The sequence below is a fragment of the Microbacterium sp. LMI12-1-1.1 genome, from assembly GCF_040676455.1.
Taxonomy (GTDB): domain Bacteria; phylum Actinomycetota; class Actinomycetes; order Actinomycetales; family Microbacteriaceae; genus Microbacterium.
Genome location: NZ_JBEGIA010000012.1, coordinates 906,863 through 963,696, shown reverse-complemented (window position 1 = coordinate 963,696; position 56,834 = coordinate 906,863). Strand labels below are relative to the sequence as shown.

At 71.7% G+C, this 56,834-nt stretch carries 48 protein-coding genes and 1 pseudogene (1 of these 49 cut by a window edge); 15 read left to right on the top strand and 34 right to left on the bottom strand.

Annotation, left to right across the window (positions count from 1 at the left end; genetic code table 11):
- Positions 1-24 precede the first annotated feature (24 nt).
- Positions 25-780 (top strand): LysR substrate-binding domain-containing protein, encoded by a 756-nt coding sequence (locus tag MRBLMI12_RS12870; RefSeq protein ID WP_363356859.1) that lies wholly within the window; start codon positions 25-27, stop codon positions 778-780.
- A 206-nt stretch (positions 781-986) separates the two neighbouring features.
- Here MRBLMI12_RS12870 and MRBLMI12_RS12865 read toward each other — a convergent pair whose 3' ends face one another.
- The 4 genes from MRBLMI12_RS12865 to MRBLMI12_RS12850 all read right to left on the bottom strand — a co-directional run bounded on the left by MRBLMI12_RS12865 (position 987) and on the right by MRBLMI12_RS12850 (position 6,409).
- Complete coding sequence (locus tag MRBLMI12_RS12865) at positions 987-3,479, bottom strand: CHAT domain-containing protein (protein WP_363356858.1); 2,493 nt, start codon at positions 3,477-3,479, stop codon at positions 987-989.
- Between the two features lie 69 nt (positions 3,480-3,548).
- On the bottom strand, positions 3,549-5,261 hold the full coding sequence (locus tag MRBLMI12_RS12860) for a S8 family peptidase (RefSeq protein WP_363356857.1): 1,713 nt from the start codon (positions 5,259-5,261) through the stop codon (positions 3,549-3,551).
- 73 nt (positions 5,262-5,334) lie between these two features.
- Positions 5,335-5,802 carry a hypothetical protein gene (locus tag MRBLMI12_RS12855; RefSeq protein WP_349426261.1) on the bottom strand — a complete coding sequence of 156 codons (468 nt, stop codon included), beginning with the start codon at positions 5,800-5,802 and terminating at the stop codon, positions 5,335-5,337.
- A complete protein-coding gene (locus MRBLMI12_RS12850; RefSeq protein WP_349426260.1) occupies positions 5,792-6,409 on the bottom strand; it encodes an RNA polymerase sigma factor in 618 nt (205 codons plus the stop codon). The genes MRBLMI12_RS12855 and MRBLMI12_RS12850 overlap by 11 nt, the downstream gene beginning before the upstream one ends.
- Positions 6,410-6,533: 124 nt before the next feature.
- On the opposite strand from MRBLMI12_RS12850, the gene MRBLMI12_RS12845 reads away from it, so the two are divergent.
- Positions 6,534-7,277 carry a glutamine amidotransferase-related protein gene (locus MRBLMI12_RS12845; RefSeq protein WP_363356856.1) on the top strand — a complete coding sequence of 248 codons (744 nt, stop codon included), beginning with the start codon at positions 6,534-6,536 and terminating at the stop codon, positions 7,275-7,277.
- 2 nt (positions 7,278-7,279) lie between these two features.
- Here MRBLMI12_RS12845 and MRBLMI12_RS12840 read toward each other — a convergent pair whose 3' ends face one another.
- The 4 genes from MRBLMI12_RS12840 to MRBLMI12_RS12825 form a co-directional block, all read right to left on the bottom strand.
- Entirely contained in the window at positions 7,280-8,080 is an 801-nt protein-coding gene (locus MRBLMI12_RS12840) for a tryptophan-rich sensory protein (RefSeq protein WP_363356855.1), read from the bottom strand.
- Between the two features lie 76 nt (positions 8,081-8,156).
- A complete protein-coding gene (locus tag MRBLMI12_RS12835) occupies positions 8,157-8,642 on the bottom strand; it encodes a glutaminase (RefSeq protein ID WP_363356854.1) in 486 nt (161 codons plus the stop codon).
- Entirely contained in the window at positions 8,639-9,838 is a 1,200-nt protein-coding gene (locus MRBLMI12_RS12830; protein WP_349426256.1) for a cation:proton antiporter, read from the bottom strand. Before MRBLMI12_RS12830 ends, MRBLMI12_RS12835 begins: the two co-directional genes overlap by 4 nt.
- Positions 9,839-9,883: 45 nt before the next feature.
- A complete protein-coding gene (locus MRBLMI12_RS12825; protein ID WP_363356853.1) occupies positions 9,884-11,059 on the bottom strand; it encodes a hypothetical protein in 1,176 nt (391 codons plus the stop codon).
- 65 nt (positions 11,060-11,124) lie between these two features.
- On the opposite strand from MRBLMI12_RS12825, the gene MRBLMI12_RS12820 reads away from it, so the two are divergent.
- Positions 11,125-11,715, top strand: a complete 591-nt coding sequence (locus MRBLMI12_RS12820; protein ID WP_349426254.1) for a TetR/AcrR family transcriptional regulator — start codon at positions 11,125-11,127, stop codon at positions 11,713-11,715.
- A gap of 27 nt (positions 11,716-11,742) precedes the next feature.
- Here MRBLMI12_RS12820 and MRBLMI12_RS12815 read toward each other — a convergent pair whose 3' ends face one another.
- From MRBLMI12_RS12815 to xylA, 6 genes are all read right to left on the bottom strand, one after another.
- The gene (locus MRBLMI12_RS12815; protein ID WP_363356852.1) at positions 11,743-12,528 is read right to left on the bottom strand and encodes a GTP pyrophosphokinase; all 786 of its coding nucleotides are present in this window, start codon (positions 12,526-12,528) and stop codon (positions 11,743-11,745) included.
- A 73-nt stretch (positions 12,529-12,601) separates the two neighbouring features.
- The gene (locus MRBLMI12_RS12810) at positions 12,602-13,447 is read right to left on the bottom strand and encodes a transposase (protein WP_363356851.1); all 846 of its coding nucleotides are present in this window, start codon (positions 13,445-13,447) and stop codon (positions 12,602-12,604) included.
- Positions 13,448-13,526: 79 nt separating this feature from the next.
- Positions 13,527-14,639, bottom strand: coding sequence for a class I SAM-dependent methyltransferase (locus MRBLMI12_RS12805; protein ID WP_363356850.1), 1,113 nt, complete (start codon positions 14,637-14,639; stop codon positions 13,527-13,529).
- Between the two features lie 174 nt (positions 14,640-14,813).
- Complete coding sequence (locus MRBLMI12_RS12800; protein ID WP_363356849.1) at positions 14,814-16,439, bottom strand: LuxR C-terminal-related transcriptional regulator; 1,626 nt, start codon at positions 16,437-16,439, stop codon at positions 14,814-14,816.
- A gap of 122 nt (positions 16,440-16,561) precedes the next feature.
- Positions 16,562-17,866, bottom strand: a complete 1,305-nt coding sequence (xylB, locus tag MRBLMI12_RS12795; protein WP_363356848.1) for a xylulokinase — start codon at positions 17,864-17,866, stop codon at positions 16,562-16,564.
- A gap of 115 nt (positions 17,867-17,981) precedes the next feature.
- A complete protein-coding gene (xylA, locus tag MRBLMI12_RS12790) occupies positions 17,982-19,169 on the bottom strand; it encodes a xylose isomerase (RefSeq protein ID WP_363356847.1) in 1,188 nt (395 codons plus the stop codon).
- Between the two features lie 100 nt (positions 19,170-19,269).
- On the opposite strand from xylA, the gene MRBLMI12_RS12785 reads away from it, so the two are divergent.
- Positions 19,270-20,433: an ROK family protein gene (locus MRBLMI12_RS12785; protein ID WP_363356846.1), complete on the top strand. Its 1,164-nt coding sequence runs from the start codon at positions 19,270-19,272 to the stop codon at positions 20,431-20,433.
- A 16-nt stretch (positions 20,434-20,449) separates the two neighbouring features.
- Here MRBLMI12_RS12785 and MRBLMI12_RS12780 read toward each other — a convergent pair whose 3' ends face one another.
- On the bottom strand, positions 20,450-21,445 hold the full coding sequence (locus MRBLMI12_RS12780; protein WP_349426246.1) for a LacI family DNA-binding transcriptional regulator: 996 nt from the start codon (positions 21,443-21,445) through the stop codon (positions 20,450-20,452).
- A gap of 175 nt (positions 21,446-21,620) precedes the next feature.
- Here MRBLMI12_RS12780 and MRBLMI12_RS12775 point away from each other — a divergent pair, with 175 nt between their 5' ends.
- The 4 genes from MRBLMI12_RS12775 to MRBLMI12_RS12760 are packed head-to-tail and all read left to right on the top strand — an operon-like array spanning position 21,621 to position 27,119.
- Positions 21,621-22,910 (top strand): ABC transporter substrate-binding protein, encoded by a 1,290-nt coding sequence (locus MRBLMI12_RS12775; RefSeq protein WP_363356845.1) that lies wholly within the window; start codon positions 21,621-21,623, stop codon positions 22,908-22,910.
- Positions 22,911-22,927: 17 nt separating this feature from the next.
- Entirely contained in the window at positions 22,928-23,926 is a 999-nt protein-coding gene (locus tag MRBLMI12_RS12770; protein WP_349426244.1) for a carbohydrate ABC transporter permease, read from the top strand.
- A gap of 14 nt (positions 23,927-23,940) precedes the next feature.
- Complete coding sequence (locus MRBLMI12_RS12765) at positions 23,941-24,819, top strand: carbohydrate ABC transporter permease (protein ID WP_363357054.1); 879 nt, start codon at positions 23,941-23,943, stop codon at positions 24,817-24,819.
- The gene (locus tag MRBLMI12_RS12760; RefSeq protein WP_363356844.1) at positions 24,816-27,119 is read left to right on the top strand and encodes a glycoside hydrolase family 3 N-terminal domain-containing protein; all 2,304 of its coding nucleotides are present in this window, start codon (positions 24,816-24,818) and stop codon (positions 27,117-27,119) included. The genes MRBLMI12_RS12765 and MRBLMI12_RS12760 overlap by 4 nt, the downstream gene beginning before the upstream one ends.
- 226 nt (positions 27,120-27,345) lie before the next feature.
- Here MRBLMI12_RS12760 and MRBLMI12_RS12755 read toward each other — a convergent pair whose 3' ends face one another.
- From MRBLMI12_RS12755 to MRBLMI12_RS12740, 4 genes are read right to left on the bottom strand one after another with little or no spacing between them, the layout of a single operon-like run.
- The gene (locus tag MRBLMI12_RS12755; protein ID WP_349426241.1) at positions 27,346-28,851 is read right to left on the bottom strand and encodes an alpha-N-arabinofuranosidase; all 1,506 of its coding nucleotides are present in this window, start codon (positions 28,849-28,851) and stop codon (positions 27,346-27,348) included.
- Positions 28,848-29,957: a Gfo/Idh/MocA family protein gene (locus tag MRBLMI12_RS12750; RefSeq protein WP_363356843.1), complete on the bottom strand. Its 1,110-nt coding sequence runs from the start codon at positions 29,955-29,957 to the stop codon at positions 28,848-28,850. The genes MRBLMI12_RS12755 and MRBLMI12_RS12750 overlap by 4 nt, the downstream gene beginning before the upstream one ends.
- Positions 29,954-30,646, bottom strand: coding sequence for a ThuA domain-containing protein (locus tag MRBLMI12_RS12745; RefSeq protein WP_363356842.1), 693 nt, complete (start codon positions 30,644-30,646; stop codon positions 29,954-29,956). Before MRBLMI12_RS12745 ends, MRBLMI12_RS12750 begins: the two co-directional genes overlap by 4 nt.
- A complete protein-coding gene (locus MRBLMI12_RS12740; protein WP_349426238.1) occupies positions 30,643-31,860 on the bottom strand; it encodes a Gfo/Idh/MocA family protein in 1,218 nt (405 codons plus the stop codon). Before MRBLMI12_RS12740 ends, MRBLMI12_RS12745 begins: the two co-directional genes overlap by 4 nt.
- Before the next feature lie 207 nt (positions 31,861-32,067).
- Here MRBLMI12_RS12740 and MRBLMI12_RS12735 point away from each other — a divergent pair, with 207 nt between their 5' ends.
- The 3 genes and pseudogenes from MRBLMI12_RS12735 to MRBLMI12_RS12725 form a co-directional block, all read left to right on the top strand.
- Positions 32,068-33,054, top strand: a complete 987-nt coding sequence (locus tag MRBLMI12_RS12735) for a substrate-binding domain-containing protein (RefSeq protein ID WP_363356841.1) — start codon at positions 32,068-32,070, stop codon at positions 33,052-33,054.
- Positions 33,055-33,296: 242 nt separating this feature from the next.
- Entirely contained in the window at positions 33,297-34,718 is a 1,422-nt protein-coding gene (locus MRBLMI12_RS12730) for an aspartate aminotransferase family protein (protein ID WP_331906688.1), read from the top strand.
- Positions 34,719-34,755: 37 nt separating this feature from the next.
- Positions 34,756-35,058: pseudogene (locus MRBLMI12_RS12725) on the top strand (hypothetical protein); the annotation flags it as partial.
- Positions 35,059-35,280: 222 nt separating this feature from the next.
- Here MRBLMI12_RS12725 and MRBLMI12_RS12720 read toward each other — a convergent pair.
- Both MRBLMI12_RS12720 and MRBLMI12_RS12715 read right to left on the bottom strand, forming a co-directional pair.
- Complete coding sequence (locus MRBLMI12_RS12720) at positions 35,281-35,607, bottom strand: ATP-dependent DNA ligase (RefSeq protein WP_349426235.1); 327 nt, start codon at positions 35,605-35,607, stop codon at positions 35,281-35,283.
- Between the two features lie 20 nt (positions 35,608-35,627).
- On the bottom strand, positions 35,628-36,203 hold the full coding sequence (locus tag MRBLMI12_RS12715; protein ID WP_363356840.1) for a TetR/AcrR family transcriptional regulator: 576 nt from the start codon (positions 36,201-36,203) through the stop codon (positions 35,628-35,630).
- Positions 36,204-36,311: 108 nt separating this feature from the next.
- Between MRBLMI12_RS12715 and MRBLMI12_RS12710 the strand changes: the two genes are divergently transcribed.
- Complete coding sequence (locus tag MRBLMI12_RS12710) at positions 36,312-37,343, top strand: SDR family NAD(P)-dependent oxidoreductase (protein ID WP_363356839.1); 1,032 nt, start codon at positions 36,312-36,314, stop codon at positions 37,341-37,343.
- Positions 37,344-37,460: 117 nt separating this feature from the next.
- On the opposite strand, the gene MRBLMI12_RS12705 is transcribed toward MRBLMI12_RS12710, so the two are convergent.
- The 6 genes from MRBLMI12_RS12705 to MRBLMI12_RS12680 all read right to left on the bottom strand — a co-directional run bounded on the left by MRBLMI12_RS12705 (position 37,461) and on the right by MRBLMI12_RS12680 (position 46,023).
- Entirely contained in the window at positions 37,461-39,020 is a 1,560-nt protein-coding gene (locus MRBLMI12_RS12705; RefSeq protein WP_363356838.1) for an SLC13 family permease, read from the bottom strand.
- A gap of 64 nt (positions 39,021-39,084) precedes the next feature.
- Entirely contained in the window at positions 39,085-41,127 is a 2,043-nt protein-coding gene (locus tag MRBLMI12_RS12700; protein WP_363356837.1) for an NAD(P)-binding protein, read from the bottom strand.
- A 487-nt stretch (positions 41,128-41,614) separates the two neighbouring features.
- Entirely contained in the window at positions 41,615-42,775 is a 1,161-nt protein-coding gene (locus MRBLMI12_RS12695) for a cystathionine gamma-synthase (RefSeq protein WP_363356836.1), read from the bottom strand.
- Positions 42,772-44,301: a pyridoxal-phosphate dependent enzyme gene (locus MRBLMI12_RS12690; protein WP_363356835.1), complete on the bottom strand. Its 1,530-nt coding sequence runs from the start codon at positions 44,299-44,301 to the stop codon at positions 42,772-42,774. The genes MRBLMI12_RS12695 and MRBLMI12_RS12690 overlap by 4 nt, the downstream gene beginning before the upstream one ends.
- 247 nt (positions 44,302-44,548) lie before the next feature.
- Positions 44,549-45,166 (bottom strand): FMN reductase, encoded by a 618-nt coding sequence (gene msuE, locus MRBLMI12_RS12685; RefSeq protein ID WP_363356834.1) that lies wholly within the window; start codon positions 45,164-45,166, stop codon positions 44,549-44,551.
- On the bottom strand, positions 45,163-46,023 hold the full coding sequence (locus MRBLMI12_RS12680; RefSeq protein WP_363356833.1) for a sulfurtransferase: 861 nt from the start codon (positions 46,021-46,023) through the stop codon (positions 45,163-45,165). Before MRBLMI12_RS12680 ends, msuE begins: the two co-directional genes overlap by 4 nt.
- A 203-nt stretch (positions 46,024-46,226) precedes the next feature.
- On the opposite strand from MRBLMI12_RS12680, the gene MRBLMI12_RS12675 reads away from it, so the two are divergent.
- Positions 46,227-46,844, top strand: a complete 618-nt coding sequence (locus MRBLMI12_RS12675; protein ID WP_363356832.1) for a hypothetical protein — start codon at positions 46,227-46,229, stop codon at positions 46,842-46,844.
- Between the two features lie 143 nt (positions 46,845-46,987).
- On the opposite strand, the gene MRBLMI12_RS12670 is transcribed toward MRBLMI12_RS12675, so the two are convergent.
- Positions 46,988-49,120 carry a RecQ family ATP-dependent DNA helicase gene (locus MRBLMI12_RS12670; RefSeq protein WP_363356831.1) on the bottom strand — a complete coding sequence of 711 codons (2,133 nt, stop codon included), beginning with the start codon at positions 49,118-49,120 and terminating at the stop codon, positions 46,988-46,990.
- 759 nt (positions 49,121-49,879) lie between these two features.
- Between MRBLMI12_RS12670 and MRBLMI12_RS12665 the strand changes: the two genes are divergently transcribed.
- The gene (locus tag MRBLMI12_RS12665; protein WP_363356829.1) at positions 49,880-50,209 is read left to right on the top strand and encodes a DUF6412 domain-containing protein; all 330 of its coding nucleotides are present in this window, start codon (positions 49,880-49,882) and stop codon (positions 50,207-50,209) included.
- Positions 50,210-50,311: 102 nt separating this feature from the next.
- Positions 50,312-51,064 carry a YidC/Oxa1 family membrane protein insertase gene (locus MRBLMI12_RS12660; RefSeq protein WP_363356828.1) on the top strand — a complete coding sequence of 251 codons (753 nt, stop codon included), beginning with the start codon at positions 50,312-50,314 and terminating at the stop codon, positions 51,062-51,064.
- On the opposite strand, the gene MRBLMI12_RS12655 is transcribed toward MRBLMI12_RS12660, so the two are convergent.
- The 6 genes from MRBLMI12_RS12655 to MRBLMI12_RS12630 all read right to left on the bottom strand — a co-directional run.
- On the bottom strand, positions 51,043-51,501 hold the full coding sequence (locus tag MRBLMI12_RS12655; protein ID WP_363356827.1) for a DUF2871 domain-containing protein: 459 nt from the start codon (positions 51,499-51,501) through the stop codon (positions 51,043-51,045). The genes MRBLMI12_RS12660 and MRBLMI12_RS12655 overlap by 22 nt on opposite strands.
- An 85-nt stretch (positions 51,502-51,586) precedes the next feature.
- Positions 51,587-52,210 carry a response regulator transcription factor gene (locus tag MRBLMI12_RS12650; RefSeq protein WP_363356826.1) on the bottom strand — a complete coding sequence of 208 codons (624 nt, stop codon included), beginning with the start codon at positions 52,208-52,210 and terminating at the stop codon, positions 51,587-51,589.
- Positions 52,210-53,466: a sensor histidine kinase gene (locus MRBLMI12_RS12645; RefSeq protein WP_363356825.1), complete on the bottom strand. Its 1,257-nt coding sequence runs from the start codon at positions 53,464-53,466 to the stop codon at positions 52,210-52,212. Before MRBLMI12_RS12645 ends, MRBLMI12_RS12650 begins: the two co-directional genes overlap by 1 nt.
- Positions 53,435-55,570, bottom strand: coding sequence for an MMPL family transporter (locus tag MRBLMI12_RS12640; RefSeq protein ID WP_363356824.1), 2,136 nt, complete (start codon positions 55,568-55,570; stop codon positions 53,435-53,437). Before MRBLMI12_RS12640 ends, MRBLMI12_RS12645 begins: the two co-directional genes overlap by 32 nt.
- An 81-nt stretch (positions 55,571-55,651) precedes the next feature.
- On the bottom strand, positions 55,652-56,701 hold the full coding sequence (locus MRBLMI12_RS12635) for an FUSC family protein (RefSeq protein ID WP_363356823.1): 1,050 nt from the start codon (positions 56,699-56,701) through the stop codon (positions 55,652-55,654).
- A 13-nt stretch (positions 56,702-56,714) separates the two neighbouring features.
- A protein-coding gene (locus MRBLMI12_RS12630; protein ID WP_349426226.1) for a TetR/AcrR family transcriptional regulator crosses the window boundary here: on the bottom strand, positions 56,715-56,834 show its end. 504 nt of this gene lie beyond the right edge of the window; only the last 120 of its 624 coding nucleotides appear in the window; the start codon falls outside the window, past its right edge; the stop codon is at positions 56,715-56,717.

Below are 56,834 nucleotides of genomic sequence, written 5' to 3'. Positions count from 1 at the left end.
AGCGCCCCGGCTACGCTGAACGGTATGGCGAAGGGCGGGCCGCGCGCAGGCGGGCGAGGACGAGGCGTCTCGGGCAAGCGTCCGGGCGCCGCATCCGGATCCGCAGCCAAGGGCAAGCCGACGAAGGCACGCCGGCCGCAGCCGTCGCCGGGCCCGTCGCCGACGCCTCCCGCCGAGCCGCCCATGCCGACGACGTTCCTCCTCGGCGCGATCCCCGGTGCCACACCGGGCAAGTGGATCGACACCTGGAAGGAGCGGATGCCGCACACGAGCCTCGAACTCGTCCCGCTGGCGGTCGCCGGCCAGCGTGATGCCCTCCGCGCCGGCGAGGTCGACGCGGCACTCGTCCGGCTGCCGATCGACAAGGATGGGCTCCACGTCATCCCGCTCTACGACGAGGTGCCGGTCGTCGTCTGTGCGAAGGAGTCGCACCTGACGACCGCCGACGAGCTCGATGCCGCCGACCTCGTGGGCGAAGTGCTGATCGTTCCCGAGGACGACGTGCTCGGCATCCGTCCGCCCGGCACCGTGGCACCGCGCTTCGCTCCCCCGGCCGACACGGCCGAGGCGATCGCGACCGTCGCCGCAGGGGTCGGGATCGTGGTGGTGCCGATGTCGCTCGCGCGGCTCCACCAGCGCAAGGACGTCGAGTACCGGCCCCTCCTGGACGGACCAGCATCCACGGTCGCGCTGGCGTGGGCCGCGGACCGCACCACGCCCGCCGTCGACGCGTTCGTCGGTATCGTACGCGGCCGCACCGCGAACTCCTCCCGCGGCTGATTCCGCCACGGTGCACGGATGAGGGGCGCCGCCCCCAGTCCCCGGTGCGGCACCCCTCGAAGATCGGCACCGAAGACCCGCTCCCGAGCAGCGTTTCCCCAGGAGGCCTTCTGTCCCGCTTCCCGGCCCCCAGGTCGGGCAGCGGGAGCCCATCCAGTGAGCAGGAGCCGCCGGCATCCGCCCTGATACACGCGGCGCGAGAAAAGTCAGAACCCGGCGCCGTGCACCTGGAACGGTGCGACGATGCCGGTGCTCTCGGATGCCGCAGCCAGCGCCTCGGAGGGCGCGACCCCGGCGGCGAGCCCGTGATGCATCGCCGCGAGGAGTTCGCACGCGACGTCGTCGGCGACGATGACCGGGGCGGCGACGACGCATCGAGTGCCGGCGTGCAACCACACCCGCGTCATGCCGATCGATTCGTCGCCCCAGCGCACGGCCGAACGGCCCACTTCGCAGGCGGACAGCACCACGACCTGGGGCGGACGCGTCATGAGGTCGATGTCGTAGCCGAACAGCGCGCCATCTGCGAGTTCGAGGCCCGAGAACAGAGGGTTGTCGGCCGCATGACGTCCGTGGGCAGCGATGTGCAGCACGTCGACCGTCGACGCGAGCGCCGTCACGGCGTCGGCGGTCGCGGCATCAGCGTGCAGCTGCTGTGCGTGCGCCCAGGCATCGGCTGCCATCGTGATCTCCTCATCGCCGCGTGCGACTCGCGGGCCGGCGGCGAACCCGGCAGTCGCGAGTCCTTCCGGCGCCGATCTGCGTGCCCGCACCCAACTGGATGCTGACGAGGCGAGGGTCACCGCGCGAGCGTTCAGCCCGGGAAGCATCGACCACGGGATGCCCGCGAGCACGCCGGGAGCGGTGATCAGGATGCGCCGTCCGTCCCCGTCACCGATCGCCGCGTCCACGAGCAGCCGCGAGAGCACCCGGAGCCGATCGTCGAGCGAGCTCCGCACCACTGCCGCCACCGGCCCCGTTCGGACGGATGCCGCCATGTCGAGGTCCGCACGCAGGCCCCGGAGCGCAGCTCGGACTCCGTGCCAATCCAGCGACAGGAACCGCGCTCCCGCCGCCGACGCGACCACGAGTCCGAGTCCTACACCGTCGAACACGTACGAGAGCGAGATCTCACCGGCGTCGAGCTCTCCGCGCAGGTCTTCGAGTTCTATCCGGTCGTTCAGCGTCCGTCCGGCGGTCGCGGACCATTGACGTTCCCGCGCCCGGTCACGGAGGAGAGAGGCGCGGGGCCCTGAGAGCCAGTCCGTCCCTCCGTCGTCCACGCGGAGGACCCGCAGCTCGGCGAGATCGGCGGCAAGCTCGGGGTCGGGCGGTGGTCGCAGTGGCACGATCTGCTGGTTCAAGTGACGGGCGCGCTCCGACCACTCGAAGACGACGCTCGGTCGGCCGGACCGCATCGCGGACGAGAGACCCACCGTGATGACCCCCAGCCCCTGCATCGTCGTCGACCCGGAGAGGTCGAGGCTGCCCACGGCGCGCCGAGTCGTCACCAGCAGGTCCAGGCCCCCCGCCGCGTGACGTCGGACTCCGCGTTCGTCGCCCCGAGCCCGTGCGCGCTCCGCACGGACTTCATGCACGAGCAGTCCGAGCTCCAGCGGCGCCCAGCGTGGCGTCCGGGGCACCCTGATGGTCTGCGGGTCGGCGCCCCGTCGCACGCGGGCGAGCAGCTCGCTCATCCGAAGCAGTGCCGCATCGCTGTGGTGCCCGTGTGCGTCGAGTGCATCTGCGACGTCCGCCACCGTCGTCGTGCGGGGCAGGGCTCGGGGCGTCGCCACCGGTGCACCGGACCGGTCGACACGGCCGATGGCCAGCTGCGCGCGCAGCTTGATCGCCTCCGCTCGCATCCCCCACCCGTCGCTGCCGATCGATCGGAATCGCCTCGCCGCCATCGACGCGACCCGTGCCGCACGTTCGGGCGAGTGGTTGAGCAGTGAGCGCGCGAGATGGAACTCCGCCTCGGCGCGGTCCTGTCGCGCGCCGTGCCGGGCGAACGTCTGCGCGACCGATTCGAGCGATCGCTCAGCCTCGCCGACCAGCCCGGCGTCTCGGAGCACCTCGGCGCGGTCGAGCTCATTGATCGCGGCCCACACATCAGACTCCTCATCCAGAGGCGCGCGGACTCCCTGCATCAGCCGCAGGGCGCCGACGAGATCTCCGCCGAGCATGCGAACGTAGGCACGGTTGTGCACCGCCTGGTCGGCATCGAGGTCGAGCGCGGCCCCCCGGTAGGCCGCCTCGGCGGCGAGCAGATCCGCTGAGGCGTCGTCGAGTCGTCCTCGCCGCATGTTCACCATGCTGCGGTTCATGCGCATGTTCGCCGCCCGCACCGGATCACCGCTCAATCCGTCGATGCTGCGGGTGAGCGAATCGGCGGCCGGATCCAGGTGGCCCCGCTCCATCTGAATCGAGCCGAGCTGCCCTTGGAGGATCGCCAGCGTCTCCGGGGCCAGTCCGGGCCGTGCGAGCGCTTCACGGCACAGTCGCTCCCCTTCGACCGCATCGGACTGCTGTGCGAGCAGGTAGGCGGTCGTTCCGGTGACGCGCGCCTCGAGATCCACATCGCCCGCGGCCGAGGCAGCACGGGCGGCGCGCGCCAGCACACGACGGGCGTCTGCGTAACGCCCTCGGTTCGCAAGGTGCACACCGCGCTGATACAGGTCGCGGGGGTCGGAGCTCACTCCCTCATGATGGCGAACTCCGCGCGGCTGCGGCATCCCCACGCGCGAACTGCGTGAGGATGCCGCGCTTCACGCTGTGCTGCCACCCTTGATCGAGCCATCCAATTCCTCGAGGTCGTCGATCGCCTTGCCCGTCGCGGCCTCCACGGCGGCGACACCACCCGCACCGCCGGCCATCAGCACGGGAGTGAGGTGAGCGGCGATCAACCCCGCCACATAGGGGGCCGCGAACGACGTGCCGCTCCACACTGCGTACCCGCCACGCATGTCGTCGGGGTCGATGGTCTCCCGGACGCGGCCGTAGAGATCATCGCGTGAGCCCGCTTGCACGCCGCCGTTCAAAGGCGGGACGGTACTGACCACGGATGTGCCGGGCGCGTAGGCCGTGACCCACGGGCCGATGTTGCTGTAGAGCGCGACGGATCGGAGGTTGGGGTTGAGCGCACCGATCGCGAGATGTCGTGCTCGCTCGCCCTCGGTCTCATCGATCCGCAGGTCGGTGTCGCCGGTCCACGGCCACAGCGCTGCGGGGAAGGTGGGGCGATCGGTCGCGTCATTGCCGGCAGAGCACACCACCGCGCAGCCCTGATCGCGCAAGCGCCGAAGTGCGCTGTAGAGGCGCGTGCTGTACAGACCGTCCTCCGGGGTCTCGTGGTAGTACCCCAGCGACAGATTGAGCACATCGATGTGGCGGTCCCCGCCTTCGCCGTCATGCTCGACCCAGTCGGCCAGTTCCTCGATCGCCTCGATCAACTCGCTCTCGAGGACGGTTCCGTTGCTGTCGGCGACCCGTATCGAAATGAGATCGGCGTCGGGTGCGAGCTGGCGGATGATGCCCGATACGAACGTCCCGTGTCCTGCCCCGCCATCCAGGTATCCGTCCAACGCACCTGCCTGATCTCCGTCGACCTCAGGATCCGTCGCAGGGTTCTCGACGCCCAGGATGGTCGTGCCGATGACGGTCGGCACACGCCTTCGCACGATCGGCCGGCCGGACGCTGCGACGCCTTCGCCAGGCTCCCCCGGCAGCCACTTGTGACTTCCGCAGCCGGTGTCGACGATCGCGACCACCGGCCGACGAGCGTCCTTCGGAGGGTCGTCGGACCGGCGGGGCACGGGACCGATGTACGAGACCATCTCGAGGCCGCCGGTGCCGGGGTCGGAGTATCCGCCCGTTCCACTCGGGTTGGTCTTGGAGTGCGGATTCGTCTTGGAATGCGGATTGGTCTTGGAGTGGGGGTTCGTCTTGGAGTGCGGGTTGATGCCGATGGGGTCGATCGACAGCACATGGTCGAGCCCGACCTGCCGCAGCGGGTGGTCGGCCGGCAGTTCGAAGCGCCGCCGATCCGCAGCGCGCGAGATCCCGCGCGCGGAGGCCTTCGCCGCGTCCAGCGACTGCTCTCTCCGCTCGCCGCCCCGCACCGCGAGCGCGCGCGCGAGCTGCAGCAGGCGCCACGCGTCCACCGGAGGGACGGGCTCGTCGTCGCGTCCTTCCTTCGGCGCTGGGAAGATGCGCGCGCGCGTCAGCTCGGCTCCGCTGCGTGTGCTCACGGCCTCCTCGGCCACTTCCCAGCCGAGTTCCGCTCCGGCTGCCGTGAGAGTCTCGATCGCGGCATCCGTGCGACCCGTGATGATGAGGTGTCCGGGCGCGTAGACGGTGCTGAACGCCTGGATGCCGGGCACCGGATCGCGGGTGGGCTCGAGCGGCACGCCCCTGGGCTCGTCCGCTGCCTCACGCTCACGCCACGGGCGCAACGGTCGTTCGCGGTCATCGTCAACCATGTCTTCTCCTCACACACAGCGGATCCGCGGCCCCCAGGCCGCGGCATCCGTCTCCCGTACTTCGAACTGCTTGTCAGACCTCGAACTGAGGCGTCTGGAAGTCGTGCAGCGCGCCGTCGGCGTCGCGCACGACGAGACGAAGTCGCGCCACCCCTGGCGTGACCTCGTCGAAGGCGAACCGTCCGTGCTCGCCCGGTTCGGCCGACCACTCGCGGTCGCCCTGCACCAGCCGGATGGCCAGAGCCGCGGCATCCACCCATCCGTCCACGCGCCGATCGCCGCTCTCGGTGGCGGTCACGTGCAGCAGCACGCTGGTCGTGCCGTCGCTGAACTGCAGCGTCGCGGTGTCGGTCTCACCGCGGACGGCGGCGAGGGTCCCTTCGACGAGCGTCAGCAGCGCGTACTCGCGCGACAGGTCCTCGACGGCGACGGCGGCGACCATGCGGTCGACCAGCTCGGCCGGCACCGGATCCACGTCCTCCCACATCCGGCGCATGCGTGCGAAGAGCGCGGCGTCGGCCGCGAAGTCCTCAGTTTCCATCGTCGTCACCTCTCCATCCGTCGTCCTCGAGGACGGCGCGAAGCTTTGCGAGGCAGCGCTGGCGGGTCGGTCCGATCGATCCGATGGGCATCGCGAGGTCCTCTGCGATGCGGGCATAGTCGGGGCGGTCCTCGAACGCGACGATCCGCAGCAGGCGCTGGCATCGATCGTTGAGCGTGGCGACCGCCGTCCAGAGGCGACGGTTCTCGTCGCCCTGCGCCGCGGTCTGCTCGGCGGATTCGTGGACAGGAAGGTGCGGTTCGAGCGACTCGGCCTCGGTGGCATCGGCGCGCCGATGCTGCTTGCCGACCCGCCACGCCTCGCGGCGCGCGCACATCGTGAGCCAACCCGACACCGCGAGCGGGTCGTTGATGGTCTCGTGACGGCGTACGAGCGTCAGCCAGGTCGTCTGCACGACGTCCTGGGCCAGCGCAGGGTCGACTCCGTACGCCCGCACGACGTGCCACAGCGGCGGCGTCATCAGGCGGACGAGCTCGTCCATCGCACGGCTGTCACCTTCACGCCACCGCACGAAGAGTGCGGCGGCGCGCTCCCATCGCGCCGGCTCCGCGGAGTCGACGGATGGCTCGGCGCCGGCCTGCGTCATAGCGCCCATTCTGTCCACACCATGCCCGAGCGCGATAGTGCGGGTTTGATACACGAATACCGGGCAAAGTCGGCGGATGTCGCCGCTTTCGCGCGTGCTCGGACCGGAGACCTAGAATTCCTGCATGACGACCGCGCCGCTGCTCTATGTCTGCGTGCGCCCGCAGCTGGGCGCGGCAGCCGCCGAGTACGAGTCGTTCCGGGCCGCGATGCGCCTCGACGAGAGCCTGCTCGGACGTCACGACCTCGTGCGCGAACCGCTGCCCGACGACGTCTTCGAGCGGTACTCGGGCTTTCTCATCGGCGGCAGCCCCTTCAACGTCACCGACCCGGAGTCGACGAAGACCGACGCGCAGCGCCGCCTCGAGGCCGACCTCGCGCGCATCGCCGAAGCCACGGCCGACGGCGCAGGGCCCGCGTCGCTGTTCACCTGCTACGGCATCGGCATCGCGACGCGCACGCTCGGCGGCACCGTCAGCCGCGCGTTCCCCGAAGACACCGGGCCGGTGGCCGTGCAACTCACCGCGGGTGCCGCGACCGACCCGCTGTTCGGCGCCCTGGCGCACCGCTTCACCGCGCTCACCGCGCACAAGGAGGGCACCGAGTCGCTCCCGCCCGGTGCGGTACTGCTGGCGCGGAACGACGGGTGCCCCATCCAGGCGTATCGCGTGGGAGACAGGCTCTACGCGACCCAGTTCCACCCCGAGCCGACCGCCAAGGCGTTCACCGAGCGCATGGCCGTGTACCGCGACGACGGCTACTTCGACTCCGCGGACTACGACGCGATCGCGGGCCGCGTGCTCGCGGCATCCGTCAGCCAGCCGGCGCGTCTGCTGCGTGCGTTCGCCGAGCGTTTCGGTCCCGCCTGACCTCACGCCTCGGCGTTGCGGACCGCCGTCGCCTCGCGCAGGATCGTGCCCACGACCGCCGAGCCGAGGATCAGGACGGCGACGACCACGGCCGTCCAGCCGATCGCAGCGCTGGAGGGCTCGCCCGTGAGGCGGCCCACCGCGAGCCAGATCAGTCCCCAGGCGAGGGCCAGCGCGGGGCCCAGCCGCCATCTGCTCGCGGCCTCGATGCCGAGCCCGACGACGGCGACGACGACGAGCACGATAACGCCCCACAGCGCGGCGGCGTCCTCCCACTCCGGCGGCGCGATGGACGTCAGCCACGCGGTGATGTTCGCGACGGTCGCCAGCGTCACCCACCCGAGGTGCAGGCCGGTGACGCCGTCGACGAGCAGCCGGTCGGCCCAGCCGTCGGCCGGTTCGATGACGGTGCGGTGGAAGGTGACGCCGAGGAGGGCCAGCAGCACGATGATCGCCAGCACGGTGAGTGCCAGCGAACCGAACTGGGCGGTCACCAGCCACAGGCCGTTGAGAGCCATGGTTCCGGCGATCAGCCAGCCGAGCGCGCGCTGTCGTTCACTGCCTCGCTGCCGCGGCAGCGCCTGCCAGATCGTGTACGCGAAGAGGCCGAGGTAGATCGCCGACCAGATGGAGAACGCGGGTCGCGCAGGTGCGAGGTAGGAGCCGTCCTGGTCCAGAGCGCCGTCCTGCAGATCCTGCACGGCGGTGCCGCCGAACAGCCCGGTGCCGACCATGGCGGCGACGATCATGAAGCAGAACGCGCTGATGACGACGATCTGTCGTGTGAGATCCCGTGCAGCCATGCTCACACGCTACGGCGCACCCCCATCCCGGACGAGCGCATTGACAGTCTGCCCTCCGGCCGATATCGGACCGGCGTCACGCGCCGGCCGGAGGTTCGAGCAGCAGTGCCACCCGCTCGGCGAGATACGCCTCCAAGGGCATGAGTCCTCCTGCCGCGCTCCACCGCACCTGCGCGACGCCGACGGCCGCGACGAGCGGTCCTGACTCTCCGCCAGCATCGACGAGGTCGGGCTGCAGCATCCGCCATCCGATGTGCACGGTCTCCCCCTCGGCGAACCCGCCCCGGCGCGCGGCCGCCGCGAGCTCGGCGCGCTGCCGCTGAGACTCGGCGGTGTAGCCGCGCCGGGCCTCCTGTCGGGCGCGGACGATGTCTCCCGTCGCGAGCACGCCGTCGTCGGTGAGCAGCAGCACACCCAGGTGCCACGCGGCACCGCGGCGCTCGACGCGGGGGGCGCGCGCGACCCCGAGGATGCGCCGCGGCACGACGAGCTCGCCGAGCGCTTCGCGCGGCGCCTCGGCGAGCCGCGCGCGGGCGGCGTTGAAGAGCTCGAGGGCGCTCACGCCATGTCGTCCTCGAGAGCCGGCGTGGCCTTCAGCCGCTCGCCGCGCAGCGCCATGCCGATGAGGGGGAACAGGAGGACCGACAGCATGCCGCCGGCGACGAGCACGGTCTGGTGCGAGGTCGTCAGGATGTCCTCGTCGACGCCGATCTGCGTGACCGCGACGATGATGGGCAGCCCGGTGGCGCCGAGCAGCGCGATGGACAGCCGATCGCGCCGTGACGATCCTTCGGGTGCGGCGAGGGTCGACGGCAGCCCACGCACCAGCAGCAGCGCCACGAGCACGACCGGGACCAGCAGGAACGTGGCCGGCTCCTCGAGGAGCGCCTCGAGGTCGAAGGTGACACCCGTGTAGATGAAGAAGATCGGCACGAGGAAGCCGAACGCGACGCCCTCGATCTTGCTCTCGACCGCCTCGCGGTCGGGTTCGGACGCATCGCGCATGAGGAGGCGCCAGATGATGCCCGCGGTGAAGGCGCCGAGCAGCATGTCGAGGTCGAGGACGATGCTGAGCGCGACGAGCGCCGCGAGGATGACGAAGACCACTCGGATCGCGAACTGCCCGGACGTGTGCAGGGTGGAGCTCACGAACGCGTGCATCGCGCCCCGCGGCACTCTGAAAGCGAGCCAGATGGCGAGTGCCGCGAACCCGGCGAAGACGGCGAGCACGACGGTGGACAGGCCGGGCTCGCGGCCGCCGAGGAAGATCGAGATCGCGATGAGCGGGCCGAACTCGCCGACCGCGCCGATGGCGGCTACGGCCTTGCCGAACGGCGTGGGCAGCTCGCCGGCGTCGCGGAGGATGGGCAGGAGGGTTCCGAGCGCCGTCGAGCACAGGGCGACGCCGATCACGATCGCCGCCTCCCCGGAAGCGAGCAGGAAGCCCGCGGCGATGCCGGCGGCGAGGCTGATGAGCCACCCGAGGGAGGCGCGGCGGCCCAGGCGGCCGCGGAAGGAGCCGAATTCGATCTCGGTGCCCGCGACGAAGAAGAGCATCGCGAGCCCGAACTCCGACAGCGCGTCGACGAACTCGCTCGGCACCGCCCACCCGAGAACGGCAGGGCCGACCAGGATGCCGAGCAGGAGCTCGAACACCACCACGGGGACGCGCATCCACCGACCGATCCCCCGCGCCAGCAGCGGCGCGAGGACCGCCAGGATCGGGATCACCAGCAGTGTCGGTTCGAGGTCGTCCACGCGAACAGACTAGCCAGCGCGAGGCGCTCGGATACGAGCGACGGGTCAGCGCACGAGCGGCTCGGCGGGTTCGAGCGGCGCCGCCGAGGTCGCCGGCTCCGCGGGCTCGAGCTGACGCTCGGGCGGCGTGAGCTCGGCGCGCGTGCGCTGGTGTCCGATGAGCGCGAGCACGACACCGCCCACGAGCCAGGCGCCCAGGATGATCCACTGCGCCGCGGTGGCGGCATCCGGGAAGTACATCACCGACCGCAGCAGCGTCGCCGACGCGCCCGGCACGAAGAACTGGCCGACCGCACCCCACGGCTCGGGCAGGAACTGCGGTGGCATCGCGGCACCGGCGATCGGGTTGGCGATGAACATCGTGATGATTGCGCCGACAGCGATGCCGGGAGGACCCATCAGCGCCGCGAGGCCGATGATGAGCGCCGACGTGGCGCTCACGCCGAGCCCGATGACGGTGGCGTTCAGCAGCCAGTCGCCGGTCAGCATCCCGAACCAGGTCTGCATGACGAGCGTGATCAGCGCACCTGCGGCGATGCCGAAGACGACGAGGCCGATGAGGCGCCGCACGACGCCCTGCACGAGCAGCGTCAGCAGGATGCCGCCGAGCATGCCGCCCAGCACGAGCGGGAACACGGATGCCGCAAGCCCTGCACCCGTGCTGTCACCCTCGGCGAGAGGGACGACGTCGGTGACGGTCACGGTCGGGATCTCGGGCGGTGCGCCCGCAGCGCCCTCGGGCAGCTGCGGCCGCTCGCCGGATTGCAGTGCGCCGACGATCGCCTGCAGCTGATCGGTGAGCGCCGTCTTGGCCGCGGTGTCGATCTGCGACTGCAGCTGCGTCGCCACACCGCGCAGCGCTTGCGCGGCGACGGGGCTCGCAGCGGTCGCGATCAGCACCTCGGGCTCGTCGCCGAGCAGGATGGCGCCGTAGAGCTCGCGGGATTCGATCTGAGCCACGGCGTCGTCGCGGGAGTCGACCTCGCTGAGGTCGAAGGGCGCAGGGTCCTGCTCGGCGAGCTTGTCTTCGACGGCACTCACGGCCTCGGTCGGTCCGGAGATGCCGGCGGGCAGGTTCTGCGGCTGCGATGTGGCGGCCGGCCAGACGAAGGCCATCACGATGACGGCCACGATGACGGATCCGAGGAGCCCGAACGCCGCAGCGACGGGCCAGCGGGTGGGGCGCGCCGGGGTGTCCCGGCTCTCGCGATGAAGGGACATCGCGACCTCCTTAAAGAGAATGACGGTTCTGTTTGCAACCATAACAGAATCGCTATTCTGTTTCCATGCCCAGAGTCTCGGACGCGTACCGCGAAGCCCGCCGTGACGAGATCGCCCGTGCCGCCCTGCGGGTCCTCGAGCGCAACGGCGTGCGCGACACCTCCATCGCCGACATCGTCGAAGAGTCGGGTCTGTCGACCGGGGCGATCTACTCGCACTTCTCCAACAAGGCCGAACTCGCCCGCTACGTCGTGGGGCGCTTCCTGCTGCCTCGCATAGACGCCCTGGAGGCGGCCGGCGCTCGCGGCGAGATGGTCACGCCGCGCCAGGCGCTGCGCGGCATGCTGTCGACCTTCAGCGAGGCCGGGCTGTCAACCCCGCTCGTGCTCCAGTTCTGGGGCGAGGCGATGGTGGAGCCCGGACTGCACGAAGAGATGCTCCGCACCGCCGGGCGCCTCCGTGCGTCGCTCTCACTCGCCATCGGGCCATGGGCGCGTACGCAGACGACGGACGAGGCGGATGCCGAGACCCTGGCCGCCGACACCGCGCGGTCGATCGCGGCCCTGGCGCAGGGCTACATCGCGAACACCGCGGTGTTCGGCGCGCGCGCCGTCGACGACTACCTCACCAGCGCCGGCGCCGTCCTCGCGAGCTGACCTCGCCCGCCGGTCCGTCGACCGGTGTCAGACCGGGCGGACCTCGTCGTCGCCGTGCGGGGCCGCGGGCGACGGAGCGGGAGCGATGCGCTCGGTGATCTCGCGGACGGCCAGCGGTGCCGTCTGCCCGGCGCTGCCGCCGCGGATCTGCCGGTGCAGGCGCTCCATGCGGGCGTCGAGCTCGGCGGCGGTGTCGGCGGCGTCCTTGAGGCTCGCCAGCAGCTCATCGGGCACGCGCGTGGCGTACTTGTAGTAGATCTTGTGCTCGAGGCTCGCCCAGAAGTCCATCGCGATGGTGCGGAACTGCACCTCGACCGGCACCTCGATGCGCCCGGTCGAGAGGAAGACCGGCACCTCGAGGATCGCGTGCAGGCTCTTGTAGCCGTTGGACTTGGGCGAGGCGATGTAGTCCTTGACCTGCAGCACCCGCACGTCGTCCTGAGCGGTCAGCAGGTCGAAGAGACGGTACACGTCGGCGGTGAAGCTACACGTGATGCGGATGCCCGCGATGTCGGTGATGCGCCGCCGGATCGACGCGAAGTCGCCGTCGATGCCCTTGCGCTGCACCTTCTCGACGAGGCTGTCGGGCGACTTCACGCGACTCGAGACGTGCTCGATCGGGTTGTAGTCGTGCGTGAGCAGGAACTCGTCGCGCAGGATCCCGATCTTCGTCTCGACCTCCTGCAGCCCGAAGCGGTACTCCATCATGAAGCGCTGCAGTTCGTCGCGCAGCTCCCTGAGCTCGCTCGGGGAGACCGTGATCTCACCCTCGTCGGACGCCGTCGCGGGCACCAGAGGTGCGGGAGTCGCCATGCGATTCACGCTAGGCGGCGGCCCTACGAGAGTCCTGTGAATGACGGATGCCGCGCCCCGACGCCGCAGGACCTCACTCGTCGTCGAGGGCGCGCCGCGCGCGCTCCGACTCCTTCGCCGCATCGCGCGCCTTCGCCGCCGCGTCGGAGTGCTCGCGCTCGACGGCGTCGAGCTTCTCGGCGGCGGCCTGCTCGTCCTTCTCGAGTGCGGCGAGGTCACGGCGGAGGTCGTCGATGCGCTCGCGCACGTGATCGATGCGCTCCTGCGCCTTCGCGCGGCGGGCGTCGACGCGGGCGAGCTCGCGCTCGGCCTCGTTCGCCAGGCGCTCCGCCTCCCGTGCGGCCTTCTCCGCAGCCTTGCGGGCGCGGCGCTCCGCGAGGTCGTCGCGCGGCGGCGGCGTGACGACGCCGGGCACCGACCCGCCCACCGCGTCGGCGATCGTGTCGGGCTCGATGTCACCGGCCTCCAGCGGCGTGACGAGACGGCCCGTCAGGACGGCAGCGGCGGCTGCGGCATCCATCACCGCCGCATTGATGGTCTTCTCGACGTCCTCGCGCGCGGCGGCGCTCAGCGTGCCACCGGCGTCCTCGGCCAGGCCGACCGCCTGCTTCGCGAGCGCGGCGACGAGCTGGCGCCGCTGCTTGCCCAGGCGCGCCAGCTCGGCTCCGTCGAGATCGTCCTGCGCCTCGCGCAGGGCCGCCGACAGCTCGATCGCGTCGGCGAGCTGCCCATCGCGGGCGAGCAGGTTCACCGTCCACGCCGAGATCGTCGGCTTGCGCAGCGCCTTGATCCGCTTGGCGACGGCTCCGGCAGCCATGCCGGCGCGCGCATTGCGGCGGGCCGTGAACTCCGACGGCGGCAGGGCGTAGAGCTCGGCTGCTACGGCGTCGAGCTCTGCGTCTGCGTCGGCCTCCGGCATCCGTCCATTCTTGCGTTCGGAAACCGCCGAAGACCAGACCTCCGCACGTACTCGACGCGCGGAGGCCTGCTCTCCCGCGTCAGACGATCTCGTAGAAGCGCCAGAGCCCGAACTCGGGGACGAGCACGCGGATGTCGCTCCAGCCCGCCGCGTGCGCATACCCGCGCAGCGTGGCGGGACGCATCACGGTGCCCGTGGCGGCGCTCGGGCGATGCGACCTGCCATCGGGCAGGCAGACGAAGAGACTGAAGCCGTACAGCAGCCGCTCGAGCTCGCTCGCGTCGGGGGTGAAGCGCTCCTCGGTCGCCTCGTCCATGATCACCACCACGCCGTCGTCTCGCACAGCCTCCCGCGCGGCGGCGAGGACCGCCACGGGGTGGGGCATGTCATGCAGGCACTCGAACGCGAACACGGCGTCGAAGCGGCCCTGCGCGGCGACGAGTGCGGCGTCGGAGAGCAGGAACTCGACGCGGTCGGCGACCCCGGCCTCGACGGCGTTCCGCCGCGCCATTTCGACCGACGCCTCGTCGATGTCGAACCCGACCACGCGCAGCTGCGGATAGGCCTTCGCGAGCGCGATCGACGACCAGCCTCCGCCGGCACCGAGATCGGCGATGCGAGCCTGCGGACGCCGCAGCACGTCGTCGAGGCGATCGATCCCCGCGAAGACGGACGGCAGCCGGTCGAACCACGGGCGGTTCATGTCCGCCTGGGCCTCACGGGCGTGCGCGCCGAGCTGCTCCCAGCTCACCCCGCCGCCCGTCCGGTACGCCTCCAGCAGAGCGTCCAGCTGTCCGGAGACGGCCGCCGCCATGCGTGCGAGTGGTTCGAGGTACGACAGGCTGTCGCGGTCCAGCAGGACCTCGCCCACGCCGGGCGCGAGGAGGAAGCGCCGGGAATCGGCGAGGCTCCCGCCAGAGCCTTCCCGCGACGGCGCTTCATCGGACAGCAGAACGCCGCTCGCGGCCTGCTGCTCGAGCCACTCCCGGGCGTAGCGCGCGTCGCAGCCCGTGCGCGCGGCGAGCTCACTCGCGGTGAGTCCGCCGCTGCGCGACAGCTCGGCGTACCACCCGAGCTGGGAGCCCAGGTGGATGGCCATGATGTCGAACCAGCCGAGCGTCGCGCCCATGAGCCGGTCGGCGAACTCGGCTGTCGCGTCCGGAGCTGTTTCGGTGATCGTCGTGGTGGACATCGTCGTCTCCTTCGTGAATGTCCTTCGGATGTCTGGACACGACGCTACGGAGCGCACGGTCGTCGGCGCGTCGGGCGAACCACGCAACCTCGCACGCGCGCTCTGCACCATTCGGTGCACGTTGCTGCGCTCCGACGCTGTGCCGCGGCGGCGATCAGCGGGACCGACGACGGATCAGCGCCCGCGGCGGCGGGTCTGCTCGTGCCACCACGCGGCCGCCGCCGTGCGCGAGCCCACCTCGAGCTTGATGTAGATGTTGGCGAGGTGCCGGCTCACGGTCTTCTCGCTGATGTAGAGCTCGTCCGCGATCTGCCGATTCGCCTTGCCCTGCGCGACGAGCTCGACGATCTCGCGCTCCCGCGCCGTCAGGGGACCGCCGTCGACCGGAACCGAGGTGGAGCGGACGACCACCGGCGGCGCGCCGAGACGCTCGAAGATGACGCCCGCCTGGTCGCGCAGCTGCCCGGCGAGCGCCGCATCACCGCGCTGCTCCTGCGCGGAGGCGAGCCAGTACAGCACGTTCGCCTGCTCCCACGGCTGCCGCAGCCGCCGGAAGAGCTCGAGGGCGGCGTGCAGCCGGCTGATCGCGCCATCGGCATCGCCGGCGTGGAGCATCGCCATACCGCCGGCGTGCGCGGCCCAGGCCCGGAATCCGTCGCTGCCGAAGACGCTGGCGTCGGCCTCGAGCTCGTCGAGCAGCTGCCGCGCCCATTCCGGCCGCCCGGTGGCGAAGGCGATCTCGACACCCGGACGCAGCAACCGTGCACGCCCCATGCGGTCGCGCTGCTCGAGCGACGTCGTGATCATCGCCGCGGCGCGTGCCGGCTCGCCTTCTGCGAGCACGAGCAGCGCCTCACCGGGGACGGGATCGACGCCCGCCGATCGCGCCTGGCCGTACGCGGCGCGCGCCCCCGCCGCATCACCGCGCAGCCGGCGGATCTCGCCCAGCTGGTGCCAGCCCTCGCCCGCGACCCACGGATGGTCGGATCCGAGGTCGTCGCATGCCCGCTGCAGCGCCGCTTCGGCGGCATCCCACTCCCCGCTGGCCGACTGCAGCTCGAGCCGGTGCACGCGGCAGACGCCCGCGTACACGACATGCGCGCCGCGCGCGGCGCACCATGCCTCGGCGGCGCGCGTCCAGTCGGCCATGCGACGGAAGTCGGCGAGCTCATGGCAGACGTGGATCGTCGTGCAGAGCACGTCGCCCGCCCACTCCGGCTCGAGCTCGTCCGACACGACGCACAGCATCGCCTCGTCGAGCTGGGCGAAGCCGTCCGCGGTGCGTCCGGCGCGGATCGCGTGCATCCCCGATACGACGGCGCTCAGCGCCGACACCGCCGGAAGCTGCAGCTCGCCGGCCAGCTGCTGCATGCGCGAGACGCTCTCCGCGGACCAGAGGGCTCCGGTGCCGTCGAGATCCATACTCGCGGCCAGGTAGACGTCGTACGCGTGGCCCCGCCCGTCGGGGAGGTCGGCGAGAATCCGATGGGCCCGCCGAGCCCACGCGGTACCGACGGTCAGCTCGGCGCGCGTGAGCCGCACCAAGGCGATGACGAGAGCCGTTTCGGCCGCGGCCATCTCGGCGCCGTCGCGCGAGAGCATCCGGAAGGCGGACTCGAGGTGCTCCAGGCCCGCCTCCTGGCGACCGAGCCACCACTCGCACGACGCGAGCGCGCGCACGTCGTCGCCGGTGGCCGCCTCCCCATCCCGGGCCGCCGCGAAGCCGTCCCGTGCCGTCTCCCAGTCACCGGACCGATATGCCGCCCGAGCCCGTTCGAGCTCGGCGATCGTGTCCGCCATGCGGGAATGGTACCGCCGCACCGCCGCCACCGTCCGGTGCGGACGCAGGCCCGGGCGCGCGACCCTCGACCCTTTGCAGAGGATGAGGGCGCTCGCGCCGTACGACCGGAGGTCGCCGGCGATCAGGCGGAGAGGACGGATGCCGCCTGCCGCGCGGCGCCGAGGGCGACGTACTCCCCCGGCTCGGGCACCTCGACGGGAAGCTCCAGCACCAGCGGCGCGATCTCGCGCACGGCCGCCGACTGGGCACCGCCGCCGATGAGCAGAGCGCGCTCCAGCGGAACGCCCAGGCCGCGCAGCGCCGCGAGTCCGGCGGCGAGGCCCGACAGCATGCCCTCGACCGCGGCACGGGCGAGATTCTCGCGCGTCGTCGAGGCGAGGGTCATGCCGGTGAGCGATGCCGTCGCGTCGGGCAGGTTCGGCGTGCGCTCGCCCTCGAAGTACGGCACCAGCTGCAGGCCCGCCGCGCCCGGCTGGGCGGCGAGGGCCAGGCGCGAGAGCTCCGCGTGGTCGACGCCGAGCACGCGCGCGATCGCGTCGAGCACGCGTGCGGCGTTGAGCGTCGCGACCAGGGGCAGGAATCGTCCGGTGCAGTCCGCGAACCCGGCGACCGTGCCGGTCGGGTCGATCGTGCGCTCCTCGCTCACCGCGAAGACCGTTCCGCTCGTGCCGATCGAGACGACCACATCGCCGGGACCCGCCGCGAGGCCGAGCGCCGCGCCCGCGTTGTCGCCGGCACCGCCGCCGACACGGCGGCCGTCGGCATCCGTCACCCATTCGTCGGGACCGAGCACCCGCGGCAGCACCGCATCGTGACCGAGCGCCGCGACCAGGAGCTCGCGATCGTAGCCGCCGGTCGCAGGGTCCCAGTAGCCGGTGCCCGAGGCGTCCGACCGGTCGGTGACGAGCTCGTCGAGGACCGGGCCCCGTGGCGACTCGCCCGCGGGGCCGAAGCCGCGCAGGCGCCAGGTGAGCCAGTCGTGCGGGAGGGCGACGGCGGCGACACGAGCCGCGTTCTCGGGCTCATGGTCGCGCAGCCACCGCAGCTTCGTGATCGTGAAGGATGCCACCGGCACGAGCCCGGTCCGCCGCGCGAGCTCATCCGCGCCGAACTCCGCCGTGAGGTCGGCCGCCGCCTGCGCCGAGCGGGTGTCGTTCCACAGCAGGGCGTCGCGGACCACGCGCCCGTCGGCATCGAGCGCGACCATGCCGTGCTGCTGCCCGCCGACCGCCCAGGCCCCGACGTCGTCCACGCCTCCGGCATCCGCGATCGCCGCCTGCAGCGCCGTCCACCACGCCTCGGGATCGACCGAGGTGCCGTCGGGGTGCGACGCACGCCCCTGCCGCACGACGGCGCCCGACGCGGCATCCGTGATCACGATCTTGCACGACTGCGTCGACGAGTCGACGCCCATCACGAGGGTCATCTGCGCTCCTTCACGCGTCTTCTCCCCCGTTCACTTGCGCTGAATGTACGTCGCGACGCGCGATTCGCGTACGTTCAGCGCAAGTGAACAGGGAGGGAGAGGGGAACCGGGTGCGTCAGCGGGCGCCGAGCAGGTGCTCGGTCGCGAGCTGCTGCAGCCGGACGAAGCCGAAGCCCTTGCCGCCGAGGTACACGTCGGCGTCGAAGTCCTCGTACGCGGAGCGGTCGGCGAGGAAGTCGTCGTACGACTCGCCCTCGTTGAGCGTCGGGATCGACAGCTCGGCGACGCGGGCGGCCTCGAGCGCCTCCTGCACCTCGGGGTCGGCGCGGAAGGCCGCAGCGCGCTCCTTGAGCAGCAGGTAGGTGCGCATGTTCGCGGCGGCCGAGTCCCAGACGCCGGTCTCGTCCTCGGTGCGCGACGGCTTGTAGTCGAAGTGACGCGGGCCGTCGTAGGCGGGGACGCCGCCGGGGCCGCCGTTCTCGAGCAGGTCGACGAGCGCGAACGCGTTGTGCAGGTCGCCGTGGCCGAACACGAGGTCCTGGTCGTACTTGATGCCGCGCTGGCCGTTGAGGTCGATGTGGAAGAGTTTGCCGTGGTACAGCGCCTGAGCGATGCCGGCGGCGAAGTTCAGGCCCGCCATCTGCTCGTGGCCGACCTCGGGGTTGAGGCCCACGAGCTCGGGGCGCTCGAGCGAGTCGATGAAAGCGATGGCGTGCCCGAGCGTCGGCAGCAGGATGTCGCCGCGAGGCTCGTTGGGCTTCGGCTCGATCGCGAAGCGGATGTCGTAGCCCTTGTCGGTGACGTAGTCGCCGAGCAGGTTCACGGCCTCGCGGTAGCGCTCGAGCGCCGCGCGGATGTCCTTCGCCGAGTCGTACTCGGCGCCCTCGCGGCCGCCCCACATGACGAAGGTCTTGGCGCCCAGCTCGGCACCGAGGTCGAGCTGGCGGAACACCTTGCGCAGCGCGAACCGGCGCACCTGGCGGTCGTTCGACGTGAACCCGCCGTCCTTGAAGACGGGTGCCGAGAAGAGGTTGGTCGTCACCATCGGCACGATGAGGCCGGTGTCGGCGAGTGCGCCCTTGAGGCGGTCGATCTGGGTCTGGCGCTCGGCATCCGTCGAGCCGAAGGCGAACAGGTCGTCGTCATGGAAGGTGAGGCCGTAGGCGCCGAGCTCGGCGAGCTTCTCGACGGCGTGGACGACGTCGAGCGCGGGGCGGGTCGGTCCGCCGAAGGGGTCGGTGCCGTTGTAGCCGATGGTCCAGAGACCGAACGAGAACTTGTCGGCGCGGGTAGGGGTGGGCATGACGCTCCTTTGCGAGAAATGTTGCTGACGACAACCTATACCAGAACCGATGCCGCGTCCACTGTGCGATCGCGTCCCGGGTCGCCTCTACAGTGAGGGTATGAACGAGCCGGTGGGCAGTCGCCAAGCGAACCTGTCGCGGCTGCTGCGCCTGGCGCACCTGGACGGTCCCGTCTCGCGCGCGACACTGACCGGAGCGACCGGCCTCAACCGCTCGACGATCGCCGACCTCGTCGGAGACCTCGTCGCCCTGGGAGTCGTGGAGGAGCGCGCGCCCGACCCGAGCCGCCGCGTCGGTCGCCCGTCTCCGCTGGTGGCGCCGCACCCGCGCGTCGTGACGATAGCGGTGAACCCCGAGGTCGACGCGCTCTCGATGGCGGCCGTCGGGCTGGATCGCACGGTGCGGCGGCGCGAGCGCCTCGAGATGTCCGGTCTACTTGGCCCCGAGCGGACGGCGCAGCTGATCGGCGAGCGCATCGACGCGTGGCGCGAGGACGACCTCGCCGGGGCGGCGATCGCGGGGATCGGCGTCGCGGTGCCGGGACTCGTCCGGGCTTCCGACGGCCTGGTGCGAGACGCGCCGCACCTGAAGTGGAGCGACACCGCCCTGCGCGAGCTCATCGAGACCGCGACGGGCCTTCCCACCGTGGTCGGCAACGACGCGGCGCTGGGCGTGCTCGCGGAGCACCTGTTCGGCGCCGCGCGCGGCATCGACGACGTGGTCTACCTCAACGGCGGCGCGAGCGGCATCGGCGGCGGCTTGATCGTGCACGGGATGCCGGTGGCCGGCGCCTCGGGCTACTCCGGCGAATTCGGGCAGAACCGCCCCGGCATCGCGTCGAGCGCCGATCGCCGCGCGAGTGGCGGCGTGCTCGAGGACGAGGTGAGCCGCGCACGCCTGCTCGCCGTCCTCGGTCGCGACAACGCCGACGAGCCGGCCCTCGCCGAGATGCTGCGCGCGGCGCGCTCGCCCGAGGTCCGCGACGAGATCGCACGGCAGCGCCGCATCCTGTCCACAGCTCTGGCCAACGCCGTCAACGTGCTCAACCCGGCCGTCGTGGTGCTCGGCGGGTTCCTGGCGATGCTCGCCACCGATGACCTGGACGGGTTCACCGAGGCGGTGGTCGCCCAGACCATGCCGGCGAACGGCGAGGACCTCGAGATCCGGCCGGCGGCACTCGCCGAGGATCGCCTGCTCATCGGCGCCGCCGAGGCCGCGTTCGCGGAGCTGCTGCGCGATCCGGCGGGCGTCGCGCTGAACTGAGCGGGCTCCGTCGTCCTCAGAGCGGCGGAGCGGTGGTGCCCCGCGGGATGAGCCGCGTCGGCAGCGTCACGTGCGTCGCCGCCGGCGTCTCGCCGTCCATGAGGGTGACCAGCAGCCGCGCCGCTTCGGCGCCCAGGGTCTGCATGGGCTGGCGGACCGTCGACAGGGCCGGCGTCGACTTGGAGGCCTCCGGGATGTCGTCGAATCCGATGATGGAGAGGTCACGCGGCACACCGAGCCCCAGCTCCGCGGCGACCTTCACGATCTCCATCGCCGAGATGTCGTTGGCGGCGAAGACGGCGGTGGGGCGATCGCCGCGTCGGAGCATCTCGAGTGCGGCGACGCGCACGGCGTCCTGGCGATAGCTCCCCGAACCGACCAGAGCCGGGTCGACCGTGATGCCGGCATCCGTCAGCGCCCGCCGGTACCCGGCGTCGCGCGCGATCGACGAACGCAGGTCCGGGCGACCGGCGATGAAGCCGATGCGCGTATGGCCGAGCTCCAGGAGGTGTCGCGTCGCCTGCAGGGCGCCGCCGTAGCTGTCGGACTCGACGGTGGGCAGGTCGGCCGGCCCGGTATGCGGATCGATGGCGACCACGGGGACCTCGGCGCCGACGTTGACCACCGTGGGCGTGACCATGATGGCGCCGTCGATGAGCGTGCCGCTCAGGCGGGAGAGCGAGCGCCGCTCCCATCCCTCCGCCGAGCCGTGCGAGCCCGAGTACGCGAGGAGGTCGTAGCGCGAGTCGCGCAGCGCCTGCCCGACGCCCTTCAGGATCTCGGCGCTGAACGGCTCGAAGTCGGCGACCAGCACCCCGATCACACCCGTCGTGCGCGAGCGCATGCTGCTGGCGATGAGGCTCGACTCGTAGCCGAGTTCCGCGACGACGGCGAGGACGCGGTCGGCCGTTTCACTGGCCACGCCGTAGCGGCCGTTGACCGCCTTCGACACGGTGGCGACGGAGACGCCGGCCGCAGCGGCGACATCCGTGATGGTGGGACGACGCTTCATGATCTCGATAGCGTAACGGCATTGAAACCGTTTTCGAAAACGTTTGACAAACTATTTGTTGCGCACGCACACTTTTGCTTGCTCGGTCGCAGCGCCGAGCAGTGCGCGACCCGATCGCGCCGACCACCGCACCCCGGAGCAGAGGTGCTCCTCGATGAAGAGAAACGGGAATCACATGATGGGCAAGAGAATCCTCGCGGGTTCCGCAGCACTCGTCGTCGGCGCGCTCGCGCTCGCCGGCTGCAGTGCCGGCGGCTCCGACGAGAACAGCGACGGCAACGTCGAGATGACGCTCTGGCAGAACTCGACGACCGGTCCTGGCCAGCAGTTCTGGAAGGACGCGATCGCCGCGTTCGAGGAGGAGAACCCCGGCGTCACGATCAAGATGCAGTCGGTCCAGAACGAGGACATGGACGGAAAGCTGCAGACGGCTCTGAACGCGGGCGACGCGCCCGACATCTTCCTGCAGCGCGGCGGCGGCAAGATGACCGCGATGGTCAACGCCGGCCAGCTGATGGATCTGACCGACCTGATCGCGGACGACGTCAAGAGCGAGATCCCCGAGGGCTCGTTCGCCGCAGAGACGTATCAGGACAAGGTGTGGGCGATGCCGCTCTCGGTGCTGCCCGGTGGGTTCTTCTACAGCCAGGACGCCTTCGACAACGCCGGGATCACCGAGACCCCCGAGACCATCGACGACCTCAAGACCGCGGTGGCGAGCCTCGAGGAGACGGGCATCGAGCCGATCGCCCTCGGCGCGAAGGCCGCGTGGCCTGCCGCCCACTGGTACTACTTCTTCGCGATCCGCGAGTGCAGCCCCGAGGTCATCGAGGAGACGGGCGACACGAAGGACTTCAGCGACGAGTGCTGGCTGCGCGCCGGTGAGGACCTGGAGGACTTCGCGGCGATCAACCCCTTCAACGACGGGTTCCTCACCACCGAGCCGCAGCAGGGTGCAGGCAGCTCGGCCGGCCTCATCGCCAACCGCCAGGCCGCGATGGAGCTCATGGGCGCATGGGACCCGGGTGTGATCGCCTCGCTGACGCCCGACGAGAAGCCGCTCCCCGACCTCGCGTGGTTCCCGTTCCCCGAGATCTCGGGCGGCGACGGTGAGCCGGGCTCGATGATGGGCGGCGTCGACGGATACTCGTGCTCGGTCGATGCCCCGGAGGAGTGCGCGGACTTCCTGAACTTCGTCGCCAGCGCCGAGCAGCAGACGGCGTACTACAAGGCGTTCAACTCGCCGCCGGTCAACACGGTGGCGCAGGAAGCGGTCACCGAGCCGTACCTCCAGCAGATCCTCGAGGCGTACAACAACGCTCCGTTCGTCTCGCAGTGGCTCGACACGGTGCTCGGCCAGAACGTCGGCAACGCCCTCAACGTCGCAGTCGTCGACATGCTCGCCGGCAACAGCGACCCGCAGAAGCTCGTCGACGCGGTCAACGCGGCAGGCAAGCAGGGCTGATCGTGTCTACCCGCGAGATGTCTTCTGACGCTCGCGGCCTTGCAGAGCACGACGGGGGCGGCACCACGCCGCCCCCGTCGGTGCCGCAGGGCCGCCGGCGCCCCCGAGGCCTAGGCTGGGCCGGCCGCCTCGAGGTCATGATCCTGGTGGGGCCGGCCCTGATCTTCTTCGTCGGCTTCGTGATCTTCCCGGTCATCATGGCCGCGTACTACGGGTTCTTCCGCTGGTCCGGCTTCGGCCCGGCGACCGAGTTCATCGGCCTGCAGAACTACGTCACGATCTTCACCGATCCGATCTTCCAGCAGGCGCTGGGGCACAACGCCTTCATCGTCGTCGCATCGCTCGTGCTCCAGGGCCCGGTCGCGATCCTGCTGGCGCTGCTGCTCAACCGCAGGATGCGCGGTCAGTCCGTGATCCGTGTGCTCATCTTCGTCCCCTACGTGATCGCCGAGGTCATCGTCGGCACCGGGTTCAGCCTCATGCTGGCCACGAACGGAGCGGTGAACGGCTTCCTCGAGAAGGTCGGACTCAGCTGGCTCGCGCAGGACTGGCTCGCCGACCCCAGCATCGCGATCTGGACGCTCATGGCGATCCTCACCTGGAAGTACATCGGGTTCGCCGTGATCCTCTTCCTCGCCGGGCTCCAGGGGATTCCGCAGGAGCTGTACGAGGCCGCCGCGATCGACGGCGCGTCCTACTGGCAGATCCAGCGGACGATCACCCTCCCGCTGCTGGGGCCGACGCTTCGCATCTGGGCGTTCCTCTCCATCATCGGCGCGCTGCAGCTCTTCGACCTCGTCTACATCATCTGGGGTCAGTACGTGTCGTCCGTCGCAGGCACCAACACGATGGCGATCTACATGGTCGCGACCGGACGCAACTCCGGGAACTTCGGGTACGGCAGCGCCGTCGCCGTCGTCATCTTCGTCATCTCCCTGGTGGTCGCCCTGATCTACCAGCGCACGATCCTGCGCCGTGACACCGCGGGTGCCATCACAGAGAGGGGCGTCAAGTGAGCTCCACGGACTCGATGAGCACCCGGACCATCACCCTTCGCGACACGGTGCCCGGACGCCGCCGCGACGTCAACAAGCTCCCGTGGGGCAGCCCGGCGGTGTACTTCATCGCCCTGGTCATCATCGCGCTGATGCTCGGGCCGGTGCTGTACATCATCATCGGCGGCTTCCGCACGAACTCCGAGATCACCGTCGACCCGTCCGGCCTGCCGGTGAACTGGAACCCGCAGAACTACATCGACGTCCTCACCAGCGGACTGTTCTGGACCGAGGTGCTGAACTCGACGATGGTCGCCCTCGCGACGACCGTCGGCGCGGTCGCGCTGGGGCTCATGGCGAGCTACGTCATCGCCCGGTACAGCTTCGCCGGTCGCGGGGCGCTGTACGCGCTGTTCGCCGCCGGCCTGATGTTCCCGATCACGGTGGCGATCACGCCGCTGTACATCGTGGTGCGCAACCTCGGGCTCATGAACACGCTCCCGGGCGTCATCCTGCCGCAGATCGCGTTCGCACTGCCGACGACGATCATCATCCTCGTCCCGTTCCTGAGGGCGATCCCCGACGAGATCCAGGAGGCCGCCTACATCGACGGATGCGGACGCCTGTCGTTCTTCTGGCGCATGGTGCTCCCGCTCGCGGTGCCCGGTGTCATCACCGTCGGCATCCTCGCCTTCATCGGAAGCTGGAACGGCTACCTGCTGCCGCTGTTCATCCTGAACGACGAGGCGCAGTTCACCCTCCCGCTGGGTGTCCAGGCGTTCTCGTCGCAGTACTCCGTCGACACGGCGAAGGTGCTCGCCTTCACGTCGCTGTCGATGCTGCCCGCGCTGGTGTTCTTCAGCCTCTTCGAGCGGCGGATCGTCGGCGGCCTGACGGGGGCGGTCAAGGGATGAGCAACGTCGTGATGCCCGCGGTCTCGCCGCGGGTGCAGTCCCTCCACGCGCAGATGACGCTGGACGAGAAGCTCGCACAGCTCGTCGGCTACTGGGTCGACAAGGGCGGCGAGGTCGTCGCGCCGATGGCCGGCGAGCGCGGCAACACCGGCCCGTACGAGGAGGCGACGGCCCATGGCCTCGGTCACCTCACCCGCGTGTACGGCACGCGTCCGGTGGATCCGATCGCGCGGGCCGAGTGGCTCTGGGCGGAGCAGCGGCGCCTGCGCGCCGAGACCCGCCTGGGCATTCCGGCGATCGTGCACGAGGAGTGCCTGACCGGGCTCGCGGCGTGGAAGGCCGCGACGTTCCCGACGCCGCTGGCGTGGGGCGCCGCGTTCGACCCGGAGCTGACCGAGGAGGTCGGTGCGGCGATCGGGCGGTCCATGGCCGCACTGGGGATCCACCAGGGTCTCGCCCCCGTGCTCGACGTCGTCACCGACCCCCGCTGGGGCCGCGTCGACGAGTGCATCGCCGAGGATCCGTACGTCGTGGGTACGATCGGCACCGCCTACGTGCGCGGGCTGCAGTCGGCCGGCGTCGATGCGACCCTCAAGCACTTCGCCGGATACTCCGCGTCGCAGGCAGGCCGCAACCACGCCCCCGTGCAGATGGGGCGACGGCGGCTGCAGGACGTCGTGCTGCCTCCGTTCGAGATGGCGATCCGCGACGGCGGCGTGCAGTCGGTCATGAACTCGTATGCCGAGATCGACGGGGTCCCCGTGGCCTCCGACCCCACCCTGCTCACCGGACTGCTGCGGGACGAGTGGGGGTTCGAGGGCACGGTCGTCGCCGACTACTTCTCGGTCGCGTTCCTGCACTCGCTCCACGGTGTCGCCGCCGATCTCGGCGAGGCCGCGGTGCTCGCCCTCCGCGCCGGCATCGACATCGAGCTGCCCACCGCGGACGCGTTCGCGGCGCCGCTGCGGGCCCGGCTCGCCGCGCATCCCGACGAGGTCGAGCTCGTCGACCGTGCCGTGCTGCGCGTCCTCGCACAGAAGGAGCGTCTCGGTCTGCTCGATGCCGACTTCGAGTCGCCGCCGACCGAGATCGATCTGGACGATCCCGCGCTGCGTGCCCTGGCCCGGCGGGCCGCCGAGGAATCGGTCGTGCTGCTGACCAACGACGGACTGCTGCCGCTCTCGGCTCCCGGACGGATCGCGCTGATCGGCCCCAACGCCGACTCGGCCGAGTCGCTCATGGGGTGCTACTCCTTCGCGAACCACGTCCTCGCCCATCACCCGGGCACGCCGCTCGGCTTCGAAATGCCGAGCGTCGCCGAGGCGCTGCGGGGCGAGTTCGCCGGTGCGCACGTGGTGCTGGAGCGCGGCTGCGAGGTCGAGGATCCCGACACCAGCGGGATCGCCGCAGCGGCGGAGGCGGCGTCAGCCGCCGACGTCGCGATCGTCGTCGTCGGCGATCGGGCCGGCCTGTTCGGCCGCGGCACCGTGGGCGAGGGCAACGACGTCGACGACCTCGAGCTGCCCGGCGCACAGCGCCGTCTCGTCGAGGCGGTCATCGCGACCGGCACGCCGACGACCGTCGTGATGGTCTCCGGACGTCCGTACGCGATCGGCTGGATGCTCGAGGGACCGGGCGCCGCGAGCGCCGTGCTGCAGGCCTTCTTCCCGGGCGAGGAGGGCGGTCCGGCCATCGCGGGGATCCTGTCCGGCCGTACGGAGCCGTCGGGGCGCCTCCCCGTGTCGCTCCCCCGGTCGGCGGGCGCCCAGCCCTACACCTACCTGCACCCGGTGCTGGGCGGCCCGACCGAGATCACGAGCGCCGACAACACCCCGGCCCTGCCCTTCGGCCACGGTCTGACGTACACGACGTTCGAGCGCGGATCGCTGATCGCGACGGATGCCGCGACCGACGGCATCCTGGATGTGTCGGTCGTCGTCACCAACACCGGAGACCGGCCGGGAACGGATGTCGTCCAGCTGTACGCGCGGGACCGGGTGGCGTCGGTCACGCGTCCGGTCGCGCAGCTGCTCGCGTACCAGCGGGTGTCGCTGGAGCCCGGCGAGTCGGTGTCGGTGAGCTTCGCCGTGCCGGCCACTCGCCTGGCGTTCACCGGGCGCGAAGGTCGCCGCATCGTCGAGCCGGGCGACATCGACCTCTGGGTCGGCCCCTCGTGCGCGCAGCGCGACGCAGAGGTCCGGGTCGAGCTGACCGGCGACGTCCACGTCGTCACGGCAGCAGATCCCCGGGCCGCGACGGCCACGGTCCGGACGGGCGCGGACGCCCTGCCCGTGCGCTGACCCGGATTGCGAAGAGGGCCCCGCGGCGATGCGCCGCGGGGCCCGCTTCGTGCCTTCAACAGGTCAACCGCGCTTCCACAGGAGATCCAGCCCCCGGTTCTCCTGTGCAGGGCCGGTTGACCTGTCGGCGAAGGGACCGTGGGATGCCGCGAGCCCGCGCTCGACCAACAGAACAGGGCCCCGCGGCGATGCGCCGCGGGGCCCGCTTCGTGGCGTCGTACGCCCGCTACGCCAGGTCGAGCTCGACGGTGGCGAAGGAGTGCGGCGGCAGCGAGACGGTCAGCACACCCGCGTCGAGCGACGTGTCGAGCGGCGCCGGCGCCACGGCGTCGGGGGTCTCGGGCGTGTTGTGGGAGGCGGCATCCGTCCCCGTCAGCACCCGGGCACGCCGCACGGTGGCCGTGCGCCCGCGCAGGTCGACGCGCACGTCGAGCGGCGCGTCGAGCGACAGGTTCGAGAGCGACACGAGCGCTGAGCCGTCGGTGGTCGACGCCGACACCGACAGGCCGGGCACATCGTCCGCCGCCGTCGGCGACGACAGCACGTGCGCCGCCAGTGCGGTGGCGTCGTGGTGCCCGCGGTTCATCTCGAACACGTGGTAGGTCGGGGTGAGCACCATCGCGCCGTCGTCGTCGGTGAGGATCATCGCCTGCAGCACGTTCAGGGTCTGCGCGATGTTCGCCATCTTGAGGCGCCCGGCGTGGCGGTGGAAGGCGTCGAAGTGGACGGCGGCGACCAGGGCGTCGCGCACGGTGTTCTGCTGGAACAGGAAGCCGGGGTTGGTGCCGGGCTCGACGTTCCACCAGGTGCCCCACTCGTCGAGGATGAGGCCCACCTTGCGGTCGGGGTCGTACGAGTCCATGACGGCCTCGTGCCGGCGGATGACCCGCTCGATGTCGATCGCCTTGCGCATCGTGCCGTAGTACTGCTCGGCGTCGAACTCCGTAGCCGGCTCGGTGTTGATGCCCGCGCCGGCGTGCGAGTAGTAGTGGAACGAGACGCCCTGGAACACCGGCGACGGGTTCGACCCGCAGGTGAGGCATCCGAGCGACTCCATGAGCGCGCGGGTCCAGGTGATGTCGTCGTCGGAAGCGCCGGCCGCGATGCGGTACAGGTCGTTGCCGCCGTGGTTGCGGCAGAACGTGCCGTAGCGGCGAGCCTCGAGCGCGTACTGCTCGGCGGTCATGTTGCCGCCGCAGCCCCACGCCTCGTTGCCGATGCCCCAGAACGGCACCTTCCAGGGTTCGTCGCGCCCGTTCTCGCGCCGCAGCCGCGCCATCGGGCTGTCGCCGTCGCGCGTGAGGTATTCGACCCACTCGCTCATCTCGCGCACCGTGCCGCTGCCGACGTTGCCGTTGACGTACGCGTCGGCGCCGAGCATCTCGCACAGGTCCATGAACTCGTGCGTGCCGAAGTGGTTGTTCTCGACGACATCGCCCCAGTGCGTGTTGATCATCTGCGGACGGTTCTCGCGGGGTCCGATCCCGTCGCGCCAGTGGTACTCGTCGGCGAAGCAGCCCCCGGGCCAGCGCAGATTCGGGATGCCGAGCGCCCGCAGCGCCTCGACCACGTCGGAGCGGATGCCGCGCACGTTCGGGATCGCGGAGTCCTCGCCGACCCAGAACCCGCCGTAGATGCAGCGGCCGAGGTGCTCTGCGAAGTGGCCGTAGAGGTGGCGGCTGATGACGTCGCCGGGGACGTCGAGGTCGATGACGGCGCGGGCCGTGGTCACAGGCTTCTCCATTCGGATGCGGGGGTCAGGGGGACGAGGGACGGGCGCTCCGCCGTGCTGCGCAGCGGGACGCGCACGCCGGACGCGGCCGAGTCCGACAGTGCTGTCATGATCTCGAGGACGTGCAGCGCGATCGCGCCACTCGCTCTGCCCGGCCCGGCGACGAAGTCGAGCAGGCCGATGCCCCGGCCGGCATCGGCGTACCCGGCCGACGGCTCCAGGGTCTGCCACGAGCCGCCACGGGGGTGGAGCTGCACGTCGCCGGCGAACATGTTGGGGTCGGGCACGATCAGCGACCCGTCGACGCCGTGCACCTCGATCGGCGCCGCGGTCGAGCGGACGCCGTCGAAGCTCATGGTCACGGTCGAGATCGCTCCCGATGCGTGATGCAGGATGCCGGTCAGGTGGGTGTCGACGTCGACGCCGATGCTCTCCCCCGCCCGGGGCCCGGCGCCGATCACACGGACGTCGCGCGAGCGCGACGCGGCGCCCGAGACGGCCTCGACCGGTCCGAGCAGCTGCACGAGCGAGGTGACGTAGTAGGGACCCATGTCGAGCAGCGGCCCGCCGCCCTCGCGGTAGTAGAAGTCCGGATGCGGATGCCACGACTCGTGGCCCGCCGAGATCCACATGGCGGATGCCGACACCGGCCGCCCGATCCGCCCGTCGTCGATCGCCGCGCGCGCGGTCTGCACGCCGGTGCCGAGCACGGTGTCGGGCGCACCCCCGACGCGGACGCCCGCGGCGGCTGCGGCATCCATCACCCGCGTCGCATCCGCGAGCGTCGCCGCCAGCGGCTTCTCGCCGAAGACGTCCTTGCCGTGCGCGATGGCGGCCAGAGCCACCTCGGCGTGCGCGGCGGGGATCGTGAGGTTGAGGACCGTGCCGACGCCGGGATCGGCGAGCAGCTCGTCGGTGCCGAGGGCGCGGCAGCCGGGGATGCTCTCGGCCGCTGCCTGCGCTCGGGAGGCGTCGAGGTCGGCGACCGCGGCGATCCGCACGCCCTCCGCGCCGAGGAGCGTGTCGAGGTACTGGCGCGAGATGACACCCAGCCCGACGATGCCGATGTCGGTCGCGGTGCCGGGGCCGACGCTGCCCGGGGTCATCGCGCCGCCCACAGGATGCCGCGCTCGATGATGGTGCGGACGTTGGCGTCCTGCAGCACGTCGAGGCTGTGACCGGGCGTCGACACGAAGACGCGCCCCTGGCCCCAGTCCCGCGTCCACACGGCCGGCGACGTGATGGGCCGGTGCCACGGGTGATACGGCTGCACCGGGTGAGTGGTCGTGGCGAGCACGTCGATGAGGTCGTCGTGGAGCACCCAGTACTGCTCGGTGGTGAGCGGGAAGTCGTCGATGCCGGCGGTGATCTCGTGCCGGCGGCCGAGGTCGGTGATCTCGACGGTGTAGTCCAGGTAGTTGTCGGTCTGGTCGCCGTGCACCTCGTCGGGGTGCTTCGAGGGGTGGGTGGCGAACTGGCCGCCCACGAGCTGCAGGTAGTCAGAGCTCGCGCGGAACGAGTCGGCGATGCCGCCGTGCCATCCGGCGAGCCCGGTGCCGGCGGCGACGGCCTCGCGGAGCCCGCGCACCGCTTCGTTCGACGCCTGCGACATCGTGACGGACTGCAGCACGAGGTCGGTCCCGGCCATGCGGTCGGCGTCGGCATACACCTCAGGGTCCTCTTCGACGGTGACGTCGAAGCCGCTGTCACGGAGGAACGGCAGGAACAGCTCGGTCGCCTCGACCGGGTGATGGCCGTCCCATCCGCCACGGACGACGAGGGCGGTGCGGGTCATGAGAGGTTCCCTTCCACGGGGCGTTCGGGGGCGTCGACGGCGCCGGCGGCGACCGTCGTCAGGATGCTGTCGTGCGCGGCGCTCTGCTCGACCGCGGCGAGCACGCGCTGCACCTGGGTCGCGTCGGCGAAGGTGGGCGACACGGGGATCTCGCCGGCGACGGCGCGCACGAAGTCGACGGCCTGGTGCGTGAACAGGTGCTCGTACCCGAGTCCGTGACCCACGGGCCACCATGCGCCGGCATACGGATGCTGCGCCTCGGTGACCTGCACGCGCCGGAAGCCCTGCGCGACATCGTCGGCGGCGTCGTACACCTCGAGCTCGTTCATCCGCTCGAAGTCGAACGCGATCGCGCCGCGGTCGCCGTTGATCTCGATGCGGTTGGCGTTGCGGCGTCCGGTCGCCAGGCGCGTCGCCTCGAAGACGCCGAGGGCGCCGCCGTCGAACCGGGCGGTGAACGCCGCCGCGTCGTCGACCGTGACCGGGAGCCGGTCGGAGGTGTCGGCGGCGACGCCGCCCAGGCCCTCCACCGCCCCGCGACGCGGTCGCGAGGTGACGAAGGTGCGCAGGGTCGCCGAGACCGCCGTGATGTCCTGACCGGTGAGCCACTGCGCGGTGTCGATGCTGTGCGCGCCGATGTCCCCCAGCGCGCCCGAACCCGCCCGATCACGGTCCAGGCGCCAGGTGTGGGGCGCGTCGGGGTCGCTCAGCCAGTCCTGCAGGTACTGCGCCCGCACGTGCCGGATCTCGCCGACGCGGCCCGCCGCGATGAGCTCCCGCGCGAGCGTGAGTGCGGGGGTGCGGCGGTAGCTGAAACCGCACATGGCGACGACGCCGGCGCGGGATGCGGCATCCGTCATCTCCTCCGCCTCGGCGACCGAGTTCGCCAGCGGCTTCTCGCACAGCACGTGCTTTCCGGCGGCGAGCGCGGCGAGCGCGATCTCGGCGTGGGTCTGGCCGGGGGTGCAGATGTCGATCACGTCGATGTCGTCGCGTTCGACGGCCTCGCGCCAGTCGACCGAGTGCTCCGGCCACTCCCAGCGGGCTGCGGCCTCGGCGGTCGCGTCGGCGCGATGCCCGACGAGCAGCGCCGGCTGTGGAGTCAGCGGCAGGTCGAAGAAGCGCGGCGCGGTGCGCCAGGCGTGGGTGTGCATGCGGCCCATGAAGCCGGTGCCGATCAGTGCGATCCGCAGCGGCGATGTCGTCGTCGTCATCGGGTGTGCCCTTTCCAGCCACAGACGATGCCATCGCCCGCTCGGCGTCGCGACAATGTTGCGCAAAACCTCCGGCGTGCGCGAAGGTGATGCAGTGCCAGTGAGACGTCATCCGATCGCCGAGACCGTGGGGTCCACCCGCGGTCTCGGCGGTCGGATGACGTCTCACGGGGAAGCGTCAAGGGCAGGCGGCCGGTGTCTGCGCGCGTGAGCCTCGCAGCCGTGGCGGCGGCAGCGGGGGTCAGCGTGGCGACGGCATCCCGCGCGCTGTCCGGCCGCGGAGACCTCGCCCCCGCGACCCGGCGTCGCGTGCTGGCGACCGCCCGCTCCCTCGGCTACACGCGCGACCCCGCCGTCGGCGGGCGGCCTCCGGGTTCCGCGCGCCTGGTCGACCTGGTTCTCGGGTGGTTCCACAACGCCTACTCCGACGAGGTGACCGCCGGCGCGCGCAGCGCCGCGGCCGCCGCGGGCTACGACCTCGTGCTGACCGAGGAGCGCGACACCCCCGACGACGACTGGCCGATGCGCATCCGCAGGCGCGGCTCGGCGGGCGTGGTGCTGGGACTCATCTCGCCGACGGCGTCGCAGCTCGCGGCGCTGAACGATGCCGAGATCCCGGTCGTGCTGATGGATCCGCAGGCCGAGACGTCGCGCGGGCTCACGAGCGTTCGCACGACCGACCGCGAGGGCGGGGCAGCAGCGGCGATGCACCTGGCAGAGCGCGGCGCCACCCGCTTCGCGGTGGTGCTGGGGTCGCCGCCGTATCGCTACGGCCGCGCACGCAACACCGGCTTCCGCGAGGCGCTGCGGCTCGTCCGCCCGGACGCCGACCTGGTCGCGGTGCAGGCCGACTGGGGCGGAGCGGCGGCGCGCGAGGCCGCGCTGCCCGTCCTGCGCGGCCTCCGGCCCGGCGAGCGGCTCGGCGTCTTCGCGTGCTCCGACGAGATGGCGGCGGGCGTGTACTCCGCAGCCGCGGCGACGGGGCGGCGCATCCCCGACGACGTGCTCGTCGTCGGCTTCGACGACCTGCGCGGCGCCCGCTGGCTCACCCCGCCGCTCACCACCGTGCGCCAGCCGATCCGCGAGATGGCGGCGGCCGCCGTCACGGCGCTCACCGAGGCCGCCGCCGGCGCTCCTCTGCCCCCGTCGCCCCTCGTGCTCGCGACGCAGCTCATCGAGCGCGGCTCGACCTGAGTCGCGGATGCTGCCCCGCGACCCTCCTCGCGCGTTCGGGGCGCACGAGTGTCGTCCGGGGCGTACGGCGTGCGCCCCGAACGTCACTCCCGCGCCCCAAACCACCCGAAGGACGATGGATGCCGGAGACCCGGGGGTCCGGACGGTCCGGCGACTGTGGCATCCGAACCGGACGAAACGTCCCATCCGCGCCCGCGGGACACGCGAGTAGCGTGGGAAGCACGTCCGACGGAAGGCTCCACATGTCGATCTCGACTGAACGCCACGCCCGCACCGACCGCGCCGCGAGGAGCGAGTCCGAGCTGCAGCAGATGGCGAAAGACCACCTGTGGATGCACTTCGCCCGTCAGTCGGTGATGACGGACGGCCCCGGCGTTCCGATCATCGTCAAGGGCGAGGGCCACCACATCTGGGACTCCCAGGGCAAGCAGTACATCGACGGTCTCGCCGGCCTGTTCGTCGTGGCCGCCGGTCACGGTCGCCGGCGTCTCGCGGAGGTCGCCGCGAAGCAGGCCGAGCAGCTCGCCTTCTTCCCCATCTGGTCGTATGCCCACCCGGCCGCCATCGAGCTCGCCGACCGCCTGGCCGACTACGCGCCCGGCGACCTCAACAAGGTGTTCTTCTCCACCGGCGGCGGCGAAGCCGTCGAGACCGCGTTCAAGCTCGCCAAGTACTACTGGAAGATCCAGGGCCAGCCCACCAAGCACAAGGTCATCTCGCGCTCCGTCGCGTACCACGGCACCCCGCAGGGCGCCCTCGCGATCACCGGCATCCCGGCCATGAAGTCGATGTTCGAACCGGTGACGCCCGGCGGCTTCCGGGTGCCGAACACCAACTTCTATCGCGCCGCCGACATGGGCGCGCCCGCCGACGACCTCGAGACCTTCGGCGTGTGGGCCGCGGACCGCATCGAGGAGATGATCCTCTTCGAAGGCCCCGACACCGTGGCGGCGGTCTTCCTCGAGCCGGTGCAGAACTCCGGCGGCTGCTTCCCGCCGCCCCCCGGATACTTCCAGCGGGTGCGTCAGATCTGCGACAAGTACGACGTGCTGCTCGTCTCGGACGAGGTCATCTGCGCCTTCGGCCGCATCGGCCACATGTTCGCCTGCGACGCCTACGGCTACGTGCCCGACATGATCACGTGCGCCAAGGCCATGACCAGCGGCTATTCGCCGATCGGCGCGACCATTGTGAGCGACCGGATCTACGAGCCCTTCGCCCACGGCGACCGCGCGTTCTACCACGGCTACACCTTCGGCGGTCACCCGGTGTCGGCCGCGGTCGCGCTCGAGAACCTCGACATCTTCGAGGAGGAGGGGCTCAACGAGCGGGTGCGCGAATACTCGCCGGTGTTCCGGTCGACGCTCGAGAAGCTCAACGATCTGCCCATCGTCGGCGACGTGCGCGGCGACGGCTACTTCTTCGGGATCGAGCTCGTCAAGGACAAGGCGACGAAGGAGACCTTCGACGACGACGAGTCCGAGCGGCTGCTGCGCGGGTTCCTCTCCAAGGCGCTCTTCGATGCCGGTCTCTACTGCCGCGCCGACGACCGCGGCGACCCCGTCATCCAGCTCGCGCCGCCCCTGACGGTCGGCCCGAAGGAGTTCGACGAGATCGAGCAGATCCTCCGCAGCGTCCTCACGGAGGCGTGGACGCGGCTCTGAGGCATCGGCAGGCGGTCTCGAGGGTTATTGTTGGCGCGTGGGCACGATCTACTACGGCGGCGGCGCGATGCCGATCCATATCGAGGACCGCGCATTGGCGCACCTCAAGGTCGTGATTGCGACCAAGCTCCGACGCGATGAGAGCTTCACCGTCTCGTGGGCCCACCCCGAGGATCAGCCGCGGGGGCGCAGCACGATCTGGCTGCACCCTTCGATCCCGCTCCGGTTCGTCTTCGACGACCCCGAGCCCTCCGAGCTCAGCCGCCAGTGGATCGAGGAGCTTGCGAACTCCGCCAGCTCGACCGGCGGCATCCTGCTGGTCGCAGAGCACTTCGACACCGGTCCGGTGCCGGTCGCCGAGGGCGCAGGAGCGGCGGCGCTCGAAGCGGGAGCCGACGTGTCACTCGGCAAAGTCGACGTGGAGCACATCGACGTCGACCGCCTCACCGTCGGCGGCACCGAGGTGACAGGTGAGGACGTCCCGTCCTAGGCGACCACTCCGTCGCCCGCGCCGGTCACCGATCTCGGCGGGGATCGGCATCCCGAAGGTCGCGGCGCACCCTCAAGAGGGCTCGGGCTGCGACGACTCGTCTCCTTCGGCGGGCTCGGGGAGGATCGTGAGCCCGTTCGGCCCGCTCGCCGCGAGCATCAGCTCCTCGACCCAGCGGCGGTTGATGCGCGGCTGACGGCTTCCGAAGAAGTGGAACTGGATCGGCACCGACGGGTGGATCCAGAAGCTGCGGCGACCGCTGCCGTCGCCGATCTCGACGTCGAACATGAAGGGCTCGGAACGGCGCAGCTTGTTCATCACGACGATGCGGAGATGGGCCAGCGTGCGGTCGTCGATGTCCACCGAATTGGCGTTCGTGTCGTAGATGAACCGTCCCATGGCAGGAGCCTAGCGCTGCATCACCGCGGTGCGAATGCAGCGGCGAAGAGGGCGCGGGCACGGCGCGCGACGACCGGTCGCTGCGCGGTGTCGGCGCGGGCGAGCTCGGTCGCCAGCATGCCGGTCGCCAGCGTCACGTCGTCCGTCTCGATGTGGTTCCCGATGCGGCCGGCGGCACGGTCGCGGGCGACGAGACGCTCCACCAGGGCCCGGAACCGGGCCCCGAGCACAGCCACCCTCGTATCGGTGAGATCGGCGGTGATCAGCTCGATGAAGGCTGTCGAGACGACCACCTGGTCGACGACCCGGTCCAGCAGGTCGTCGACCGTACGCTCGGAGGCCGATGTGTATTCCTCGAGCTCGCGCACGTTGTCTTCGAAGACGGCGACGGCGAGGGCGGTGCGGTCGGGGAAGTGGCGGTAGAGGCTGCCCTGCCCCACGCCCGCGCGCTTGGCGACGGCGCTGAACGGCGCGCCCAGGCCGCCTTCGGCGTACACCTCGCGCGCGGCGGCGATGAGGGCGCGACGGTTGTCGGCGGCGGCGGCGGGGCCGCGATTCTGGCGCGGCCGCGCACGGGGGGATGCGGTGCTGGGCACGGGTGTAGCCTAGTACCGGACAAAGTTGTCCGGTAGGAGCCGCCCCGAAGGATCCTCATCCCCGGACCCGCAGCCCCCATGCATGCACGAAGAAAGGGAAGAACGCCCATGAGCACCACCACCGCTCCCCTCACCGGAGCCTCCACCATCCAGTCATGGCTCGACGACCCGGCCGGCGGCGCCGCACTGCGCGGTCTGCTCGCCCAGGGCGGCCAGAGCGCGGAAGCGCTCAGCCCCATCGCCTCGCTCCCGATCTCGAACCTCGTCGCGATGAGCGGCGGCGCCTTCCCGCAGGCCGCGCTCGATGCCCTGATCGCGCAGGTCAACCCCGACGGCATCCCGGATGCCGGTGCCACCGCCGACGAGACCCCGAAGGCGGAGTGGGCCGAGAAGGTCACCGCGGGTCGCTTCACGGGCCAGACGGTCATCGTCACCGGCGCCGGCTCCGGCATCGGCCGTGCCACCGCATCGCGCGTCGCTCGCGAGGGCGGTCGAGTGATCGCCGTGGACGTCAGCCAGGACCGCCTCGACGAGTTCGTCGCGGCGCACACGGGTGCCGATGTCGTCGCTCTCACGGCCGACATCACCGACGACGAGGGCGTCGCCCAGATCATCGAGGCGGCCGGCGACCGGATCGACGCTCTCGCCAACATCGCCGGGATCATGGATGACATGACCCCCGTCGGCGAGGTCACCGACGCCGTCTGGGATCGCGTGTTCCGCGTGAACGTCACCGGCACCATGAAGCTGATGCGCGCCGTCATCCCCGCCATGCTCGCGCAGGGCAGCGGGTCGATCGTGAACACCTCGTCCGAGGCATCCCTGCGCGGCTCGTCCGCGGGCGCCGCCTACACCGCGTCGAAGCACGCCGTCGTCGGCCTCACGAAGTCGAGCGCGTTCATGTACGGCCCCAGCGGCATCCGCGTCAATGCCGTCGCGCCGGGCGCCGTGATCACCAACATCGAGGCGAAGTTCAACTCGGCGCTGGGCGCCGACCGCGTGCGCACGGGCATGGCTGTCATGGCGCCGCCGGTGACGCCCGACCGCCTCGCCGCGTCGATCACGTTCCTGCTGAGCGACGACGGCGTCAACGTCAACGGCCAGAACCTCGCCAGCGACGGCGGCTGGTCGGCCGCGTAAGAACCCGCGACGTCCCGGCTGACCCGAGCCGCCGGGGCGTCGCGCACCACGTGCTCCCCTGTCGCGATCTGCGACGCCGATCCGCGGATCGCGACAGGCGAGCGCACAACTGGACGGCTAGAACGGCCAGATGAGCGGCACGTAGAGGACCGCGACCGCCAGGAAGAACAGCGCGAGCGGCAGCCCCAGCTTCCAGTAGTCGCCGAACCGGTAGCCCGCCGGCTCCATCACCATGAGGTTCGCGGGCGTCGCGATGGGCGTGAGGAACGCCGCCGCACCCACGACCGCGAGCGCCATCATGAAGGGCTGCACCGACAGGTCCAAAGCGTGCGCGACCGAGATGGCGATCGGCGCCACGATGAGCACCGTGGCGGTGTTGCTGATCAGCTGACCGAGCACCAGTGTGATCCCGCACAGCGCGAGCAGGGCCACGTGGGGGCCCGCCTCGCCCAGCAGCGACAGCATGCCCTCTGCGACCAGGTCGGCCGTGCCGGTGCTGATGAATGCCGTCGACAGCGGGATCATGCCCGCGATGAGCACCACGGTCGTCCACGAGATCGCGTGGTACGCCGCCGTCACCGTGACGGTGCGCGTGAGCACGAGTGCGCACGCCGCCAGCAGCGCGGCCACCGCCGGCGGTACGAGGCCGGTCGCGAGGAGCACGATCATCGCCAGGAGGATGCCGATCGCGCGCTTGGCGCCGCGCCCGAGCGGCACCGACCGGCGCAGCTGCGCCGGATCGTCGACCACGAGCACACCGGGGTCCTGCGTCCGCCGCGTCAGGTCGTCCCACGCTCCCTGGAGCAGGAGCGCGTCGCCGGACTGCACGATGAACTCGGTGCCTTTCAGGTGCTCGTCGCCTCGTCGCGCCGCCAGCACGACGAGGTCACCGTCGGGCGTCGTCATCCCGGCGCACACCCGCTCGCCGATCAGCGGCGACCGCGGCGCCACGACGACCTCGGTCACCCCGGAGTTCGGGCCGAGAAGCACGCCGGTGTCGAGCGTCAGCGAATACTGCTGGCGCAGCATGCGCGCGTGCCGCACCAGGTCGACGGGCATGATCGCCCCCTTCCGCTCCGGCACCAGTCGACCCCCGAGCAGCAGGATCACGACGGTGCCGAGCAGCACCGGGATGCCGACGAGCGCGAACTCGAAGAACCCGAACTCCCTCCCTCCCGCGCCGGCGGCGAACTCCGAGACGATGATGTTGACCGGGGTGCCGGTCAACAGGAGCAGCGAGCCGGCGGACGCCGCGAAGGCGAGCGGCATGAGCAGCTTCGACGACGCGATGCCGGCACGCGATGCGACCACGACGACCAGCGGGAGCAGCGCGGCGACGGCGCCGTTGATGCTGATGAGGGCGGTCAGGACCGCCACCAGCAGCGAGATCACGGTGACGAGCGTGGCGCGCTTGGTGCCGGCGCGTCCGATCACCTTCTGGCCCGCCCAGGCCGTGACGCCCGTGGTGTCCAGGGCCTCGCTCACGACGAACAGCGCGGCGATGAACAGCACGGTCGGATCGCCGAAGCCCGCCAGGGCCTGCGGCAGGGTGAGGACGCCGGTGAAGAACAGGGCGAGCGCGACGCCGATCGCGACGATCCCGATCGGCACGCGGTTGCTCACGAACGCGATCACCGCGAGCACCAGGATGACGAGGGTTGCGGTGACGGGGTCCACGCGCCCAGCGTAGCCACCGGCCCCACGGAGCGCCCCGCGGTCGATGATCAGGCCGGGCGGCGGTTCAGCCGCGCAGCGTCGCCAGCCCCGCGACGTCGTACGCGAGCTCGACGGCCTCGAAGAGCGCCGCATCGATCGTGCGCGGTGCGAACGCATCGCCGATTGTCACGACCCGCGGCGCGGCTGGCGTGTCCGTGACCAGGCCCGGGATGCCGACCGATGCACGCGGCTCGACGGCCACCACCGCGTCGACGCCCGGGATCATCTCCACGGCGCCCGTCAGCGTGTCGCGCACCGTCACGGCGCCCGGCTCGATCCGCTCCACGAGGTGTGCCGGGCGGCGCTGGAACCCGCCGTGCGCACCGAGGCGCTCGAGCAGCAGCGGCCGGTCGTATCCGGCCCCGATGTGCGGGAAAACGGTCTCGAACGGCGTCACGAGCTCGAGCTCGTCGACGCGCTCGAGCAGGGTCAGCACGATCCCGGCGGCGTACGCCGTGCCGTCGGCATCCACCACCGCGATCCGCCGGCGGAGCGGCACGCCGGCCCCCGCCGGGGCGACCGCCGCGAAGGCGTCGGTCGTGCCCTCGGCAGGGAAGCCTCCGGAGTACGCGCCCCCGAGGGCGAGCGAGGTGCCGGCCGGGGCGATGGCGCCGGTCGCGACAACGATGCCGTCCGCGCCCTCGGCCCGCAGCAGGCCGGCGTCCGCCTCGACCCCGAGCCGCACGGTCACGCCGAGGGCCGTGAGGTCGCGCTCGAGGTCGTCGACGAGCAACCCGACGCTCTCGCGCCCCGGCACCCGGCGGGCGAGGCGCAGCTGGCCGCCGAGTCCGTCCGCGCGCTCGACGAGAGTGACCGCATGCCCGTCGGTGGCGAGTTCGACGGCGGCGCGCATTCCGGCCGGGCCGCCGCCCACGACGATCCACCGCTGCGGCGACGACGCGCGCGGCCGCTCGCCCCGCTCGAGCTCGCGCCCGGCGAGCGGGTTGACGGTGCACGACATCGCGAGTCCGCGGCTGCCGCGGCCGAGGCATCCCTGATTCAGGCGGATGCAGTGACGGATGCCGGACTCGCTCCTGTCGACGGGCTCGACTCCCATCAGCTTGCGGCCGAGGTCGGGGTCGGCGATCTGGGCGCGAGTGAGCGCGACCATGTCGGCGATGCCGGAGGCGACGACCTCCTCCGCGTCCTCGACCGAGCGGGCGGCGCCGACGCCGAACACGGGGACGTCGGGGTTCGCGGCCTTCACCGCGGCGACGTCGTCGCGCAGCCAGGCGTACGGCATAGGCGAGGACGGGAACACGTAGTGCACGTTGTGGTAGCCGCCGGCCGCGAGGTCGAGGAAGTCGATGCGGGCCTCTGCACGCAGGCGTGCGACGACCTCGCGCATGCCGGCGCCGTCGATCCCGTCGGGGTGGAACTCGTTCGCGACGATGCGGATGCCGACGGTGAAGTCGTCGCCCACCCGCTCCCGTACGGCGCGCAGCACCTCGCGCGGAAATCGCGTGCGTCCTTCGAGGTCGCCGCCGTACTCGTCTCCGCGGGCGTTGTAGAGCGGCGAGAGGAACTGATGCAGCAGGTAGCCGTGCGCCATGTGGATCTCGACGCCGTCGAATCCGCCGTCGCGCGCGTGCACCGCCGACAACGCCCAGCCGTCGATGAACGCCGCGATGTCGGCGCGATCCATCTCGCGGGTCGCGTGCGCGGTCGACGGCGACAGGACGCGCGACGGCGCGTATACCGCGCGCGGGCCGTCGGGACCGTCGGGCTGCGCCTGCGCGCCGTGGTGGTTGAGCTGCACGAAGATCTTCGCGCCCGCCTCGTGGACGGCATCCGTCATCCGCTTCGATGCGGCGACGCCCTCGGGGCGGTACGCGTCCTCGAAGCCGCGGATCGAACCGGTCGGGTGCACGAAGTGGTTGCCGGCCACGAACAGCCCGCAGCCGCCCTGCGCACGGCGCACGTAGTACGCGGTCTCGCGGTCGGACTCGACCCGGTCGGAGTACTGCTTCGAGTGCGCGGTCTGCATGATGCGGTTCGGCACCTCGACGGCGCCGATCCGCAGCGGCTGCGCGAGGACGGAGGAGCGGATGCCGGGGCGCGCGGTCATGCCTCCGAGCCTAGGACCGCCGCCTCCCACCTCCCCGCCCCCGCGCCTCACGGCTCGCCGCGCTCGCGTGCTCGCGTCCCTGCGTGCTCGCGTCCCCGCGCCTCACCGCTCGCCGTGCCCGCGTGCTCGCGCCTCGCCGTCCCCGTTGACTTGCGCTATACGCACGGCGTGTGCGGTGTGTCGCGTACGTTCAGCGCAAGTCAACGAAGGGACGCGCGGGCACCGGAGTGGCGGGGCCGTGGGCGCGCGCGGGGGGCGTCGCGCGACGCCGAGGGCAGGAGGCGGGGGCGTCGTGCGACGCCGAGGGCGGGAACCACTCGCGAGTGACGCCGTCGACGGGGACACGCGTCCTGCCACGACCCTCCCGATCACGTTGACTTGCGCTATACGTACGCCACGCCCGGCGTGTCGCGTACGTTCAGCGCAAGTCAACAAAGGGACGCGGGGACACCGGGTGGCGGCGGCGCGGGGCGCGGGGCGCGGGGGGTCAGAGGCCGGCGAGGGCCTGGTCGAGGTCGGCGAGGAGGTCGGCGACCGACTCGATGCCGACAGACAGCCGCACCACCTCGGGCGGCACGGCGAGCTCGGTGCCGCGCACCGAGGCGTGCGTCATCTCGTCGGGGTAGTTCATGAGCGACTCGACGCCCCCGAGCGATTCGGCCAGCTGGAACAGGCGCGTCGACTCGGCGAATCGGCGGGCGGATGCGGCATCCGCCAGCGCGACCGAGACGATGCCGCCGAACCCGCTCATCTGCCGCGCGGCGACCTCGTGCCCGGGGTGCGACGGCAGGCCGGGGTAGTACACGCGCTCGACCGCCTCGTGGCCCGACAGGAACTCGGCGATCGCGTGCGCGTTCTCGCTGTGCCGTCGCATGCGCAGGGCCAGCGTCTTGATGCCGCGGGTGGTGAGCCACGCGTCGAGGGGGCCGGAGACGGCGCCCACGGCGAACTGCAGGAACTTCGCCTCTGCGTACAGGGCCTCGTCGTTGAGCACGAGCGCGCCGCCGACGACATCCGAGTGGCCGCCGAGATACTTCGTGGCCGAGTGCACCACCACGTCGGCGCCGAAGGCCAGCGGCTGCTGCAGCGCGGGCGACGCGAACGTGTTGTCGACGACGACGAGGGCGCCCGCGTCATGGCCGAGCCGCGCGAGCCCGGCGATGTCGGTGATGCGCAGCAGCGGGTTGCTGGGGGTCTCGACCCACACGATGCGCGCCGGGCGGTCCTCGAGGGCCGCCCGCACCGCGCCGAGGTCGCTCATGTCGACCACGCGCACGCCGATGCCCCACGCGCCGAGCACGCGCGCGATGAGCCGATAGGTGCCGCCGTAGACGTCGTTGCCGAGCAGCACCTCGTCGCCGGGCTTGAGGGCGGCGCGCAGCAGCGCATCCTCGGCGGCCAGTCCCGACGCGAACGACAGGGCATGCGCGCCGCCTTCGAGCGCGGCGAGCTGCGTCTCGAGAGCGGTGCGGGTCGGGTTGCCGCTGCGACCGTACTCGTAGCCCTCGCGGAGCCCGCCGATACCGTCCTGCGCGTACGTCGTCGAGAAGTGCACCGGCGGGATCACGGCCCCGGTGGTGGGGTCGAAGGCCTGACCGGCGTGCACCGCGCGGGTCTCGAAACCGGAGTCGTTCGTGGGCTCGGTCATGCGGGTGCTCCTTCGTGGGTGGATCCGGATACCTCGGGGCCAAGGTGTGCGCCGGGTGCAGGCGTTTCGTCTCGCTCGTTCCTCGCTCGCTCAACGACCGGGACCAGCGCGGATGCCTCGGGGCCCTGGTGTGCGCCGCGTGCAGGCGTTTCGTCTCGCTCGTTCCTCGCTCGCTCAACGACCGGGACCTGCGCGGATGCCTCGGGGCCGGGGTGTGCGCCGCGTGCAGGCGTTTCGTCTCGCTCGTTCCTCGCTCGCTCAACGACCGGGACCTGCGCGGATGCCTCGGGGCCCAGGTGTGCGCCGGGTGCAGGCGTTTCGTCTCGCTCGTTCCTCGCTCGCTCAACGACCGGGACCTGCGCGGATGCCTCGGGGCCGGGGTGTGCGCCGGGTGCAGGCGTTTCGTCTCGCTCGTTCCTCGCTCGCTCAACGACCGGGACCTGCGCGGATGCCTCGGGGCCGGAGTGTGCGCCGCGTGCAGGCGTTTCGTCTCGCTCGTTCCTCGCTCGCTCAACGACCGGAACCTCGGTCGGAGCCGCGGCTCGCTCAACGACCGTGGGTTCGGCGCGGCTCACCTCGAACCCGTGGTCGCGCATCCAGTCGTCGTCGTAGAACCGGTTGAGGTAGCCGCGGCCGTGGTCGGGCAGCAGCACGACGACCACGTCGTCGGCGGGCAGCTCGCGGGCGGTGCGCAGCGCGGCGACGACCGCCATCCCGCTCGATCCCCCGACCAGGAGACCCTCCTCGCGGGCGAGACGGCGGGTCATCTCGAACGTCTCGGCATCCGAGACGCGATGGATCTCGTCGGGCACCGCGGGGTCGTAGCTGTCGGGCCAGAAGTCCTCGCCGACGCCCTCGACGAGGTACCCGTGGAGCGGGCCGCCCGAGTAGATCGAGCCCTCGGGGTCGGCGCCGATCACCCGCACCGTGCCGCCCGACACCTCGTGCAGGTACCGGCCCGTGCCGGTGATGGTGCCGCCGGTGCCGATGCCGGCGACGAAATGCGTCACGCGGCCGTCGGTGTCGCGCCAGATCTCCGGCCCCGTCGTCTCGTAATGGCTCAGCGGCCCGTTCGGATTCGCGAACTGGTTCGGCTTGAACGCGCCGGGGATCTCGCGGACGAGCCGATCCGACACGCTGTAGTACGAGCGCGGGTCTTCGGGCGGCACGCTCGTGTCGGTCACCACGACCTCGGCGCCGTAGGCCCGCAGCACGTCGACCTTCGGACCCGCGAACTTGTCGGGCACCACGAAGATCATGCGATAGCCGCGCTGCACCGCCACGAGCGCGAGGCCCACGCCGGTGTTGCCGCTCGTGGGTTCGATGATCGTGCCGCCGGGTTCGAGCAGACCGTCGCGTTCGGCGGCGTCGATGATGCGGCGGGCGATGCGATCCTTGGCGGAGCCGCCGGGATTGAAGTACTCGACCTTGGCCAGCACGGTGGCGGCGATGCCGTCGGTGACACGGGTCAGGCGGACGAGGGGGGTGTTGCCGACGAGGTCGGCCACGCTCTGGGCGTAACGCACGATGAGTCCTGGAGTGTTGCCCGCGCGGGAGCGCGGAGGGTTGGCGGGGTCGCGGAGGTCTGTGCGAAGCGAACGCTTCAGCAGCAGGGGCGACAACACCGACAGGTCAACACGGGCGCCAGTCTAGACGCTCACCGGGGGCGGCGTCGAGGACGCCGTTGGCGGCCACGGCGCAGAGACGCCGATGACGGATGCCGCGGCCCGGCGCACCTGCCGGCCCGCGGCTGGGCCCACGCGGCCACCCGCGTCACCAGGTGGCGACGTACTCCGACCGGCGAACGAGCGCGGCCTGCTCGATGAGGGGAAGCGAGCGGTCGACGGCCTGCACGATACGGCGGGCGACGTCGGGCGAGGTGAGCTCGTAGTTCGCGAAGTCGGTCGTCGACGCGTACACGCCGACCGGCAGCGTGAGCGCCTGGAAGAACCCGAACAGCGGCCGCAGCTGGTGCTCGATGATCAGCGCGTGCCGCTCGCCGCCGCCGGTCGCCGCCAGCAGCACAGGCGTGCCCACGAGGTCGTACTGGCCGACGAAGTCGAACAGGTGCTTGAACAGCCCGGTGAACGAGGCCCGGTACACCGGGCTCGCCGCCACCAGCAGGTCGGCGGATTCGATCGCCCGCAGCGCCGACTCGACCTCGGGCGCGACATCCTCGCGCTTCAGCGCCCCGGCGAACCCCGGTCCGAGCGCCGCGATCTCGACGAGCTCGACCTGCGCGGGAATGCGCTCTGCCACCGATGCGAGGATGCTCCGCACCAGCGCGGTGGTGCGGCTCGGCTCCTGGAGCGAGCCGGAGACACCGACCACGCGCAGCGGGCGGTCGGCGATCGTGGTCGTGGTCGCCGGGTCCTTCAGCAGCGCGGTCATACCGGCACCACATCCAGCGACGGCGCCGGGCCGACGGCCGCGAGTCGTCCGCGCGAGCGCGACCACTGACTCCACGAGCCGGGATAGACGACCACGTCGATGCCGGCGAGGGCGCCCGCGAGCGCGGTGTGGGTCGCCGCGATGCCCGAACCGCAGTAGGCGGCGACGGCCACTCCGTCGGCGACGCCGGCGGCGGCGAACTCGGCGCGGATCTCCTCCGGCGAGCGGAACCTGCCCGCCGTCAGGTGGACCGTGGTCGGCAGATTGACGGCACCGGGGATGTGACCCCCGACGGGGTCGAGCGGCTCGGCGTCCCCTCGGTAGCGCTCCGGAGCGCGTACGTCGAGCAGCAGCCCGTGGTCGGGCCACTCCTCCACGCCGTCGATGTCGGCCACGCCCTCGGTGATGTCGTCGAGCACGACGTCCCCTGGCGGTCTCGGCAGCACATCCCCGGTCTCGAGCGGCAGCCGTTCGGCCAGCCAGCCTCGCAGCCCGCCGTCGAGCACGCGCACGTCGGTGAGGCCCGACCGGGTCAGCACCCACCACGCGCGCGCCGCGGCCACCGAGTGGACGTCGTCGTACGCCACCACCGTGTCGCCGTCGCGGATGCCCCATCGCCGCACTGCAGCCTCCAGCTGGGCGCGCGGCGGGAGTGGATGCCGGCCCTCGCGCGGGTCGCCACGCCGGGCGAGCTCGCGGTCGAGGTCGACGTAGACGGCGCCCGGCAGGTGCCCGTCGAGGTACGCCGGTCGGCCCTCGGGCTGATCGAGCCGCCATCGCACGTCGAGGATCCGCGGCGGGGTGCCGCCGCGGATGAGATCGGCGAGCGCTGTCGGCGAGATGAGTGGGGAAGGCATGTGGTCATGCTCGCCCGCGTCCGGAGACTGCGAAATGCTGTGACGACACACACCGCGACACGGCGACACGCGGCGTCACACGGGGTCATGCCGTGCCGGCGGAATGCGGCCTCTCGCGCGGGGCCGGTGTGTCTCGACCCGAATCCGGGCCGCCACCGACGCGCGGGCCTAGCATGCGGCCAAGACCCCTGTGGAGGAATCGGATGCCGCATCCCCGTGTGACACGCGAATCGCGGCCGCCGCAGGGCGCCCGCGCCGCCCGAGTGCTGGCGGGGCTCGCCGTCGCCGCCGCGCTCACGCTCCTGGCCGGCTGCGGCAACGGCGGGATCCCGATCCCGACCGCTCTGCCGACGACGCTTCCGACGGGCGTGCCCACGGCCCTGCCCACGGACCTGCCCACGCGGACGCCGATCCTGCCGACGCGGACGCCTGTGCCCACGGCCGAGCCGACACCCGAGCCGACAGTCGAGCCGACGCCTGAGCCGACCGTGGCACCGGAGCCCACGCCTGAACCCACACCCGAGCCCGAACCCGAACCCGAACCCGAACCGACGGTGGTGCCCGAGCCGGCGCCCACGGTGGTTCCCGAGCCCACGGCAACGCCCGAGCCGGAGCAGACGGCGACACCCACGCCGACGCCCAGCGCGTCACCGTCGCCCTCGCAGACGTCGTCTCCGTCGCCTACCGCGGAGGCGGGCGATACCACCGCGTCACCGATGAACTGGGTTCCATGGGTCGTTGTGCTCATCCTGCTGGTAGCCGGCGCTGTGATCTACCTCATCGTGCGCCGGCCACGGCCGAAACCACCGACCAGCGGCTGAGCAGCGGCGCCACGTTTCTCCTCGATCTGCGGCGCCTCCTCAACGACCGCGACCGGCGAGCGGCGAGCGGCGAGCGGCCGCGGCATCGCCCCCGGTCGCTGAGCGAGCGCCAGCGAGACGAAGCGCGAACAGTGGGCCCGGTGTCAGCCGCGGAGTGCCAGCGCGAACGGAAGCACGGCGGCGGCACCGGCGCGGCGCAGCTCGCGCGCGGCGACGGTGAGAGTCCAGCCGCTGTCCACCCGGTCGTCGACCAGCAGAACAGGACCCGCAGGGATGTCGAGGCCTGCGGCCGAGAACCGGTCCCACACCCCCGCCAGCCGGAACGCGCTGTTCCCGCCCGGCTGACCCGTGGGTCCGCCGTCGACGAGGTCGAGCGACCCGAGGAAAGGCAGGCGCCCGACCTCGGCGATGCCGCGGGCGAGCGAGTCCACCAGCTGCGGCTTGGCGCGCGACGGCATCGCCACCACCGCCACCGGGCGCGTCTCCCAGCCCCATTCGGCGAGGACGCGCACGCACGCGCCGAGCACGTTGGGCGGAACGGGCGCATCCGCGGCGCCGGCGGCGAAGAGATCGCGCAGGACGCCACCCCAGCCGAGGTCGGTGAGACGTGCGAGCGCGCGACCCTCGCCGGCCTGCTCGTCCACGGCGATGCGGCCCTTGACGGGCACGCCCAGCCGATCGGCGCCGGTGGGCCACTGCCGTCGCGTCTCGATCGGCACGCCGACGCGGTCGAGAGCCGCGGCCGCGGCATCCGTCGCTCCCTCGGCGATCGCGGTCGGGAACCAGGTGCCCGCACAGTTGTCGCACCGGCCGCAGGGCACGGCGGTGTCGTCGTCGAGGGACCGCTGCAGGAACTCCATGCGGCAGCCCGAGGTCTCTTCGTACTCGACCATGTGCTCCTGCTCGGCGACGCGCTCGGCAGCGATGCGGCGATAGCGCTCCTCGTCGTAGGTCCACGCCTCGCCGGTCGCCGTCCATCCGCCGCGCACGCGCGCCACCGCACCGTCGACATCCAGCACCTTCAGCAGCAGCTCGAGGGGCGTGCGGCGGATGTCGACCACCGCCTCCAGCGCGGGCGTCGACATCGGCGCGGTCGCGGCTGAAAGCGCCGACAGCACGCGCTCGGCGCGCTCACGGTCGGGCATCGACGCCGTTGCGAAGTACTGCCAGATCTCGCGGTCCTCGGTGCCGGGGAGGAGCAGCACATCGGCGGACTCGGTGGCACGCCCGGCGCGGCCGACCTGCTGGTAGTACGACACCGGCGACGATGGAGCACCGAGGTGCACCACGAAGCCGAGGTCGGGCTTGTCGAATCCCATGCCGAGTGCGCTGGTCGCCACGAGAGCCTTGACACGATTGTCTTTGAGGAGCGCCTCGGACTCCTCACGCTCGTCGGTGTCGGTCTGCCCGGTATAGGCCCGGACGTCGTAGCCGCGTTCACGGAGGAGGCGGGCGGTGTCGTTCGCCGCCGCGACCGTCAGCGTGTAGATGATCCCCGAGCCGGGGAGATCGCCCAGGTGGCTGATCAGCCAGGCCAGCCGGCTCGGCGAGTTGGGCAGACGCAGCACCCCCAGCCGGAGCGAGGCCCGTGCCAGCGGACCTCGGATGGTGAGCACGCCTGCGGATGCGGCATCCGCTCCCCCACCCGAGGCGCTGCCGGCATCCAGCTGCTCGGCGACGTCGGACACCACGCGGCTGTTGGCCGTCGCGGTGGTCGCGAGCACGGGGACACCGGCGGGCATCCGGGCGATCAGATCGCGCAGGCGCCGGTAGTCGGGCCGGAAGTCGTGCCCCCAGTCGCTGATGCAGTGCGCCTCGTCGACGACGAGCAGTCCGATGCGGGCGACAAGCTGCGGCAGCTGCTCGTCTCGGAAGGACGGGTTATTGAGGCGCTCCGGCGAAACGAGCAGCACGTCGACCTCGTCGCGGTCGAGCCGGCCGAGCACGTCGCCCCACTCGTGCGCGTTCGTGGAGTCGATCTTGACCGCGCGCACCCCGGCTCGTGCGGCGGCCGCGATCTGGTCGCGCATCAGCGCGAGAAGCGGGGAGACGAGCACCGTGGGTCCGGCACCTCGACGGCGCAGGAGAAGCGTCGCGACGAAGTAGACGGCCGACTTGCCCCACCCGGTGCGCTGCACCACGAGCGCACGCCGGCGGTCGTCGACGAGCGCCTCGATCGCCTCGTACTGCCCGTCGTGGAAATCGGCGTCGTCGCGCCCGACGAGCGCGCGCAGCACCTCGAGGGCTTCGGTGCGGGTATCGGTCGTCGCGGTCACGCCCTCCACCCTGCCTCATGCCGCCGACGCCGGGGTCGTCACATGAGCCGCGGTGGGGATGGCGCGATCTCCAGTCCGTCTGTGGAGGAAAGGCTCCATCGCTTGCTCGGCACCCCTGCGTCGGTGCCCCGCCGCTTCGCTCAGCCCGCCCGTCCGCGTCGCTCAGCCCGCCCGTCCGCGTGGCTCCGCCCCCATCCGCGTCGCTCCGCCCGCCGTGCGCTTCGCTCCACCCACCGTCCCCGCCCCGCGAGGCTGGGCTTGTCGGCGTCGCCGTCCGCGCGGCGTCGCGGGTCCAGCCGCGTCGCGGGCCCAGCCGCGTCGCGGGCGTCGGCGGAGTCGCTGCCTGGCGGCGGGTCATGTTCGCTTTGGCATTGAACTTCCGGTTCACAGACCATCACTGAACTTCCGGTTCACACACGATGACGTGCAGGACTCGACCCCGACGCATCTGTGCGAACCGGAAGTTCAGCGTCCCAGTGTGAACCGGAAGTTCAACGACCCAGCGGGAACCGGAAGTTCAACGACCCAGCGGGAACCGGAAGTTCAGCGACCCAGTGTGAACCGGAAGTTCAACGACCCAGCGTGAACCGGAAGTTCAACGACCCAGCGTGAACCGGAAGTTCAACGACCCTGTGTGAACCGGAAGTTCATCGGCGTTTTCGAGAGGGTGCCGCCCCGCGACGCGCACGAGCCGGCGCCGCGCGGCTCGATCCCGCTCGACGTCGCGTGTTACCGTGAAGCCGGCGGGAGGAGGCGGCCGTGCTCGAATCGATCGGCGTCGCGCTTCGCCTGATTCTCGAGGTCTTCGCCGTCGCGCTGCGCCCGCTGGCCGAGCTCCTCGCCACCGTCGCGACGCCCGGCGCCGGCGGGCTCACAGTTGCGGCGGCCACCGCTGCCGCAGTCTCCCTCGCCGCGCTCGCTCTGCTTGCTGTCGCCGTCGCGCTCCGCGCCGAGCCTGCCCGCGCCGTCATCGCGACAGCCCACCCGCGCCGCGCGATCGACGACTTCACGCGACTCACCCAGAGCCATCCCGACGCTCCGGGTCACTCCCGTCCGCGCGCGCCCGGGCTCGCGGCACTGGCCGCGTAGCCCCGACGCACGTCCGACCCCGTACCCGCGGGGGCGCTTCCCTGTCCGCCGGCGCCGTCGTGGCCACATGCCACGAACCGACACCGGACGAACGGACACACCTTGGACCTCTACGCCTTTCCGCCCATCGCCGCGATCCTCGACGCGGCCTACTCCCTCCTCATGGCCCTCTCGGCCCTGCTCGAGCCCCTCGCCGGATCCGCCGCGGCTGCGGCATCCGTCGTCGTTCTCACCCTGCTCGTCCGTACCGCGCTGGTGCCTGCCGGCATCGCGCAGGCGAAGGCGGAGCAGATGCGCAGCCGCCTGGCCCCGAGGCTCAGAGAGCTGCAGCGGCGCCACAAGCGCGACCCCGAACGTCTGCAGCGCGAGACGATGAAGCTGTACGCCGACGAGAAGGCCTCGCCCTTCGCCGGGTGCCTGCCGATGCTCGCGCAAGCGCCCGTCGTGGCCATCGTGTACGCGCTGTTCCTTCACACCGCGATCGCGGGGCACGCCAACGCCCTGCTGGTCGAGCAGCTGTTCGGCGTGCCGCTGGGGGCCAGCCTGATCGGAGCGGTCGCGACCGGCGCCGCGACGGCTTCGACCTGGGGCGTCTTCGCAGGAGTGCTCGCGGTGATCGTCGTCGTCGCCGAGCTCACGCGCCGCGCATTCCGGCCGCCGGTCGACGGATCGCGGGATGCCGGGCCCTGGGCGGGTGCGGGGATGGCACGAGTGGCGGGTCTGCTGCAGTTCACGACCGCGGTCTTCGCGCTGTTCGTCCCCTTGGCGGCCGCCCTGTACCTCGCCGTCACCGTCTCGTGGACGCTGGCGCAGCGGCTGGTGCTCCGGCGCCTCTACCCCCTGGCGGCGACCTGAGCCTGCGGCATCCGCTCCTCCGGCGCCGACGTGCGGCGCAGAGCGCGACCGAGAGCGACGAACAGCAACACCATGCCCGCCGTGAGCAGGACGTGCCCGGTGCCGGCGATGCCCGAGATCGCCTTCGACGACTCGAGCCCGAGGACGGTGAGCGAACCGTGCCAGATCAGCATCGCGGAGGTGAGGATGACGCCGGCGTTGTAGATCCAGAAGAACCAGGCGAACAGCTTCGAGCGCGACAGATCGAAGACCTTCTCGAGCACCAGGACGATCAGGAGGATCACGAACCCCAGTGTCAGCAGGTGGGTGTGGGCGAGCCCGAGCTGGGTGAACTGCCCCTCCGGGAAGTCGTTGAGCTTCGTGAACTCGCGGTAGTACAGGCCGGAGGCGACCCCGGCGATCATGTAGCCGAAGGCCGCGTAGTAGAGCTTTCGCATGGCATTCCTCTCGATTCCTCTCCAGCCTCGGCGAGCGCAGGGCGGAGCGGATCCATCGAAAGGTTGAGGTCGGCGGGCGCTCAGGTCACAGGAGTCCGCGCTCGCGGGCGACGGCCACCGCCCGCGAGCGGCTGTCGACGCCGAGCTTGGCGAAGATGTGGACGAGGTGGGTCTTCACGGTGGCCTCGGCGACGAACAGCGACTTCGCGATCTGCGGGTTGGATGCGCCCTGGTCGAGCAGGCGGAGCACCTCGTGCTCGCGCTCGGTGAGGCGCACGCGCGGAGCGCGCAGCACCTGCACGACCCGTTCGCTCAGTTCAGGGGTGAGCGCGAGCCGGCCGGCCGCCGCCTCGCGCACCGCGCGCACGATCGCATCGGGCGCGGCGTCCTTGAGCACGTAGCCCGAGGCGCCGGCCTCGATCGCGCCCAGGATCTCGGCATCCCGATCGAAGGTCGTGAGGATGACGACCGCCGGCGCCGGATCGAGGGCGCGCAGCGCCGCGGTCGTCTGCACGCCGTCCATGCCCGCCCCCATGCGCAGGTCGCACAGGACGATGTCGGGCGCGAGGTGCCGGCTGAGCGCCACGGCCTCTTCGCCGGTCGCCGCCTCGCCGACGACCTCGACATCCGGGTGACTGTCGAACAGCGCCCGCACCCCGGCGCGGACGATGGGGTGATCGTCCGCGATCAGCACCTGCAGCACGCCCATCACGCCTCCTTCGTCACGATCGGGACGGATGCCGACAGCGCGGCACCCGCACCGGGCGTGCTCTCGACGTCCAGTCCCCCGCCGAGCTCGCGCAGCCGGTCGCGCATCGCGCGCAGCCCGTATCCGCCACCCGATCCGGCGGGGTGTCGTTCCCATTCCGCGGCGTCGAACCCGGCGCCGTCGTCCACGATGTCGAGGCGGACGCTGTCGCCGCCGTCGACCAGGCTGACGACGATGCGGTCGGCGTGAGAGTGCGTGCGGGTGTTCGCCAGCGCGGACTGCGCCGTGCGCAGCAGCGCCACCTCGACCTCCACGGGAAGAGCCGGAACGGTGTCGTCGACGCGGAGCTCGGTGCGGATGCCGGTCTCGTCGCTGAGCCGGTCGAGCATGCGCTGCAGCGCATCGGCGAGAGCGGACCCCTCGAGCTCCGCCGGCATCAGGGCGTTGACGATGCGGCGCGTGTCGGCGAGGCCCTCTCGGGCGAGGTCGCCGATCTGCCCGAACGCCCGGGCGGCGGGCACCGGTGCGGATGCCGCAGCCCCCGCCGCGATCATCCCGATGGAGGTGAGGCTCTGGGCGATCGTGTCGTGGATGTCGCGGGACAGGCGCGTGCGCTCGGCGACGGCGCCCGCGTCGCGCTGGGCGCGGGCGAGCTCGTCCTGCAGCTGCGCCATCTCCTCGTGGGCGGTCACCAGGGAGGAGATGAGCCGGCTCCGCTCCCGCCCGTCGCGTACGAGCTCCAGGTAGCCGCGCGAGATGCCCAGGGCGAACACGCCGCCGACGACCGGCCCGATCACGTCGGCGTAGCCGATGGTGCCGGTATGGACGAGCGGTGCGGCGATGACGACGGCGAGCACGACGATGCTGAACGGGATCGCCCACCGCAGGCGGAGGACGAAACCCGCCAGCAGCCACAGCGGAAACGCCAGCCACACGAATTCGGGGGAGATCGCGACGGCGCCGATCCAGATGAGCGCCAGGCCGACGAGCCAGCCCGCGGCGACCCCCGGGTCGCGGGTGCGCTCGCTCAGCAGCAGGCCGCCGAAGTACCAGCCGCCGAACACCACCGAGACGGCGACGACCCACGCCACCGGCGTGCCGTCGCCGACCGCCCGCGCGGCGCCGACCACGAGGAGCGCGGCCGTGATCACGGTCTGGCCGACGCGGATCGAGGCGATGAGGCCCCGCCAGGACCGCGATGGCAGCAGGCCCGGATCGCCGGCCTCAGGCGACGGGCTCGCGGAGAGCTGCGGCATCCGCGGACACCCCTTCCTCTGGGTTGCGGACCCCGCCGTGACGCGGGGCCGCAGCCGCCGGAATCCGGCCGGGCCACCACATCCGGCGGCCGACCAGCGAGAACAGCGCGGGCACGACGAGTGTGCGCACGACCAGGGTATCCACCAGGACTCCGACGCCGACGATGAGCCCGATCTGGCCGAGCGTCACGAGCGGCAGCAGGCCGAGCGCCGCGAAGACCCCGGCCAGCACGATGCCGGCGCTGGTGATGACGCCGCCGGTCGCGGCGACGGCATTCACCATCCCTGGGCGCGTCCCCACGGCCGCCGCCTCGGTGCGCGCCCGATGCACCAGGAAGATCGTGTAGTCGACGCCCAGCGCCACCAGGAAGAGGAACGCCAGCAGCGGTACCTGCAGATCCAGTGCGGTCCAGCCGAAGAGGGTGCGGCCGAGCCAGGCACCCGCTCCCATGGCTGCGACCGCGCTGAGGGTGTTGACGAACAGCAGCAGGAGCGGTGCCACGAGGGCGCGCAGGAGCACGACGAGCACCAGGAAGGTGACGAGCAGCACCAGCGGCGCGATGAGGAGGAGGTCGCGCACGCTGGCGTCGTACGCGTCGGTGGCGACGCCGGCGGGTCCTCCGACCAGAGTGCCGGCGGATGCTGCGTGGCCGGCGTCTCTGACGGCGTGCACGAGCTCGCGGCTCTCGGGCGTTCCCGGTCCGGCGTCGCTCACGACGACGAGCTTCGCCAGCGCCCCGTCGACGCTCTCCGCCACGGCCGTCACCCGCTCGATGCCCGGGATCGCATCGACCGCGTCGGCCACGGCATCTGCGTCCGACGTGTCGGTGATGACGACCATCGGCTCGGCCTCACCCGGGGCGAAATGGTCGCCGAGCACCTCGAGCCCGATCGCGGACTCCGACGGCACCCGGAACCGCTCTGACTGGCTCAGTCCGAGCTGCATGCCCATCAGGCCGGTGGCCGACACCACGAGCAGCAGCAGACCCGCGACGACCGGCAGCACCGGGCGCGCGACGACGCGCGCACCGAGGGTGCGCCACGCTCCGACGCGCTCGGCAGCATGCTGGGCCCCCGCCGCAGGCCGGGGGATCAGCGGCCAGAAGACACCGCGTCCGCAGACCGCGAGTGCCGGCGGCAGCACGAACAGCACGGCCAGCACGGCGATCACCAGTCCCACCGCCGACGCGATGCCGAGTCCTCGCGTGCCGGGGACGACCGCGAGCAGCAGCGTCGCCAGCGACACGACGACGGTCGCGTTGGAGGCGGTGATGGCGGGCAGGCTCGCGCGCCATGCCCGCGCCAGCGCGGCGCGGTGGTCGTCGTCGCGCCACAGCTCCTCGCGGTACCTCGACACGAGGAGAAGCGCGTAGTTCGTTCCGGCGCCGAACACGAGCACACTCACGATGCCGGTGTCGAACTGCAGCTCGAGAGCGGTGCCGAGGGCCGCGGTCGTCTTGCCGGCGAGCTGATCCGCGAGCGCCACGACCGCGAGCGGCACGAGCCAGAGGAGCGGTGACCGGTAGGTCGCGATCAGCAGCAGCGCGACGATCCCGATCGTGACCAGGAGGAGCGTGAGATCCGCGCCGTCGAAGGCCGCCGCGACGTCGGCGCCGAAAGCGGCCCCACCGGTGACCTGAACCGTGACGCCGTCGATCGGGTGGTCGGCGATCACCTCACGCAGCGCATCGACCGCGTGCGCGGCCTCGTCACGGTCGTCGCCGATCTCGACCGTCGAGGTGAGAACGGCCGCCTCGCCGTCCTCGCTCGGGATCGGGCCGGTCGCGCTGCCGCCGGTCGCGGCGTCGATCTCGGGGGCGAGGTCCGACAGCGCCTCGAGATCGGCGGCCGTCAGGGCGGCGCCGTCCTCGCGGGAGGCGACGACGAGGAGCGCCTGATCCGCGGCGTCGGAGAACTCCTGGGCGAGCGCTGCCACCTGCCCGCTCTCGGACTGCGGCGGTGCACTGTCACCGCCCGCGGCGAGGTCGGCGCTGCCGAAGATGCCGAGCAGTGTCGCGAAGGCGAGCACGCCGAGGGCGAGCGAGACCCACGCGCCCCGTCGTGAGGTCAGCCGCTGAGAGAGGAGGTCGATGAAGCGATGCACCCCACCAGTCCACGTGCGAGAGGGCCCCCACGCGTCGGGCGGCCGGTCGACGTCGAGGTCAACCGATCGATGGATGCCGCGTCAGTCCTCGCGCGCGTGGAGCACGCCCGTGACGGCGCCCAGCGCGGCTCCCGCCAGGGTGTCGACCACCCGCTCGGTCGCCACCGCCACGGTGTCGACGGTGCCGGTCGCCGCACCCGTCAGCAGCAGCACCAGCGGCGTGATGAAGACCAGCGCGAGCGCGTAGTTGCGCACGATGAACAGCTCGATCGTGAACTGCAGCACGCCTAGCAGCAACGCGAGCCACAGCGCGGGGATCGGCAGCGGCGCCAGCAGCAGGTACACGCCCGCACCGAGGATCGTGCCGATCATGCGGTGCAGTCCCCTGCTGTACGCCGCGCGGCGATCAGCGGCGACGCCGATGACCGCGACGGCCGCGCCGACGATCCAGTAGGCCCGGTCGGGGTCGAGCACCAGGCCGAGGACGATACCGACCACCGTGGCGATCGCCACACGGGCGAGCAGCAGGCGCTGGCCGGGGGGCCACGCGGGTCCGGGAAGAACCTGGCGCAGCGGCCGCGCGGCGACCCGGCGACGACTCGGCAGCACGAGCGGAGCCAGCGACACCACGCCGGCGAACAGGATGCCGCACGCCACTGCTGCGACATAGGTCGCGGCATCCGCTCCCGACGCCACGATGTGCGCCGACAGCCCGTAGACGAGCACGATGAAGAGCGGCCCCGGCGGGCCGACGGCGAAGCCGAACATGGCCGCCGCGGCGGCGATGGTCACGACCGCGAGCCCGATGATCGTCGCGACCGGCGACGGTCCGGCCAGCGCGCCGAGCGTCGCGGCGACGAGCAGCCCGCCCGCCACGAACGGCACCACGCGCAGCCGCTCGAGGACCGGCAGATGGGTCGCGTAGAGGGCGACGAAGGCCCCCGTGGCCGCCTGGAATCCGAGGTCGGGGCGGTCCAGCAGCGTCATCACGGCGATCGGGGCCGTCATCGCCACGGCGGCGCGCAGTCCGATCGCCCACCGCGGCGCGGGTGCCGGTGCGAGGCGGAAGAGGCTCGACACCGCGTGGGTCAGGTCGGCGGCGAACCGGCGGCCGCTGCTCTTGCGGGGCATGCCTTCGTCCTGCTCAGGCCGACGGCTCGGTCGCGGTGCTCCCACTGAGCAGCTGATCGAGCAGGGTGAGTGCGGCGTCCTGCGGCGCGTCCACGTCGAGCAGCCACTGGGTCTGCAGGCCGTCGGATGCCGC

Bases quoted from the DNA above. Each gene is read 5' to 3' on its own strand.
- MRBLMI12_RS12855 (WP_349426261.1), bottom strand. From the start codon at position 5,802: ATGGAAACTGAGGACTTCGCGGCCGACGCCGCGCTCTTCGCACGCATG.
- MRBLMI12_RS12845 (WP_363356856.1), top strand. From the start codon at position 6,534: ATGACGACCGCGCCGCTGCTCTATGTCTGCGTGCGCCCGCAGCTGGGC.
- MRBLMI12_RS12645 (WP_363356825.1), bottom strand. From the start codon at position 53,466: ATGCCGCAGCTCTCCGCGAGCCCGTCGCCTGAGGCCGGCGATCCGGGC.
- MRBLMI12_RS12825 (WP_363356853.1), bottom strand. From the start codon at position 11,059: ATGTCCCTTCATCGCGAGAGCCGGGACACCCCGGCGCGCCCCACCCGC.
- MRBLMI12_RS12695 (WP_363356836.1), bottom strand. From the start codon at position 42,775: ATGACCGAGCCCACGAACGACTCCGGTTTCGAGACCCGCGCGGTGCAC.
- MRBLMI12_RS12750 (WP_363356843.1), bottom strand. From the start codon at position 29,957: ATGACCCCGGGCAGCGTCGGCCCCGGCACCGCGACCGACATCGGCATC.
- MRBLMI12_RS12785 (WP_363356846.1), top strand. From the start codon at position 19,270: ATGAACGAGCCGGTGGGCAGTCGCCAAGCGAACCTGTCGCGGCTGCTG.
- MRBLMI12_RS12780 (WP_349426246.1), bottom strand. From the start codon at position 21,445: ATGAAGCGTCGTCCCACCATCACGGATGTCGCCGCTGCGGCCGGCGTC.
- MRBLMI12_RS12860 (WP_363356857.1), bottom strand. From the start codon at position 5,261: ATGGTTGACGATGACCGCGAACGACCGTTGCGCCCGTGGCGTGAGCGT.
- MRBLMI12_RS12700 (WP_363356837.1), bottom strand. From the start codon at position 41,127: ATGACCGCGCGCCCCGGCATCCGCTCCTCCGTCCTCGCGCAGCCGCTG.
- MRBLMI12_RS12745 (WP_363356842.1), bottom strand. From the start codon at position 30,646: ATGACCCGCACCGCCCTCGTCGTCCGTGGCGGATGGGACGGCCATCAC.
- MRBLMI12_RS12710 (WP_363356839.1), top strand. From the start codon at position 36,312: ATGAGCACCACCACCGCTCCCCTCACCGGAGCCTCCACCATCCAGTCA.
- MRBLMI12_RS12775 (WP_363356845.1), top strand. From the start codon at position 21,621: ATGATGGGCAAGAGAATCCTCGCGGGTTCCGCAGCACTCGTCGTCGGC.
- MRBLMI12_RS12650 (WP_363356826.1), bottom strand. From the start codon at position 52,210: ATGGGCGTGCTGCAGGTGCTGATCGCGGACGATCACCCCATCGTCCGC.
- MRBLMI12_RS12765 (WP_363357054.1), top strand. From the start codon at position 23,941: ATGAGCACCCGGACCATCACCCTTCGCGACACGGTGCCCGGACGCCGC.
- MRBLMI12_RS12850 (WP_349426260.1), bottom strand. From the start codon at position 6,409: ATGACGCAGGCCGGCGCCGAGCCATCCGTCGACTCCGCGGAGCCGGCG.
- xylB (WP_363356848.1), bottom strand. From the start codon at position 17,866: ATGACCCTCGTGATGGGCGTCGACTCGTCGACGCAGTCGTGCAAGATC.
- MRBLMI12_RS12810 (WP_363356851.1), bottom strand. From the start codon at position 13,447: ATGCCGGAGGCCGACGCAGACGCAGAGCTCGACGCCGTAGCAGCCGAG.
- MRBLMI12_RS12675 (WP_363356832.1), top strand. From the start codon at position 46,227: ATGCCGCATCCCCGTGTGACACGCGAATCGCGGCCGCCGCAGGGCGCC.
- MRBLMI12_RS12820 (WP_349426254.1), top strand. From the start codon at position 11,125: ATGCCCAGAGTCTCGGACGCGTACCGCGAAGCCCGCCGTGACGAGATC.
- MRBLMI12_RS12730 (WP_331906688.1), top strand. From the start codon at position 33,297: ATGTCGATCTCGACTGAACGCCACGCCCGCACCGACCGCGCCGCGAGG.
- MRBLMI12_RS12800 (WP_363356849.1), bottom strand. From the start codon at position 16,439: ATGGCGGACACGATCGCCGAGCTCGAACGGGCTCGGGCGGCATATCGG.
- MRBLMI12_RS12805 (WP_363356850.1), bottom strand. From the start codon at position 14,639: ATGTCCACCACGACGATCACCGAAACAGCTCCGGACGCGACAGCCGAG.
- MRBLMI12_RS12760 (WP_363356844.1), top strand. From the start codon at position 24,816: ATGAGCAACGTCGTGATGCCCGCGGTCTCGCCGCGGGTGCAGTCCCTC.
- xylA (WP_363356847.1), bottom strand. From the start codon at position 19,169: ATGCCCACCCCTACCCGCGCCGACAAGTTCTCGTTCGGTCTCTGGACC.
- MRBLMI12_RS12840 (WP_363356855.1), bottom strand. From the start codon at position 8,080: ATGGCTGCACGGGATCTCACACGACAGATCGTCGTCATCAGCGCGTTC.
- MRBLMI12_RS12815 (WP_363356852.1), bottom strand. From the start codon at position 12,528: ATGGCGACTCCCGCACCTCTGGTGCCCGCGACGGCGTCCGACGAGGGT.
- MRBLMI12_RS12680 (WP_363356833.1), bottom strand. From the start codon at position 46,023: ATGCCTTCCCCACTCATCTCGCCGACAGCGCTCGCCGATCTCATCCGC.
- MRBLMI12_RS12770 (WP_349426244.1), top strand. From the start codon at position 22,928: ATGTCTTCTGACGCTCGCGGCCTTGCAGAGCACGACGGGGGCGGCACC.
- MRBLMI12_RS12740 (WP_349426238.1), bottom strand. From the start codon at position 31,860: ATGACGACGACGACATCGCCGCTGCGGATCGCACTGATCGGCACCGGC.
- MRBLMI12_RS12870 (WP_363356859.1), top strand. From the start codon at position 25: ATGGCGAAGGGCGGGCCGCGCGCAGGCGGGCGAGGACGAGGCGTCTCG.
- msuE (WP_363356834.1), bottom strand. From the start codon at position 45,166: ATGACCGCGCTGCTGAAGGACCCGGCGACCACGACCACGATCGCCGAC.
- MRBLMI12_RS12635 (WP_363356823.1), bottom strand. From the start codon at position 56,701: ATGCCCCGCAAGAGCAGCGGCCGCCGGTTCGCCGCCGACCTGACCCAC.
- MRBLMI12_RS12655 (WP_363356827.1), bottom strand. From the start codon at position 51,501: ATGCGAAAGCTCTACTACGCGGCCTTCGGCTACATGATCGCCGGGGTC.
- MRBLMI12_RS12720 (WP_349426235.1), bottom strand. From the start codon at position 35,607: ATGGGACGGTTCATCTACGACACGAACGCCAATTCGGTGGACATCGAC.